This window comes from Candidatus Saccharibacteria bacterium (assembly GCA_016699895.1).
Lineage (GTDB): Bacteria > Patescibacteriota > Saccharimonadia > Saccharimonadales > Saccharimonadaceae.
The window spans coordinates 57672-115342 of sequence record CP064991.1 but is presented as its reverse complement, the minus strand read 5'-3'; the positions used below and the strand labels follow the sequence as shown (position 1 = coordinate 115342).

At 47.7% G+C, this 57671-nt stretch carries 49 protein-coding genes, 2 tRNA genes, 3 rRNA genes and 1 other RNA gene (2 of these 55 cut by a window edge); 40 read left to right on the top strand and 15 right to left on the bottom strand.

Annotation, left to right across the window (positions count from 1 at the left end):
• The 4 genes in view from IPL44_00610 to IPL44_00595 are tightly spaced (at most 59 nt apart) and all read left to right on the top strand, a layout consistent with a single transcriptional unit that may run on beyond the window.
• Window positions 1-274 carry the 3' portion of a hypothetical protein gene (locus tag IPL44_00610; protein ID QQS17544.1) on the top strand. The gene continues 176 nt to the left of window position 1, outside the view, so 274 of the gene's 450 nt are visible here — the last part of the coding sequence; the start codon falls outside the window, past its left edge; it ends in the stop codon at window positions 272-274.
• Window positions 237-695, top strand: a complete 459-nt coding sequence (locus tag IPL44_00605; GenBank protein QQS17543.1) for a hypothetical protein — start codon at window positions 237-239, stop codon at window positions 693-695. Before IPL44_00610 ends, IPL44_00605 begins: the two co-directional genes overlap by 38 nt.
• Window positions 696-754: 59 nt before the next feature.
• The gene (locus tag IPL44_00600; GenBank protein QQS17542.1) at window positions 755-1375 is read left to right on the top strand and encodes a transcriptional regulator; all 621 of its coding nucleotides are present in this window, start codon (window positions 755-757) and stop codon (window positions 1373-1375) included.
• A gap of 15 nt (window positions 1376-1390) precedes the next feature.
• Window positions 1391-2014, top strand: a complete 624-nt coding sequence (locus tag IPL44_00595; GenBank protein ID QQS17541.1) for an MBL fold metallo-hydrolase — start codon at window positions 1391-1393, stop codon at window positions 2012-2014.
• Between the two features lie 68 nt (window positions 2015-2082).
• Here the strand turns inward: IPL44_00595 and IPL44_00590 are convergent, their stop codons facing one another.
• Complete coding sequence (locus IPL44_00590; protein ID QQS17540.1) at window positions 2083-2304, bottom strand: 50S ribosomal protein L28; 222 nt, start codon at window positions 2302-2304, stop codon at window positions 2083-2085.
• A 114-nt stretch (window positions 2305-2418) separates the two neighbouring features.
• On the opposite strand from IPL44_00590, the gene IPL44_00585 reads away from it, so the two are divergent.
• From IPL44_00585 to rnpB, 3 genes are all read left to right on the top strand, one after another.
• Complete coding sequence (locus IPL44_00585; GenBank protein ID QQS17788.1) at window positions 2419-3090, top strand: site-2 protease family protein; 672 nt, start codon at window positions 2419-2421, stop codon at window positions 3088-3090.
• 177 nt (window positions 3091-3267) lie between these two features.
• On the top strand, window positions 3268-4122 hold the full coding sequence (locus IPL44_00580; GenBank protein ID QQS17539.1) for a reverse transcriptase-like protein: 855 nt from the start codon (window positions 3268-3270) through the stop codon (window positions 4120-4122).
• 31 nt (window positions 4123-4153) lie between these two features.
• An RNA gene (rnpB, locus tag IPL44_00575) (RNase P RNA component class A) lies at window positions 4154-4499 on the top strand.
• A 78-nt stretch (window positions 4500-4577) separates the two neighbouring features.
• On the opposite strand, the gene rplT is transcribed toward rnpB, so the two are convergent.
• From rplT to IPL44_00555, 4 genes are all read right to left on the bottom strand, one after another.
• On the bottom strand, window positions 4578-4922 hold the full coding sequence (gene rplT, locus IPL44_00570) for a 50S ribosomal protein L20 (protein ID QQS17538.1): 345 nt from the start codon (window positions 4920-4922) through the stop codon (window positions 4578-4580).
• Window positions 4923-4968: 46 nt separating this feature from the next.
• Complete coding sequence (gene rpmI / locus IPL44_00565; GenBank protein ID QQS17537.1) at window positions 4969-5163, bottom strand: 50S ribosomal protein L35; 195 nt, start codon at window positions 5161-5163, stop codon at window positions 4969-4971.
• A complete protein-coding gene (locus IPL44_00560) occupies window positions 5141-5659 on the bottom strand; it encodes a translation initiation factor IF-3 (protein ID QQS17536.1) in 519 nt (172 codons plus the stop codon). Before IPL44_00560 ends, rpmI begins: the two co-directional genes overlap by 23 nt.
• 86 nt (window positions 5660-5745) lie before the next feature.
• Window positions 5746-7239 carry a YifB family Mg chelatase-like AAA ATPase gene (locus IPL44_00555; GenBank protein ID QQS17535.1) on the bottom strand — a complete coding sequence of 498 codons (1494 nt, stop codon included), beginning with the start codon at window positions 7237-7239 and terminating at the stop codon, window positions 5746-5748.
• Between the two features lie 2009 nt (window positions 7240-9248).
• Here IPL44_00555 and IPL44_00550 point away from each other — a divergent pair.
• Genes IPL44_00550 through IPL44_00540 form a run of 3 tightly spaced genes read left to right on the top strand, consistent with a single transcriptional unit; the run spans window position 9249 to window position 13383 of the window.
• Window positions 9249-9656 (top strand): hypothetical protein, encoded by a 408-nt coding sequence (locus IPL44_00550; GenBank protein QQS17534.1) that lies wholly within the window; start codon window positions 9249-9251, stop codon window positions 9654-9656.
• Between the two features lie 41 nt (window positions 9657-9697).
• A complete protein-coding gene (locus tag IPL44_00545) occupies window positions 9698-10186 on the top strand; it encodes a hypothetical protein (protein QQS17533.1) in 489 nt (162 codons plus the stop codon).
• A gap of 5 nt (window positions 10187-10191) precedes the next feature.
• A complete protein-coding gene (locus tag IPL44_00540; GenBank protein QQS17532.1) occupies window positions 10192-13383 on the top strand; it encodes a TraM recognition domain-containing protein in 3192 nt (1063 codons plus the stop codon).
• A gap of 70 nt (window positions 13384-13453) precedes the next feature.
• On the opposite strand, the gene IPL44_00535 is transcribed toward IPL44_00540, so the two are convergent.
• Window positions 13454-14044 carry a hypothetical protein gene (locus IPL44_00535; protein QQS17531.1) on the bottom strand — a complete coding sequence of 197 codons (591 nt, stop codon included), beginning with the start codon at window positions 14042-14044 and terminating at the stop codon, window positions 13454-13456.
• Between the two features lie 34 nt (window positions 14045-14078).
• A complete protein-coding gene (locus IPL44_00530) occupies window positions 14079-16238 on the bottom strand; it encodes a DUF11 domain-containing protein (protein ID QQS17530.1) in 2160 nt (719 codons plus the stop codon).
• A 228-nt stretch (window positions 16239-16466) separates the two neighbouring features.
• Between IPL44_00530 and gyrB the strand changes: the two genes are divergently transcribed.
• From gyrB to IPL44_00465, 13 genes are all read left to right on the top strand, one after another.
• On the top strand, window positions 16467-18449 hold the full coding sequence (gyrB, locus tag IPL44_00525; protein QQS17529.1) for a DNA topoisomerase (ATP-hydrolyzing) subunit B: 1983 nt from the start codon (window positions 16467-16469) through the stop codon (window positions 18447-18449).
• A gap of 62 nt (window positions 18450-18511) precedes the next feature.
• Window positions 18512-21097, top strand: coding sequence for a DNA gyrase subunit A (gene gyrA / locus IPL44_00520; GenBank protein QQS17787.1), 2586 nt, complete (start codon window positions 18512-18514; stop codon window positions 21095-21097).
• A complete protein-coding gene (locus tag IPL44_00515) occupies window positions 21094-21585 on the top strand; it encodes a divergent PAP2 family protein (GenBank protein QQS17528.1) in 492 nt (163 codons plus the stop codon). Before gyrA ends, IPL44_00515 begins: the two co-directional genes overlap by 4 nt.
• Before the next feature lie 104 nt (window positions 21586-21689).
• Window positions 21690-22949: an arginine deiminase gene (gene arcA / locus IPL44_00510; GenBank protein ID QQS17527.1), complete on the top strand. Its 1260-nt coding sequence runs from the start codon at window positions 21690-21692 to the stop codon at window positions 22947-22949.
• 1 nt (window position 22950) lies between these two features.
• Window positions 22951-23940 carry an ornithine carbamoyltransferase gene (argF, locus tag IPL44_00505; GenBank protein ID QQS17526.1) on the top strand — a complete coding sequence of 330 codons (990 nt, stop codon included), beginning with the start codon at window positions 22951-22953 and terminating at the stop codon, window positions 23938-23940.
• A 78-nt stretch (window positions 23941-24018) separates the two neighbouring features.
• Window positions 24019-25521 carry an amino acid permease gene (locus tag IPL44_00500; GenBank protein QQS17525.1) on the top strand — a complete coding sequence of 501 codons (1503 nt, stop codon included), beginning with the start codon at window positions 24019-24021 and terminating at the stop codon, window positions 25519-25521.
• A 19-nt stretch (window positions 25522-25540) separates the two neighbouring features.
• Window positions 25541-26482, top strand: coding sequence for a carbamate kinase (arcC, locus tag IPL44_00495; GenBank protein ID QQS17786.1), 942 nt, complete (start codon window positions 25541-25543; stop codon window positions 26480-26482).
• A 50-nt stretch (window positions 26483-26532) separates the two neighbouring features.
• Window positions 26533-26609 (top strand) — tRNA-Ala (locus IPL44_00490).
• Window positions 26610-26720: 111 nt separating this feature from the next.
• Window positions 26721-26797 (top strand) — tRNA-Ile (locus tag IPL44_00485).
• Window positions 26798-26808: 11 nt separating this feature from the next.
• A complete protein-coding gene (locus tag IPL44_00480) occupies window positions 26809-27531 on the top strand; it encodes an HAD family phosphatase (protein ID QQS17524.1) in 723 nt (240 codons plus the stop codon).
• Between the two features lie 467 nt (window positions 27532-27998).
• A 23S ribosomal RNA gene (locus IPL44_00475) occupies window positions 27999-31123 on the top strand.
• A gap of 266 nt (window positions 31124-31389) precedes the next feature.
• Window positions 31390-31498: ribosomal RNA gene (gene rrf / locus IPL44_00470) — 5S ribosomal RNA — on the top strand.
• 397 nt (window positions 31499-31895) lie between these two features.
• Complete coding sequence (locus IPL44_00465; protein ID QQS17523.1) at window positions 31896-32099, top strand: hypothetical protein; 204 nt, start codon at window positions 31896-31898, stop codon at window positions 32097-32099.
• Between the two features lie 69 nt (window positions 32100-32168).
• Here IPL44_00465 and IPL44_00460 read toward each other — a convergent pair whose 3' ends face one another.
• Entirely contained in the window at window positions 32169-32621 is a 453-nt protein-coding gene (locus IPL44_00460) for a hypothetical protein (GenBank protein ID QQS17522.1), read from the bottom strand.
• Complete coding sequence (locus tag IPL44_00455) at window positions 32618-33466, bottom strand: ROK family protein (GenBank protein ID QQS17521.1); 849 nt, start codon at window positions 33464-33466, stop codon at window positions 32618-32620. The genes IPL44_00460 and IPL44_00455 overlap by 4 nt, the downstream gene beginning before the upstream one ends.
• Window positions 33467-33546: 80 nt before the next feature.
• Between IPL44_00455 and IPL44_00450 the strand changes: the two genes are divergently transcribed.
• The 6 genes from IPL44_00450 (at window position 33547) to IPL44_00425 (ending at window position 41905) form a co-directional block, all read left to right on the top strand.
• Window positions 33547-34026, top strand: coding sequence for a hypothetical protein (locus tag IPL44_00450; GenBank protein ID QQS17520.1), 480 nt, complete (start codon window positions 33547-33549; stop codon window positions 34024-34026).
• A gap of 120 nt (window positions 34027-34146) precedes the next feature.
• The gene (locus tag IPL44_00445) at window positions 34147-35190 is read left to right on the top strand and encodes a S1 RNA-binding domain-containing protein (protein QQS17519.1); all 1044 of its coding nucleotides are present in this window, start codon (window positions 34147-34149) and stop codon (window positions 35188-35190) included.
• A gap of 62 nt (window positions 35191-35252) precedes the next feature.
• Window positions 35253-37028, top strand: a complete 1776-nt coding sequence (locus IPL44_00440; protein ID QQS17518.1) for a translation initiation factor IF-2 — start codon at window positions 35253-35255, stop codon at window positions 37026-37028.
• 132 nt (window positions 37029-37160) lie between these two features.
• Window positions 37161-38711, top strand: coding sequence for a hypothetical protein (locus IPL44_00435; GenBank protein ID QQS17517.1), 1551 nt, complete (start codon window positions 37161-37163; stop codon window positions 38709-38711).
• 57 nt (window positions 38712-38768) lie between these two features.
• On the top strand, window positions 38769-41342 hold the full coding sequence (locus tag IPL44_00430) for a DUF11 domain-containing protein (GenBank protein QQS17516.1): 2574 nt from the start codon (window positions 38769-38771) through the stop codon (window positions 41340-41342).
• A 101-nt stretch (window positions 41343-41443) separates the two neighbouring features.
• Window positions 41444-41905: a hypothetical protein gene (locus IPL44_00425; protein ID QQS17515.1), complete on the top strand. Its 462-nt coding sequence runs from the start codon at window positions 41444-41446 to the stop codon at window positions 41903-41905.
• 8 nt (window positions 41906-41913) lie between these two features.
• On the opposite strand, the gene fmt is transcribed toward IPL44_00425, so the two are convergent.
• The 3 genes from fmt to priA are packed head-to-tail and all read right to left on the bottom strand — an operon-like array spanning window position 41914 to window position 45375.
• Window positions 41914-42801, bottom strand: coding sequence for a methionyl-tRNA formyltransferase (gene fmt / locus IPL44_00420; GenBank protein QQS17514.1), 888 nt, complete (start codon window positions 42799-42801; stop codon window positions 41914-41916).
• A complete protein-coding gene (gene def / locus IPL44_00415) occupies window positions 42794-43387 on the bottom strand; it encodes a peptide deformylase (GenBank protein QQS17513.1) in 594 nt (197 codons plus the stop codon). The genes fmt and def overlap by 8 nt, the downstream gene beginning before the upstream one ends.
• Window positions 43388-43422: 35 nt before the next feature.
• Window positions 43423-45375 (bottom strand): primosomal protein N', encoded by a 1953-nt coding sequence (gene priA / locus IPL44_00410; GenBank protein ID QQS17512.1) that lies wholly within the window; start codon window positions 45373-45375, stop codon window positions 43423-43425.
• 70 nt (window positions 45376-45445) lie between these two features.
• Here priA and IPL44_00405 point away from each other — a divergent pair, with 70 nt between their 5' ends.
• Window positions 45446-46102, top strand: coding sequence for a hypothetical protein (locus IPL44_00405; GenBank protein QQS17511.1), 657 nt, complete (start codon window positions 45446-45448; stop codon window positions 46100-46102).
• Window positions 46103-46210: 108 nt separating this feature from the next.
• Window positions 46211-46507, top strand: a complete 297-nt coding sequence (locus IPL44_00400; protein QQS17510.1) for a winged helix-turn-helix transcriptional regulator — start codon at window positions 46211-46213, stop codon at window positions 46505-46507.
• Window position 46508: 1 nt separating this feature from the next.
• Here the strand turns inward: IPL44_00400 and IPL44_00395 are convergent, their stop codons facing one another.
• A complete protein-coding gene (locus IPL44_00395; protein QQS17509.1) occupies window positions 46509-46937 on the bottom strand; it encodes a hypothetical protein in 429 nt (142 codons plus the stop codon).
• An 83-nt stretch (window positions 46938-47020) separates the two neighbouring features.
• Between IPL44_00395 and recJ the strand changes: the two genes are divergently transcribed.
• The 7 genes from recJ (at window position 47021) to IPL44_00360 (ending at window position 53777) form a co-directional block, all read left to right on the top strand.
• On the top strand, window positions 47021-48685 hold the full coding sequence (gene recJ, locus IPL44_00390) for a single-stranded-DNA-specific exonuclease RecJ (protein QQS17508.1): 1665 nt from the start codon (window positions 47021-47023) through the stop codon (window positions 48683-48685).
• A 321-nt stretch (window positions 48686-49006) separates the two neighbouring features.
• Window positions 49007-49807: a hypothetical protein gene (locus tag IPL44_00385; GenBank protein ID QQS17507.1), complete on the top strand. Its 801-nt coding sequence runs from the start codon at window positions 49007-49009 to the stop codon at window positions 49805-49807.
• Window positions 49808-49852: 45 nt separating this feature from the next.
• The gene (locus IPL44_00380; protein QQS17506.1) at window positions 49853-50080 is read left to right on the top strand and encodes a 30S ribosomal protein S21; all 228 of its coding nucleotides are present in this window, start codon (window positions 49853-49855) and stop codon (window positions 50078-50080) included.
• A gap of 82 nt (window positions 50081-50162) precedes the next feature.
• Complete coding sequence (locus IPL44_00375) at window positions 50163-50615, top strand: GatB/YqeY domain-containing protein (protein ID QQS17505.1); 453 nt, start codon at window positions 50163-50165, stop codon at window positions 50613-50615.
• 1 nt (window position 50616) lies between these two features.
• On the top strand, window positions 50617-51186 hold the full coding sequence (locus IPL44_00370; protein ID QQS17504.1) for a nucleoside monophosphate kinase: 570 nt from the start codon (window positions 50617-50619) through the stop codon (window positions 51184-51186).
• 1 nt (window position 51187) lies between these two features.
• The gene (gene map, locus IPL44_00365) at window positions 51188-51955 is read left to right on the top strand and encodes a type I methionyl aminopeptidase (protein ID QQS17503.1); all 768 of its coding nucleotides are present in this window, start codon (window positions 51188-51190) and stop codon (window positions 51953-51955) included.
• 322 nt (window positions 51956-52277) lie between these two features.
• Window positions 52278-53777, top strand: a 16S ribosomal RNA gene (locus IPL44_00360).
• 196 nt (window positions 53778-53973) lie between these two features.
• Here IPL44_00360 and IPL44_00355 read toward each other — a convergent pair.
• Both IPL44_00355 and IPL44_00350 read right to left on the bottom strand, forming a co-directional pair.
• Window positions 53974-54735, bottom strand: coding sequence for a hypothetical protein (locus IPL44_00355; GenBank protein ID QQS17502.1), 762 nt, complete (start codon window positions 54733-54735; stop codon window positions 53974-53976).
• Window positions 54736-54798: 63 nt separating this feature from the next.
• Window positions 54799-55254 (bottom strand): hypothetical protein, encoded by a 456-nt coding sequence (locus IPL44_00350; GenBank protein QQS17501.1) that lies wholly within the window; start codon window positions 55252-55254, stop codon window positions 54799-54801.
• Window positions 55255-55415: 161 nt separating this feature from the next.
• Between IPL44_00350 and IPL44_00345 the strand changes: the two genes are divergently transcribed.
• Complete coding sequence (locus tag IPL44_00345) at window positions 55416-57017, top strand: ABC-F family ATP-binding cassette domain-containing protein (protein ID QQS17500.1); 1602 nt, start codon at window positions 55416-55418, stop codon at window positions 57015-57017.
• 64 nt (window positions 57018-57081) lie between these two features.
• Window positions 57082-57671: the start of a cell division protein FtsA gene (ftsA, locus tag IPL44_00340; protein QQS17499.1), read on the top strand. It continues 694 nt past the right edge of the window; the window shows 590 of its 1284 coding nt (coding positions 1-590); its start codon is at window positions 57082-57084; its stop codon lies off the right edge, out of view.

Here is a 57671-nt window from a genome sequence, read left to right as displayed (position 1 = left end):
TATACCGCACCATTTGATTGACCTAGTTGATCCAGACGAAGAATTTACGTTGTGGAATTTTCAACAACTTGCCAAGGAAAAGATAGCTGACATCCGTAGTCGAGGCAACATACCGTTTCTCGTCGGCGGCTCGGGTTTATATGTCGATAGTGTCATATTTGATTATGAAATAACTCCACAATCGATCGACTATAGCGCGCAGAGAACTAGAGAAAAAGATGGTAGGCGATCTGATAATGATGATAAAAAAACAACATTTGGAGCTACCGCATAACGATAAAAACAAGCGTCATTTAATCCGGGCGTTAGAGCAAGGCCAAATCAATCGAAAGCGCCTAGAGCGACCACTTACCAATACTATCGTTGTTGGAATAACAACATATAAAGAAACATTAGAAACTAGAATGAGGCTGCGAGCTGAGGAAATGCTAGCAGCAGGCTTGGTAGGTGAGACGCAGAATTTGATAGCTAATTATGGAGATCAACCGATATTCCATAGCAACTCATACGGCGAAGTTCAAAAATTTTTGTGCGGCGATATTACTACTCAGGAGCAGCTCATTGATCGAATCGTAACAGTCGATAGGCAACTCGCTAAAAAACAACTCACCTGGTTTAGGCGCAATAACTATATCACGTGGCTGCCGCTTGATCAGGTGCGTGACTACGTTGTGAAAGCTCTTGGCCGATCTTGAATACAAAATTTCTCATAATTCCTCGCAGTGTGATATAATATTTAACAGAGGAAAAATATATGATAGACTCATTATTTGGTTCAAAAACACGTATCAAGTTACTCAATCTGTTTTTAAACAACTCGGGTAGGGCTTTTTATGTCCGAGAGATCACCCGTGATATTGGCGAGCAGATTAATAGTGTTCGTCGCGAGCTAGCAAATCTAGTGACTATAGGTATCATCAAAGGTGATACTGTCGATAATAAATTATATTACGAGGTTGATACTAGCTATAAATTCTACGAGCCGCTAAAAACGATGTTTTCTAATGACGGGGCAGTTGCTAGTGATACAAAAGTCTCGGTCAAGGCCTGGGCAAAGAAACTAGCAGCGCTCGGTGACGTCAAACTGGCGATCTTTGCCGGCAAGTTGGTTCACGACTCGGACAGCGACATCGACGTGCTGATCGCTGGTGATGATATTAGTACAATCAAGCTCAAGAATCTGATGAAATCGCTCGAGCGCGAGAACGGAACTAGCTTGTCGTACACCGCTATGAGCTTCAACGACTTCTATTATAGATTGAGCGTCAAAGATCGTTTCATTACTGACTTGCTTGGCTGTAAAAAGGAAATTGTGATAGATGAGCAGGGCCTGCTGTCTGCGGAAAAAGCTCATCAAGATTCGGACAATAGTTAAAAGAAAGGTTAATGAATGGATATTGAATATCGTGGCGAAAACTGTGTGGTTGTAAAGTGCAAAAAAACAATAATTGTTGTAGATCCTACATCAGAGTCATCTGTCAAAGAAGTTAATAATCCTGAAACGATCATACTGTTAACTAGGAGCAATTCGTGGGCCGAAAAACAAAAAGGCTTTATTGTTGACATGCCCGGTGAGTACGAACACAATGATATTTCAGTCAAAGGTATTGCAGTTCATCTCCATACTGATGAAGCAGGCAAGAACTCGACCATGTATCGATTGGAATGTGATGGTACCAGGGTAGCTGTGATTGGTCATACTGATGCGCCACTCAGCGACGATGACCTAGAAGAACTAGGTATAATTGATGTCGTGGTGGTGCCAGTTGGCGGCGGCGGATATACGCTAGATGCTCGCGATGCGGCTACTATTGTGCGACAAATTACTCCGAAAGTTGTGATACCAACCCATTTTGCCGATGCACACATTAAATACGACGTGCCACAAGAGCCAGTCGATGAGTTTGTTAAAACTATGGGCGGCAATCACGAGAAAGCCAACATTTTCAAAGCCAAGGGTCTCGGTAGCTTGCCGGAATCGTTGACTGTTGTCGAGCTAGCGCGGACCGCTTAGTAACAAATAGCTGTATAAAAATATCGCCGCTCGTTCACGAGGGGCGATATTCTTTTTGCAGACGAATATTATTTCGAAGCAACTGGTGCTGCACTCTGTATTGCAAACCCTTTTTTCTTTAGGGTGCGAATGGTGCTGGTTGCTACCGTCAGGGTAACTTTCTTGCCATTGACGACAAAAGTCTTCTTTTGTAGGTTTGGCTTGAAAACTCGCTTGGTATGGCGCATCGAAAAGCTGACATTATTGCCAAACTGCTTGCCTTTGCCTGTGATATCGCATCGTGATGCCATTATGGTGACTCCTTTTTTTCAAAAACTCCGATACATTATATATGTTTTATCTCTTTTGGTCAAGTGTTCGGCTAGTAAAATCACAAGCATATTTGGTACAATAGGGCAATGGATATTGATTTTACCTATTTATTTATCGTACTAGCAGTAGTATTTGGGTCTATGGTCTTGCACGAGCTGATGCATGGACTAACGGCTTATTGGCTCGGCGACAACACCGCCAAAGAACATGGTCGTTTGACGCTCAATCCGATCAAGCATATCGATCCAGTGCTGACAATTGCGTTGCCAGCCCTTCTGGTTATTATGAACGGCGTAACGCACAGCACTCCAATATTCGGTGGCGCTAAGCCAGTACCGTTTCGACCTGATAGGGTCAAAGGCGGCGAATGGGGCGCTGCACTAGTTGGCGTGGCTGGGCCGCTCACTAACCTCGTGCTAGCATTTTTATTTTTCGTTGCAGCCTATCTCAGTGGTCATATGACGATTGTGGGCGATACGATTCTCATGACTAACGATACCATGTCAACATTCCTAGGCGCTGGTATCATGGTAAATTTGGGTTTCTTTGCATTCAACATGCTGCCAATTCCACCGCTCGATGGGTCGCGATTACTCTATGCTATTGCACCAGAGCCAGTCCAAAAAGCCATGCAAGCCATAGAGAATATGGGGATAATAGTGGTGTTTGCAATAGTGTTTTTGGCGAGCGGTTTGATAGGAAATATTTTGGGTACAATCATAGATTTTATCTTGAAATTATTCATAGCGGTTTTGCCTATATAGGTGCTGGAGTGCTATAATGGTATTGCTCTGCGGCTGCATATGATTTCCAACGAATCGTAGAATGGGAGCTCAATATTGCAATCGGCCGTGGTCGATTGATGCGGGCACCCCCTTGCGTAGTCAAGGAAATTCTATCTGCAACGCAGGGCATCTAGTCATTATAGTTGGTGGGAATTCATGAAACAGAAAGTTGTAGTCAGAGCAATCATACCACAGCGAAACAGGGTGCTGCTGATTCGACGTGCTGGCGGACGACCGTCAATCGACGGTCTTTATGAATTGCCAGGTGGCTCGATTCATAAAGGTGAGCAGCCGATCGATGCTTTGAAACGATCACTACAGATTCATGTGGGGATTTATCCTGAGACGGCTTATTTGCATGATGTGATTAGCTATATTGATCCCGACGATAGAGAGCTGCAGTATATATTCATATTGTACGAGGTGAGGCTATCTGAACAAACTCCTAGAGTCAGTTTAGACGATGAATACGATCACTACATCTGGAAATCATTGTCAGATATACAACGAGATCGCATCACTAATTCGACGGAAGTCTTGCTATATATGAATGCCGAACGTAGCTCGGGCAAGGGAATAGTGATAGATGATACCGATGACTCGGGCGCTACGATGGTCTTGTATTCTGACGGAGGATCGAGAGGCAATCCCGGACCGTCGGCTTCGGCGTTCCTGATTATGGATGAGAATCAGAATATTGTGGCGCAGGGCGGAAAATTCCTGGGGCGTAGCGATAGCGGTATGGCCGAATATATAGCTGTCGAGCTAGCCCTCGAGAAAGCCCTCGAGATCAATGTTAGGAGAGTCGAATTTCGTAGTGATAGCCTAATGGTGGTTAACCAGCTCAATGGCCTATTCCCGGTCAAGAATCCAGAATTTAGAGAAGTCTACAATAGGATTAAGAAGCTGATGGTGCGTTTCGACAAGATACGGTTTCACCACGTTCATCGGGAATACAACCGCATGGCAGACGGACTGGTGAATAAGATTCTAGACGATAACCAAGCCTGATTTCTGGACTATGTCTGGTATAATAGAGAGGCCAGATTGCTAAACGACCGCTGGCATATCGCGAAAGCGGTATGAAAAGAGGAAAGTCCGGGCAGCATAGAGCAACGACAGTCGCTAACGGCGACCGGGGGTAACCCTAGGGAAAGTGCCACAGAAACGATACCGCCTCTTCGGAGGTAAGGGTGAAATGAGTGCGGTAAGAGCGCACAGCAACGTATGGTGACATGCGAAGGAGGTAAACCCTGTCGGCTGCAAGGAGGTCGGGTCATTGGCTGCTCGCCAACCGGCCGTTATAACCCGCTAGAGACTACTGGTAACAGTAGCCGTAGATAGATGGTCGTTCACGACAGAACCCGGCTTATCGGTGGTCTGGCACCTCAGTATCTCAGGTATTTACATACAGAAATAGCTCAGTAGCTAGTTACTGAGCTATTTCTGTAATAGATGCGATCAGATTATTTCGTAGCGGTCTTGACGATAGCTGCGAAGGCTTCAGGCTCACGGACGGCGAGATCAGCCAGCACCTTGCGATCAAGATTGATGTTGTTGGCCTTGAGTCCAGCCATCAATCGCGAGTAGGTTGTACCGTTGTTGCGTGCAGCAGCGTTGATACGGGTGATCCATAAATTGCGAAAATCGCGTTTTTTGTTGCGACGATCACGATAGGCATATTGCAAAGCGCGGATTACGCCCTGTTGTGCTAGGCGGAATGATCGGGTTCGGCTATGGCTCATCCCTTTGGCTTGCTTGAGCACTTTATTGTGCTTGGCTCTGGCGGTAACGCCTCGTTTTACTCTCATGTTCTAAACTCCTATGTAGTTAAAATTACAATAATTATCTCTGATACTACGCGCCGATTGCGCGTCGAATATTCTTTGCAGCCTTGCCGGTGATTTGGCTATCAGCACTCTTGGCTCGTTTGCCACGCTTTGTCTGGGTAGACAATTTATGGTGGGTTGCAGCGTTTTCACGCATTAACTTGCCAGATTTGGTTACGCGAATACGTTTAGCTGTACCTTTATGCGTCTTCAGTTTTGGCATTAGGGTTACTCCTTATCATTACGCTCAGGTTGCGACCAGCCATGACTGCCTTTTGATCGGCGATTGCTACGTCTGACAGACTTTCCAAGATTTTATCCAATATGTTGCGACCGATTTCTGGGTGTGCCATTTCTCGACCTTTAAATACAACCTGGATTTTAACCTTGTCGCCGTCAGATAGGAATTTGCGAACCTTGCGTAGCTTGATATCAAGATCATTTTGACCGATCTTGAGTCCCAGCCTCATCTGCTTGATCTCACTCGTACGCGCGCTCTTTTTGTTGCGCTGTTGTTCCTTCATCTTTTGATACTGGTATTTACCCCAGTCAACGATTTTGGCAACAGGCGGCTCAGCGTTAGGTGAAATTTCTACCAGGTCAAGTCCAGCGTCGCGCGCGACATCGAGGGCGGCTGATCGAGACATAATCCCGAGTGGCTCACCACTTGCACCGATGACACGTAACTGCGAAGCGCGGATCTCACCATTGATTCGCACCGATTGGTTGGCTATATGGCTCCTTACCTGAATTAACTTTTAACGGAACAATTGTAGCAAATTTTTCAGGGATACGCAAGGGGTAATCAATGCCTATATTGCAGCGCTTCAGCCATGTCAGAGGTCTCGATAGATTCGTGATTGTTGAGATCCGCGATAGTGCGAGCAACTTTTATGATTTTGAAGTGGCTACGGGCTGAGAGGTTCAATTTTTCAGAGGCGGTTAGTAGCATACGTTTGGCTTCGTCGGTGAGGTGGGCGTATGTTTCAAGTTCCTTGTTGCTGAGGGCGGAGTTTGGCTTTGACTGACGTATCATCTGGGTTTTTCGGGCGCTAGCGATAGATTCTCGGAAAGTGCTAGTTCGATCGCTACGATCGGCAGCTCTATCTGTGAATAGCTCTTTGCGATCAATTCTCGCGACTGGGATCGTCATATCGATACGATCTAAGAGCGGGCCGCTGAGGCGTTTTTGGTAGTTCAAGATCATCTGCTGTGAGCAGGTGCAAGCTTTTTTGTCATCACCAAAATACCCACAAGGACAAGGATTCATTGTGGCGACGAGCATAAAGTGAGCAGGGTAGGAAACTTTGCCGCTAGCTCTGGAAATATGGACGACTCGGTCTTCAAGTGGCTGGCGTAAGGCTTCGAGTGAGGAGCGCGGGAACTCGGGGATTTCATCGAGGAACAAGACTCCGTTATGAGCTAGGGAGACTTCACCAGGCCGCACTTTGTTGCCACCACCTATGAGAGAAACGAATGAAGCGGTATGATGCGGCGACCTAAACGGTCTCTGATGTACTAGTTCCTCGATCGATTCTTCGGCTAGGGAATGAATCTTGGTTGATTCGATCATCTCCTCGCGACCTAGGCCGGGTAATAGTCCGGGTAGGGTTCTAGCCAGCATGGTTTTGCCGGCACCAGGAGACCCAGTGAACAACAAATTATGATGACCAGCGGCAGCTACAACGAGGGCTCGTTTGGCGGTTTCTTGGCCGCGAATTTCGTCAATCGACGGGTAGTTAGTGGCGAGACCCGAGCCTAAATTCGAGGTAGTGGGTGTGATAGTCTTTTCACCTAATAAATACATGATTGTATCTGTAAATGTAGTAACTCCGACAACATCTATACTATCAACGAGGGCTGCTTGGGCGGCATTTTGCTTTGGTAAAATAATTGTTCGACAGCCGGCTTTTTTGGCAGCCTCGGCAATGAGGATTGCACCACGTGTTTGGCGTAATTCGCCGTCCAGCGATAGCTCGCCAGCCACCATGATGCCGTCAATATCTTTCTGTTTTAGCTGCCCGCTACACACTAGAATACTAATCGCTATTGGCAGATCTAGGTGGGAGCCTTCCTTGGCAATGCTAGCTGGCGCGAGATTGATCGTGATACGTTTAGCGGGGAAGGTTAATCCAGAGTTGACAATGGCAGATCTGACTCGTTCGCGGCTCTCGGCTACGGCTTTATCAGCGAGACCGACGATGACGAAGGCGGGCAGGCCTTTCGTGATATCGCACTCAACGGTGACGGGCTGGCCGTCAAAGCCGATTGGCACAGCGGTGAGGACTCGCGCAATCATAAGCTTAATTATAGCAGTTTATCAGTAGTTTAGCTAATGCGCCAATGCTTTGACTAGTGGACGAGATATGATATAATAAAGGAGTTCGTGGGGCTGAATTAGCTTCGACGGATGGAATTTAACAGGTTAATTTGCGAGTAGTTGATTACTTACCATCAGAATAAGTGTAAAAACACGTTTACAAGCGTTTGCCGCTGACGTAAAGTCTTTCTTTGCGCCACAAGCTGCTTACGCGCTAGCCGCCTAATTATCAGGTAGCCATCGCTCTGCTGACGCGAAATAGGCAGAAGTGGTGTCATATTTATTTCGCTGTGCCACCGATAGTTTCTCATGGGCTGTCGGGGCGAGAACTTCCATGAGCTTGGCAGGATGATCTTTGTGGGTCTCCGTGCGTCCAGTCAAGAACCTTGAGATTCAATAGGCTTCGTAGATAATTAGCAGGTTACCATTCGGACCCGGCGGCAGTTGCCGGCAGCTCCACCAGATTTTATGTAATAATAGCTAGCCCTCCAAAAGGAGGGCTTTTTAATCAAAAAAACAATAAAAGAACGGTCACCTGCGAGAATTAGTGACCGTTCTATGGTTTAGGATAATGTTTGTTTTAGTTTGATATGTGCGCGGCTCGTGAATACATTTTTTATTCATGAACCACCTCTATAATAGCACACCAAAACGCTCATGTAAATAGGCATAATAAGGTATTTTTTACCACGTATTTTGCCTGTGGAAAACTTTGTATACGGCTACAGGCGCTATTTTTCGATCTTGACACCCCGATGGGGGGGGGGGGGTACAATTAAGACACTAATAGAAAGGATGGGCTAGTGAGGATGCGACGATCTAATGTAGGTAGGGGGTCAGGATTCACGATTATCGAAGTCGTCCTAGTTCTAGCCGTAGCCGGCCTAATATTCCTAACAGTCTTTCTAGCTCTACCGGCCCTACAGAAATCACAGCGAGACAATGCTAGGCGGCAGGATGTAGGTAGGGTGGTGGCGGGCGTACAGCAATACTTGACCGATAATGGCTCTACGCCCGCTACTGGTGCTCAGCTAAGTGGTTATACGGGGGACCTAGAGCAACTGAGCGTACTGGTGGAAAGCAACATGGCCAGTTGTTTGGCCTTGGGCCCATATCCGCAATATGCTTACGTGTCTAGGGGGTGTAAATGTAGCGATACTGGTGCGGGCGCGACTCCAGTGACTGGCGCTCGGTACGCTAACGTTCAGACGAGACTAGAAAATGGCGGCAGATACTGCAAAGATGTTTAGTTTTTGAGCGGCCTAAATTATATGTATGATTTGTTCGATTGATAAAATAACAACAGTAATTATGACATCATATGATATATAATTAACAACGTTTAACCTGATGGCAATTATGAAATGTATAAAATACAACAAAAATATAAACCATTTCTATTGACATAAGCGTTTCTATTTGCTACAATTTAGCCAGACTTTTGAAAATAAAAATTGTTAAAAAACTAACCATTAGTCGATTACAACATAAAAACAAAAGCCCGTACCTTATAAAAATTACTGACCGATTGTTACGTTGAGAAACCTAGTTTTTCCGTAACGATGCAATATAGGCGGTTGAAGCGAAAACGCAGCCCAATAAGACGTTTAATCCACAACCAGCAATGTTTTCGGCAGGAATGGTAGCGCCAGTTGGCGCGCGAAAAACTCTGACGAGTTGGACGCTTTGCGCCCTGATGTTACCTAACTGCTGAAAACCGCGTCGAGCGCACATTTCACCCTTTGAGCGAGATCAGCTCCGCGATATGCTCCGAAAGGAGCGGTCAGTGAATCAGGCCATTCCGGCCAAGCATTTACGACTCGCGCCCTGTTATATACATTTTGCGGCGGATGAGTATGTCGCTAAGACTTCGTAGTTTGGTCGGAAGGCCTCTTCTCCATATTTTATTGACGGGTAATGGATGCTCAAAGAGGGAGCTCTGGCCCGGATTTCCTGTTGCAGTAATGGTTATATGATAGAATGTAATAATGAAACAGCGATTATCAATTGTTGTCCTATCGGTAGCGGCGATATTGTCGATCTCTTGTTTGTATTTTTTATTGAACTTGTTTTCTCCTAGTAGTGCTGGTCCTCTAGGGGTTTTAGTGGTGTTTGCTAGTATTTACGTATTTAGTTTTTCGACATTGTCATTAGTTGCTAGGATGCTAGAGAGTATCAATAAAGCCCTGCGGCCACGGCGCCAGGTTGGTTCTCAGGTTCAGCGCGATAAGCAGCAGATTCACCAAAAGAGAACAAATCTAATAGCGGCCGTTTTGAGTCTAGCGCCAATTTTTCTAGTATCACTCAATTCTATCGGCGAACTGGGCTTTACTGATATATCTCTCATAATTATTATTGAGTCTTTGCTCATTTTTTATATATTTAAAAAGGTGTAACCAGTGTTAAAATGCCTATGGTTGTGCTATAATTTTTAGGTATGGATTCATCAAATAACATGGCTCCAGAGAGACAACAACCTCCTCGAGTGAATTATCCTAATGCGGCTCCAAATATGGGCGGTATGGCTGCTAATATGGCGCCGTCTATGCCAGAAATTGCCCCGACGATGCCAGAAGTTGGACCAATCGCTAGTCAGGAAATGCTGCCTAACCCCGAGCTCCAGACTGGTCCGGGCACTAGCAATCCGCAGCCCATATTACCTGATCCTACATTACCTGTAGCAGTACCAGTTCAGCAACCAGTTGCAGATGATAGCGTTGTAACTAATACAACTGTTACCTCAGCGCCAGCCGCGGCAGCAGACGAGGACTTGATTGAAAAAGAATGGGTCGATCAAGCGAAAAAAGTGATCAGCACCACGAAAGACAATCCACACGAGCAAGCCAGACTAGTGTCTGAACTGATGCGAGATTACGTTCGTAAACGATATGGTAAAGAGGTGGGAAAGGCGCCCGATAATCTCTAGGTTCGATGGAAGGCTTTATTGGAATCATTATAGTAGCGGCTATCGTTATAGCGGTTATTGTTGCCGTTATCACTATTGTTTTTATGCAGTCGCGTAAAAGTTTTCGCGAGCAAAAGAACTACGAACGCGGCCTAAAGATGGTGCCACTGATGATACACTTGCCGCCAGCTAGCGAAGATATTGATGCTGGCAGCCGCGATTCGCGCGACGTAGTTGACGAGACAGTATCTCAGGCGCAGACTATGTATAACGTTATTAGCTCGACGGCGACCAAAGGCTTTAAGAGTCGCTTTTATGGTCAGCGCCATATATCATTTGAGTTAGTGGCTCATAAAGGCTTGATTCGTTATTATGTCGTTGTGCCGATGGTGTTACTCGAGACGATTAAACAGGCTGTCTCGGCGGCTTATCCTACAGCGCGGCTCGAGGAAGTCGAAGCAGTTAATATCTTTAGTGATGTTGGCAAAATTAGCGGTACTATCGGCGGTGAATTTACGCTTAAAAAGCCGTACGAATTTCCGATTGCCACCTACCAAGAGAGCAAGCGTGACGCTATGCGCGCGCTACTGAACGCGCTATCGACCTCTAATCGTGAAGATGGTGTAGGTATTCAGGTCTTGATTCGTCCTGCGCCGGAGAGCTGGTCCAAACAGATCGAAAAGCGTGTCGAGAATATAAAAGCCGGAAAAAAGGGCGCTTCGAGTGGTAAGTCGGGTATGTTTGGCGACGGCTCGACCCTGTATTACTTTTCGCAGCTCTTAGAAGTCCTATGGAAACCGCCAGACACCAAGGCGGATGGCGAACCGACTACCAACGATAACAAGCCTCTGAGCGGCACTGATCAGACCAAGGTTGAAGCCATGGAGGAAAAGTCTCGCTACGCTGGCTATGAGGTGCTAGTACGCGTCGTAGCATCGTCATCGACGGCAGCGCGTTCGCAGGTGCTACTTAGCAATATCATAGCGGCTTTTGCTATGTTTGACTCTCCGACTAAAAACGGATTTACTTTTACGCCAACGCGTAATATTGAGCAATTCGTCACGTCATATATATTTAGGTTTTTCCCACCAGAGCTCAATAGCAATATCTTGAATACGGTTGAGCTAGCGACATTATTCCATTTACCAGATCAGAGTAACATTCCGTCTAGCCAGGTCGAGCGCCAAAAGAGCAAACAGGTCGATGGCCCAACTGAGGTACTAGATCAGGGCTTCTTGCTCGGCTACAATGTCTTTCGTGGGGTTAAAAAGCCGATTCGCCTCAACGATGTCGATCGTCGTCGACACGTCTATGTTATCGGTCAAACTGGTACCGGTAAATCTGGTTTGCAAAATAACCTGGCGCTCCAGGATATGCTAGACGGCAAAGGTTTCGCACTGGTAGATCCACACGGCGACCTAGCCGAGGAGCTGCTCGCGATGGTACCAAAAGAGCGGGTAGAAGACGTGATTTACTTTTCGCCGAGTGATCTCGATAATCCAATCGGACTGAACATTTTTGAGGCTAAATCAAAGGACGAACAAGATTTCCTGATTTCTGAGATGATTAGCATGCTCTATAGTTTGTATGATCCGGGACATACCGGCATTGTTGGCCCGCGTATGGAGAATATTGTGCGCTATGCAGCGTTGCTATTAATGGGCGATCCGCACAATCCAGCGACATTTATGGATATTCCAAAAACTTTGGTTGATCCAGAGTTTGCCAAGTCGAAACTGCCGTACGTGACCGACCAGAACGTGCTTGATTTCTGGACCAAGGAATGGCCGAATGCTCAGCGCTCGAACGATGCTGGTGAGGTGACATCGTGGGTGGTTAGTAAATGGGCGCCGTTTATGACGCCGGCAATCCGTAACATTTTGGGTCAGACCAAGAGCGGCTTCGACCTTCGCGACATTATGGATAACAAGAAAATCCTGCTCGTCAACCTTAGTAAAGGTAAGCTCGGTGAAAAGAACGCCCAGCTGCTGGGTATGATATTCGTCATGAAATTCCAGCAGGCGGCTATGAGCCGAGCTAACATCCCAGAGGAAGATCGTGTCGATTTCACTCTCTACGTAGACGAGTTCCAGAACTTTGCGACTGATAGCTTTGAGTCGATCCTGTCTGAGGCTCGAAAATACCGATTGTCGCTGATCGTGGCTAACCAGTTTATGACGCAGCTAACCGACAAGATCCGCGAGGCTATTATCGGTAACGTTGGTACGGTGATCTGCGGTCGTATCGGTACAACCGATGCTGAATTGATGGTAAAGAAGTTCCAGCCGACCTTTACGGCTGAGGATCTGATGAAGATGCCTAACTATACCTCAGTCACGTCTGTGCTAATCCGCGGCGTACCATCATCGCCATTCTCGATGGACTGGATACCGCCGATGGGTCATCCTAATCAGCAACTAGCTGATGCCTTGAAACGACTATCGGCTGCTAAATATGGTCGTGATAGGGCGACAGTTGAAGCGGAGATTACGAGGCGTCTCCAGTCAGCAGACATTGCCAAAGAGGAGGACAAGAAGCGCCGCCTCGAAGCTATGCGCAACTCATCAATTCCGATGCCCGGTAACAAGCTAGGCGGCAACCAGAGCGCTCCGCAGGGCGTCAGTAGCAATATTAGCAATAACTCTGTCAACACGCCCGCTGTGGGTGGATCGCCTACTGCAGCCGCTCCTGGAGCGTCTAGCGGCGGCGCAGGCTCGTCGTTCCTAGACAGTTGGCTGTCTAAACGCCAACAGATGAAGCCTACGGCTCCGGTTGCATCTGTTGCGACAGATTTGACACCAGAACCAGAGTCAACACTAGAATCAACGCCGGCTCCAGTGGCACCTGTCGTCCAAGATATTACTCCATCGCAAAATGACGGCGAGACAACATCTACCCAGCCAGAGCCAGTAGCACCCGTTGAACTTGCGCCTGAACCGTCAGTTACGCTTGCGGAGAAGCCGGCTGACGATCTAGTGATAGGTAGGAAATCGAGCAGTAGTGACGACGATCTTGACGGCGAGGCGGCGCTTGAAGCCGAGATATCGCGCGAGCTTCGCATAGCCAAGAGCCAAGCTATTAGTGAAATGCAAGAGAAAACTATCATTCAACAGGACAGCAAAGCGGCTGCGAATGCTGGCGAGCTGAGACTGAAAGGTGATAGTTCAGACGAGATATTTATCGACCTCCAGGGTAATATCCATAATAGTTCTCATTAATGAAACTAGTCTCACTACTAAAAAAACTCGCCCAAACGAGAGGGCGAGTTTTTAGGTAGGCTCTATTTATCTAGGCTGGGCCAGCTTTTTTACCGAGCAGGGCAACGCGTACCCAATCAATGATCAGACCGATCAACCAACCTAGGATAAAGGTGGCGATCCACTCGCTACCGGATAGTCTGTAGCCGTAATGATCGGCAATGACGTAGACGACGGAGGTGATGACAAGGGCGGCGATGCTACCAGCTAGTAGGGCAGCTGGACGCGCCACGGTAGCACCAGCGACGTCGCTCGTTTTCTCGATAACTGGGTTATGGATCACTTTGCTAAAAGTTTTTTCAGCTGGATTCATATTCTTCTGTATAGACTTCAGAGTCTTTTTATACTCAGTCTTTTTCTGTGATTTAGTAGCCTTTTTGATCGGCTGGGCTGCCGGGATTGACTGTCGTGGCTGAGTTGCGACATTGCCTTTCTTGCCACCGACAGACTCAAACGCAGCTTCGACTTCGTGTTGGGCGTTCTCGCGCTTTTCGGCCCGATTTTCTCCCGATCGTTCTTTCTCTAGTCGACTACGTAGCGCTTCGGCATGCTTGTCGGCATTGTCACTGAGTGTATTCAAATTCTCGATTTGATTGCCGCTCAGTTTTTCATTATCAGCCATTATCTTATCCCTCCCTTAAATCTTTATACTAGCCTTATAATGTCCCTGCGTTAAACTCACGTCGTACCAATCGAACCTCTTTGCCGAGCTGGCGAGAACGAGCGTAGAAGAACACCACAACTGCTGCTACGATGCCGCCAAATAGTAGGTTGTCACCAGCGCCTGTAGCAGGTAGTTGTTTAACGATAGTTTGTTCGACAACTTCCTTGACAACAGGGCAGTTGACAGGTACGCTGACTACGCCGTCGTTGTCTTCGCTAACGGTGTTGGTCATGACACAGTCATATGATTCAGGAGTACCGTGGTTCTGTGCGGTAGATGGCACAGGGTTATTAACAGTTACCACGAAGGTGCGAGTCGTGCTAGCGCCACCTTCGACACTAATCTCGCCCCACGATAGGGTTTGCGTAGCTTCGTCAAAGTCTGCGCCGCCAGCATCGGTCAAGGTGGCATATTCTAGGGTGTCGACGAGGATATCATCGAGGGTTACAGATCCAGCTACTTTACCGTAGTTGGTGATTGTAACGGTGTAGGCGATAACGTCGCCACCGTTAGCTGTGACGGTCGTAGCATCTTTGTCGCCCTGCGTCTTGTTGACTGCGCTTTTGACCAGGTCAATCTCTGGTGTGCAGCCTTCTAGGTCGGGGTTAGTCTCGCAGTTAGGTACACAGTTCTCATCGCCAGCTGGTAGTTCTGGGTTGTATTCGCACTTGTCAACAGGTGGAATGGTGATGACCTTTTCGCAGTTTGTCGAGGTCTTGTCTCCGACAGATGTGTGCACAGTGAGGATAGCGGTGTAGGTGACGGTGTTAGTCAGGCTGGTGTTATCTGGTAGATCAACCGTCCACGTGTCTTCGGCGATTTTGCCAGATTGCTTGACGACTTTGCCGTTTGCGTCTTTGATGACGTAGCTATAGCCGCTGACGGTTGCGCCGTCAACTACCGAGGCGGTAGCGTTGAGCTTGTACTGAGTCCTAGATAGGGTCTCTACGCTGAGTAGCTTACACTCGGCAGACGGGTTAGCGTTGTCCGTCACTGTAAATGAGGCGTTACAAGCGTCTGAAGTCTTGGCGCCGATACTAGTATCGACTGAAACCTTAGCAGCGTAGCTGCCGGTTTTCTCTGGGGTTAATGACCAGGTGCTCGTGGTTGCAGATGTCGTAGAGCTCCATGAGTAGCTAGCAGCTCCAGTGGCAGTGAAATTATATTTCTGGATTGTAGCTCCGTCAGAAGCCGAGGCTTTGGCGGTAATCTTAAAGGTAGTGCCTTTTTTGCCACTAGCTGGGACGACTGTTAGATCTTCACAAACTGCCTTGGGGGTGACTTTTTCCTTGACCACGACCTGAGCGTTGCAACCGTTAGAGGTCAATCCACTGCCGGCGTTGCTGGTATCAACGCTAACTGAGAATTTATAGGTACCGGCTTTTGCTAACGTTCGATTCCAAGTGGCAGATGTAGCACTCGTTTTGACTGAGGTGTTAGCCGTTTCTGGACCGCTCTGGGCGAAATTATATTTTGTAATATCCGCACCATCACTAGTAGAAGCTTTGGCGGTGAGTACGATAGAGTCACCGGCGGTAATCTCAGTTTTTGAGGCTACGAGGCTAACGCATTTAGCACTAGGATTGGTTAGTTTCTTGAGCGCGAGGTTACCACAGTTAACGAGAATGATAAAGTCTCTATCGCCAGATTTGCCTTTCCAGCCGTACTGACCGTTGTCAATATTATTCTTGTGATTCCATTTGCGAGCCCAGAGGTCACCGGCTACCTGATCAGAGAAGTTCTTGTCACCACCAAAGCGTTTTTGGTGACCAAAGGTATACCAGTCTTTGTAGGTGCTGGTACTCCTGAACGAAGCGCTACCGTCGAGGGCGCTCCATAGCGCAGTTTTAGTGATGCCAAAATAGGTCATGACATCTTTGAAGTGCCTCGTGTTGTTATTGTAGCAAGCTTTGACTTTGCTAACACCGGCGGCATTAGCGGTGACGCCAGGACACATATCATTGCCATCGGCAGCATTAGCTGATTCTGGCGGGTTGAATACCGCAACACTCTGTATCACTAGAGCGAAAGCTGTAAAAATCAATCCAAGGCGACGGATTGCTTCTTCTTTCTTTAGGCGCCTAGCATAAAACCCAAGCTGCCCGACGAGCGATGGGCTGAATGGTAGATTTGACACGAGTTTCTTGAACATATATATTCTCTTTATCTGTTAAGTTACCTAATGTGTCAATTTTAGCATAAACTTATTGTTCAATACAATAGCTACAGAGTGTGACTTTTCCACAGCTGTAATATAAATTTATGAGGCTATAAAATTTGTATTCAGAATATACAAAGAAGCAGAGAATATACGTTCCTTGACCCGTGGCGGCGCTACGTGTATAATATTAGGGTTGAAATTGAGCAGAAGAGGGGATTAATGGCTAAACAAACAGCTGATAGTTATGATGCCAGTCAGATTCAAGTGCTTGAGGGGCTGGAACCGGTGCGCAAGCGCCCCGGTATGTATATTGGTTCGACCGGGTATGACGGCGTTCACCATCTGATAAAAGAAATAGCCGATAACTGTATCGACGAAGCCATCGCCGGCTATGGCACGATGGTTACAATCGAATTGCTAGAGGATGGCGGTTGTCGCGTAACCGATAACGGCCGAGGTATTCCAGTTGATGTTCATCCGAAAACAGGAAAGTCTACACTCGAGACTGTTTTAACAGTGTTGCACGCTGGCGGTAAGTTCGGCGGCGGTGGTTACAAAGTTTCCTCCGGTTTGCACGGTGTTGGCTCGAGCGTGGTGAATGCACTATCTACTAAATTTGTCGCAGAGGTTTCTCACGGCGGTGAGCTCTATCAGATTGAGTTCGCTGAGGGCAAGCCGCTCAGCGAACTAAAAAACCTAGGTAAAACAGACATGCCGCGCGGTACGAGGATCACTTTTTATCCCGATACCAAGATATTCAAGGAGTTTACCAAGTTCGATTACAGTTGGGTGCTCGATTACTTGCGTCATCAAGCGTATCTGACGAAAGGCGTTCGAGCTAAAGTGTACGATTATCGTACAGGCGACAGATATGAATTTTATTTTGATGGCGGTATCAAATCCTACGTGAAACATCTGAACTTTGGTAAAGACGTGCTCGAAGACGAAATATTCTATGTTGAAAAGCAGGTCGAAGACAGCATGGTTGAAATCGCTATGCAATATAATGATAGCTACACCGAGAACGTTATGGCATTTGCCAACAACGTCTATAACCCAGAGGGCGGCATGCATTTAGTTGGCTTTCGTTCAGCCATGACCAGGGTTATTAATGACTACGCGCGCAAAAACGGCCTATTAAAGGAAAAAGAGGATAACCTCACCGGTGATGATATTCGTGAAGGTCAAACGGCGGTTATTTTAGTTAAATTGCCAGACCCTCAGTTCGAGGGTCAGACCAAGAACAAGCTGGGAAACCCCGAGGTACGACGCTACGTCGAGAGCGTGACCAACGAATATTACTCGTATTATCTAGAGGAGCATCCAGCGGCGGCGAAAAAGATCATCGGCAAAGCGATTTTAGCAGCTCGCGCCCGCAAGGCGGCCCGTGCAGCTCGCGAAAACGTCATCAGAAAAGGTGTTTTGGAGGGCTCATCGCTCCCAGGTAAGCTAGCTGACTGCTCTAGTCGTAATCCAGATGAGTGCGAGCTGTATATCGTAGAGGGCGACTCGGCTGGGGGTAGCGCCAAGGTGGGTCGCGATAGCCGAACGCAGGCCATCCTGCCACTGCGCGGTAAGGTGCTCAACACCGAGCGAGCTCGTCTCGACCGCATGTTAAATAACAATGAAATCGTTTCTCTCATCAAGGGTCTCGGTGTTGGCATCGGCGACCAGTTTGACATCAAAGGCCTCAGATACAATCGAATCATTATCATGACCGATGCCGATGTTGACGGATCTCATATTGCTACACTGCTACTAACCTTCTTTTTCCGCTATATGACAGAGGTGATCGAGAGCGGGCACATCTATCTAGCGAAACCGCCACTGTTCGAGTTGACCAGGTCGGGTAACAAGGAGAGCGATTTCATCTACGATGAACCAGATCTCGACGTTTTGCTGGATAAACAGATAGCTGCTCGCAAAACCAATGGCACCAAGGTTGATGGAGCCGCAGAGCGATTCAAACAAGCCGGCTATACTGATCAGAAACGTTACAAAGGTTTGGGTGAAATGGATGCGACACAGCTCTGGGAGACAACTATGAACCCGGAAAAGCGGGTCCTGATCCAGGTGAAAGTGGCTGACGCCGAGAAAGCTGACGCTATTTTCAACAAGCTGATGGGTGACGAAGTAGAGCTACGCAAGAGCTTTATTCAGGCGCGTGCCAAAGATGTTAATCTCGATGATTTGGATGTGTAGGAGGATATATGGCTGATAATGATGATAAAATTACAACGAATAATGAGTCTGACGATAGCAATATGAACGATCATATTAATGAGTCTACCGAAGTTAACGATGTTGATACTACAACAGATAATCAAGGCAAGGAAGCCATTCGTGGCGAAGTGGTGAGTCTCAAGGAAGACCACTCTAGGCTCGTTGAACTGCGCACGGTTGAGGATGTGATGGAGAATAGCTTCTTGCGCTATTCCATGTCTGTTATTATTGATCGCGCTCTGCCTGATGTCCGAGATGGACTAAAACCGGTTCATCGCCGTATTCTCTATACGATGGAGAAAAATGGCTGGCGCCCTGGTACAAAGTTTGTGAAGTCGGCGCGTATCGTCGGTGACGTCATGGGTAAGTATCACCCGCATGGCGACAGTGCTATCTATGACGCTATGGTGCGTTTGGCGCAGAACTGGACGATGCGTTATTGTCTCGTCGAGGGCCAGGGTAACTTTGGTTCGATGGACGGTGATCCACCAGCTGCCAACCGCTACACTGAAGCTCGTATGCACAAGGTAGGCGCGGAGCTACTAGTCGATTTAGACAAGGAGACAGTAGATTTCCGCGATAACTACGACGGTACACTGAAGGAACCAACGGTACTACCGGCTAAACTGCCGCAATTACTGCTAAACGGACAAATGGGTATTGCTGTTGGTATGGCGACTAACATACCAACACACAATTTGAGCGAACTATGTGACGCAATCGTTCATTTGATAGATAATGGTGTAGATAATACAACAACCGAAGATTTACTGACCTACGTCAAAGGTCCAGATTTCCCAACCGGCGGTATTGTTTATGGCGGTGCACCGATGAAACAAGCCTACTTAACGGGCCGAGGTAGCGTCGTTATTCGCGCCGTAGCCGAAATTGAAGAAGGCAGAAAAGGTCGGCATCAAATTGTCGTCACTGAGATTCCTTATGGTGTAAATAAAGCAACACTCCAGGAACGAATGGCTGATTTGGTGAATGAAAAGAAGATTGGCTCTATCTATGACATCCGTGATGAATCAGCACGTGGCAATGTTCGCCTAGTGATTGAGCTGAAAAAAGATGCCTATCCAAAAAAGATCTTGAATCAACTATTCAAAATGACGTCTTTGCAGACCAGCTTCCATTACAACATGCTAGCACTAGTGGACGGTATCCAGCCGCGCATTCTGGGGCTTAAAGATATCTTGACCGAATATCTCAAGCACCGTGAAATCGTGGTCCGTCGCCGCACCGAATATGAGCTCAAGAAAGCCCGTGAACGCGCTCATATCCTAGAAGGTCTCAAGATTGCCCTCGATAATATCGATGCCGTAATCGCCCTAATCCGAGCTAGCAAGTCATACGAAGAGGCGCGCGATGGACTGATGAAACAGTTCAAGCTCAGTGAAATCCAAGCTCAGGCAATTCTCGCGATGCAGTTACGCAAACTAACTGGCCTGGAGCGACAAGCTATCGAGGACGAACTAAAAGAGTTACATAAATTGATCAAAGAGCTAGAAAGTATTTTGGCGGACGAGCAAAAAATCCTAGCTATCATCCGCGAAGAGCTGCTAGAGATGAAAGAAAAATACGGCGACGATCGACGCACGCAAATCATCAATCATGAAATCGGTAAAATGAGCGAAGAGGACGTTATTCCAGAGGAAAACGTTGTAATTTTGTTAACGACAGAGAACTACATCAAGCGCACTTTGGTGAGCGACTACCGTCGTCAAAATCGTGGCGGCAAAGGCAAACGCGGCGTTACGACGAAAGAGGCCGATATCGTCGACCAGCTCATTACGTGTAATACACACGACTTCCTATCGTTCTTCACCAACAAGGGTCGAGTTTTCCGACTGCGAGCTTATGAAGTTCCAGCCGCATCATTGCAGGCCAAGGGCGTCGCGGCAGTTAACTTGCTCCAGCTCCAACCCGATGAGAAAATTACATCAATTATCAAATCTGAAAAAGATGCAAACGACGACGGCTACCTATTTATGACGACAGTCAATGGCACTGTCAAGAAGACAGCCGTCAAAGATTACGCCAATATTAGGCAAACTGGCTTGATCGCCATCAAGCTAGACGAAGGCGATGAACTACGCTGGGTAAAACGATCGAGTGGCAAAGAAGATATTGTAATATCTACATCATTTGGTCAGGCGATTCGATTTAACGAGCAAGATGCTCGACCTATGGGACGATCAGCACGTGGTGTGCGTGGCATTAGATTGCGTCCAGGTGATAGTGTCGTTGGCATGGATCTGGCCGAAGAGGGTAAGAATCTACTGCTGCTCAGCGAAAATGGCTATGGAAAGATGACAAAAGTTGCTAACTTTCCATCGCATCGCCGAGGAGGTATTGGTATCAAAGCTGCTGTTGTGAGCGGCAAGACTGGTAATTTGATTACGGTCAAAGCTCTCGATACTGATGCGAGCGAGATCATTGCTATATCGGCAGGTGGTCAAACGATCAGGGTCGCGCTAAAAGATATTCCGTTACTCGGCAGGGCGACTCAGGGAGTTCGTATTATGCGACTAGCCGATAGTGACAGCGTGGCTTCGGTCGGCTTGATTCCGGAACAGACCAAGGAGCTCAGCGATGATGAATCAACAGAGGTTGAATCGTCATGATACATACGGATATGAGTGCCATATTTTCGCCATACATAATAGCATTTGTAGCGGCCTATTTACTGACCGAAGGCATAAAGATAGTTGGCATTATAATAAAAACTCGAGCGTTCCGTTGGCGCGAATTCTTTAAATCTGGCGGTATGCCGAGCTCGCACAGCGCCAATGTCACGGCATTAGCAGTTACGGTCGGTATGTTGAACGGCTTTGGATCTGCCCTGTTCGGGATAGCGGCTGGGTTTGCTGCTATTGTCATGTACGACGCGATGAATGTGCGTAGAGCAGTAGGCGAACAAGGCACGGTTCTGCGTAAGATCATCGAGCGCGATGCTAAATTAGAACTAGAAGTCAGCGAGCTTTTGAGAAAGAAGCCCGCAGATAAATTACGAAAACCCTACTTTACCAGAGGACATCGTGGCATAGAGGTCGCTGTCGGCGGTATTATAGGAGCCGTTATTGGCTGGGTCGTCGCTGTGCTATCGGTATAAAATAATAACATGAAAATTACCTGAAGCGTATTGCTTATTTTTCGGCAAGCGCGTACAATAGGGTTGTAGATTGAGCAAAAAATTATCCAGAGAGGGAGGGTAGTATGGATGATCAAACAGTGAATAATCAATCTCCAGTTAAAGTCTACAGTGAGATTGGTACATTAAAAACCGTGATCTTGCATAGACCAGGAGCAGAGCTGGAGAACCTAACGCCAGACACACTGACAGAGCTTTTATTTGATGATATTCCTTACCTCAAAGTAGCTCAAGAAGAGCATGATAAGTTCGCAGCACTTTTGCGTGGACGAGGAGTTGATGTGCTTTATTATGATCAATTAGCTGCAGGTGCTTTATCTGACCAAGCGATCAAAGAAGAATTTGTCCGTGACATGTTACATGGCTCCAAGCAATCTGATCGGCGGATTTCAGATGCGCTACGTAACTACCTGTTATCTATGGATACGCAACAGATGGTATCTAAAATCATGGCTGGTGTTCGTAAGGACGAAGTAAAGATTGCTACCGAAAACTCAACTTCGTTAGAAGAAATGGTTTCAGCAGATAGCGACTATCCGTTTTATCTGAACCCAATGCCTAATTTATATTTTTCTCGCGATTACGCGGCGGCAATTGGCAACGGTATGACGGTTAACCACATGCATTTTCCAGCTAGGCGTCGTGAGAGTTTGTTTATGAAATATATCCTGCGTCACAACCCACGATTCTCGAGTGCTAACGTGCCTGTATGGTATGATCGCGACAATCGCTGGTCTGTGGAGGGTGGTGATGAACAGATCTGGAATAATGAAACGTTTGCGATCGGTTTGAGCCAACGCACCGAGCCGGGGGCGGTAGAAAAAATAGCTGCTAGGCTTTTGGAGGATGGCGGGTTCAAACGCGTCGTGGCGCTCGAGATTCCAAAATCACATGCTTTGATGCACCTCGATACAGTTCTCACTATGGTTGATTACAATAAGTTCACCGTCTTTCCCGGTATTATGGACCGACTAGGCAAGATGAATATCTTTATATTGACACGCCGCGATGACGGATCGTTGCGTGTCGAGCATCGTGAGAATTTGCTCGACGTTATGCGTGAAGTCCTCGGTCGTAACGATATCGATTTACTACCGACCGGTGGTCATGATCAAATTGCTAGTGAGCGCGAACAATGGAATGATGGCAGTAATACGCTAGCAATTGCACCAGGCGTTGTTGTTACCTATGATCGCAATTACGTTTCTAATAATCTGATGCGCCAACACGGACTGGAAGTGCTCGAGATTCCAGGTGCAGAGCTTGGTCGAGGACGCGGCGGTCCACGTTGTATGAGCATGCCACTATGGCGGGAGGATATATAACATGGCACTTAACTTACGAGGCCGATCACTGTTGACGCTAGAAGATTATAGCAAGGAAGAGATTGAGTTGTTGCTAGCAACCGCCAAAGAGTACAAACAAATGAAGCAGGCCGGTATTCCGCACGCGACACTAAATGGCAAGTCAATCGCACTATTGTTTGAAAAAACGTCTACGCGCACGCGGTGTGCTTTTGAGGTTGCAGCCACTGATTTAGGTATACATCCAACTTATCTAGGTCAAGGCGATACCCAGTTTGGCAAAAAGGAATCTACAGAAGATACAGCGAGAGTTTTGGGGCGCATGTTTGATGGCATAGAGTTCCGAGGCTATGCTCATGAGACGGTGGTGGACTTGGCTAAATACAGCGGCATACCAGTTTGGAATGGCTTAACAGATTTCTTTCATCCGACGCAGGTCTTGGCAGATTTCCTGACTATCGAGGAATACGTGAAGCCTTTGCATAAAACGAGAATGGTGTATGTTGGGGATGGCCGAAATAACACAGCGAACAGCCTAATGATTGGTGCCAGTAAAGTCGGCATGGACTTTACTATTATCAGCCCTGCTGGACTACGCCCTGGTGAAGATCTAGTTCAAAGGGCTCAAAGTTTTGCCGTGGAATCCAGTGCCAAGATTAGCTTTAGTGACGATTTATTGTCATCTGTTGAAGGTGCTGATGTAATTTATACAGATGTCTGGGTTTCGATGGGTGAGGAAGATAAATTTGCTGAACGAATTGAGATGCTTAGGAATTACCAAGTAAACCAAAGAGTCATAGAGGCTACACACAACCCAGATGTTAAGTTCTTGCACTGCCTACCAGCATTCCATGACGTTAATACGGTTATTGGTGCGGATATTCATAACAAGTTCGGCTTGGATGCTATGGAAGTTAGCGACGAGATATTTCGAGGACCTCACTCTTTAGTATTTGAGCTATCTGAAAATCGAATGCATACGATCAAAGCGTTGATAGCACTAACTTTGTAGTTAAAGGAGGCTTAACGATAAATTTACAGATATGGTCATTGTATAATTCACAACAATATAATGAAAGGAGTAAATGTAATGGCAAGTGAGAGCATTGGTGTAGAACATGCACCACACCTCAAGAAAGGGAAGAGCGCACAGCTAGGTCTGTTCTCGCTCACATCCTTGGTCGTCGGTTCTATTATCGGTTCGGGTATTTTTAACTTGATCAGCGCTATGACTGGAGCGGGTGCTAGTGCGGCAGGTATTTTGATTGCTTGGGCAGTCATGGGAGTTGGCCTATTGTTTTTGGTGCTTTGTTTTATCAATCTTAACAAAAAACGCCCAGACTTGGATGCTGGTGTATACTCATATGCGCGGGCGGGCTTCGGCAAGTTTATGGGATTCAATAGTACATGGGGTTATTGGATTTCGGCGTGGATTGGTAACGTAGCCTATGCTACCGCAATATTCTCGTCTCTGAACTACTTTATAAAGAATGTGTTTATCACAGCCGACGGAGACGTGACAGGGTGGACTATAGTTGGTGCAACAGTGCTTATCTGGGCGGTAATGTTTGCGGTGGCTCGAGGTGTCCAGTCTGCTGCTATTATGAATGTAGTAGCAACAGTTGGCAAGATCGTGCCAATCGTTATATTTATTATAGTGGTTGCAGTGGCGTTCAAGCTCAAGATTTGGGAAGCTAATCTTTGGGGTAATGCAATGAAAGACGGCGTTATTCAGTGGAAAGATTTGTTTGCTCAGGTTAGTGGCGCTATGCTTGCCATGGTATTTGCTTTCATAGGTATAGAGGGTGCATCGAACATGTCAGCCGAAGCACGAAACAAGAAGGAAGTGGGTAAAGCAACTATACTTGGCTTTATATCTGTAGTAGTACTTTATATGCTCATTACAGTACTCTCACTAGGTGTTATGAGTGCTGATAATATTACAAATTTAAATACTAATAATGCTACCGCAATGGCGCAGATTCTAGAAAGTGTCGTTGGCAGTTGGGGCGGTGCGCTAGTCAGTATAGGTATGATTATCTCCGTCCTAGGCGTTTGGATAGCTTGGACGCTCTTTGCGATTGAAATACCATACGAAGCGGCTAAAAGGAAAACCCTGCCAGCTGTATTTGCTAAAACTAATAAACATGGCGCGCCTATAGTTGCATTAGTAGTAACTTCTATTTGTATCCAAATTTTCGTCCTAGCGGCACTATGGAGTTCTCAACCATATAATCTGATGTTTACACTATGCTCATCGATGATTCTAGTGCCATATTTACTAGTAGCTGGTTATCAGTTGAAGCTGTCGCTAACAGAGAAGGCAAGGTCAGTCTGGCAAATAATCGTTGGGTTGGTTGCTACACTGTTCGCCATCTGGTTAGTTTATGCTGGCGGATTAAACTATGCTCTCGTAATGACGATTCTATATATGTTCGGTATTGCTATATATGTATGGACGCAGCGCGAGAACAAAGAGAAGGTTTTCGCTAATGTCGGCGAGTGGATCGTCGCAGCAATCATTGTAGTTATCGGCTTCTATGCGTTATGGTGGCTAATCTTCGGTGGTGGCTGGGGCGCATTGATGGCATAACAATAAATCAAAGGGGCACATTGTGACAAGACTTGTAATAGCACTAGGTGGAAATGCTCTGCAGATTAATGGCGCTGCGACAGCGGACGAGCAGAAAGCAGTTGCATCACTAACGGCAAAGAGTATTGTTGATCTAGTGGAGGAGGGGTACGATGTAGTTATTGGTCATGGCAATGGACCACAAGTCGGCGCAATTTTGCTTCACGAGGAAGCTGGATCTACGCCAGAAGCGCCTTCTATGCCACTTGAAACTGACGGGGCTATGAGCCAGGGGCAAATTGGCTACTGGCTACAGCAAGCTATCGGTGATGAACTGAGGTCTCGTCATATCGATAAAGATGTCGCTACGATAATTACCCAAACGATAGTTTCTGACAAAGATCCAGCGTTCCAGAATCCTTCAAAACCGATCGGTCCGTTCTATGATGAATCGACAGCTAGGCAACTAGCTAGCGATAGAGGATGGACCGTCAGAGAGGATGCTGGTCGCGGCTGGCGTCGTGTTGTACCGTCACCCAAGCCGGTAGATCTAGTTGAGAGGCGTGTGATCAAGGGATTAGCCGATAACGGTGTTTTGGTGATTGCAGCAGGTGGCGGTGGAATTCCTGTTTTAGACAAGAATGGCGACTTAACGGGAGTGGACGGGGTCATAGACAAAGACTTTGGCGCCTCTCTCATGGGCAGAATCGTTGAAGCTTCTGTACTCTTGATCTTGACAGCAGTTGATGCTGTAACGATTGGCTATAAGACTGATCATGAAACAGCCCTAGACAACGTGGGCATTACGGAGCTAGAGTGTTATGCTGAGGCTGGCGAATTCGCTCCAGGGTCAATGCTACCCAAAGTTCAAGCCGCTATCGAATTTGCGAAACACCGCCCTGAAAATGTTGCAATAATAACATCGATCGAGCAAGCCAAGGCGGCGCTAAAGGGCGGAGCAGGAACGCGCATACACAGATAGGTATTGTGTTCGGCCGCGAAATTAGCTACAATGGTCGCTGTATTTGCTTTGGGGACATAGCTCAGTTGGCTAGAGCACCTGCTTTGCAAGCAGGGGGTCCAGGGTTCGAGTCCCTGTGTCTCCACCATAATACATGGATATGAGGGCGATTAGCTCAGATGGGGAGCCGTCAGCGTAACAATGCGCGGCGCTCTAACCAGCTGACATGGTTGTCTACATGTAAGTACAATGGGTATACGGGCGATTAGCTCAGCTGGTTAGAGCGCGTCACTGATAATGACGAGGTCCCAGGTTCAAGTCCTGGATCGCCCACCAGAAATTATTTTATGAAGAAATTCGCAGTTTTTGACATAGATGGCACCCTTTATAGGTGGCAGCTATATCACGAGCTAGTGGAATATCTGGCACTCGACGCCAAATTATCAAAAGATGCAGCTGTCACGTTAGAGGACACCTGGAATAATTGGCGGGCGGGTGATATGTCATTCGATCAATACGAGCGAGTTGTAGTTCAGACTATGACCGAAAATCTACCGAAAATAGCGATCGATGATTTCGAGATGGCCTGCGATGCGATTGTGAAAAATAGCGCACATAAAACATATTATTATACGAGAAGCTTGCTATATACACTAAAGGCACAAGACTACTGTATTATTGCCATAACCGGCTCGCATCAGGAACTGATTGATAGATTTGGACAGGTATATGGCTTTGATATCGTCGTAGGAGCCAAATACGAGCGCCGAGGCAATCACTTTACCGGCAAGACAGAGGTAATGACTATAGGGCGCAAACTGGAGATATTGAAACAACTAGTCGACGAACATAAATTATCCTGGACCGATAGCTACGCCGTTGGTGACAGTGATGGCGACGCTAGCTTGCTCGAGGTTGTCGACCATCCAATTGCTTTTAATCCCTCAGAGGGCTTGTTCGAGCGAGCTAAATCGGAGGGTTGGCCTATCGTCGTCGAGCGCAAGAATATCGCGTATGTATTTAAAAAGAGCAAAGAGCATTTACTGCTAAAAGAAACAGTCATATATTAATTGATTAGAAATAAGTCTTGACACGACATAATTAATGAGGTAGACTGGTCGGTAGTTTGTGAATGTTTCTCGATTAGAAACCTCTGACGAAAGGTGATGGCTGCTGTTAAAAATACAGCATATAATGCCTTTACAATGTGCAGTTGGTTTTGTTATAATGTCTAACGGTATAGACGAGTGTAGATAGAATTCTTTAGTTGAATAGAGATTTCGGTTGTGCACTCTACCACAACAATGCGAGACAATGAGGATGTAATATCTTTCGTAACGCATCAGAGCTGTCACTGCAACTTAACAATTTATGTTCAATCGTAAGATGATGATGTGAGGTTAACAACGTTTTAATCTATTAAAACGAGTTAATGTCACACGACAATTGAGGTGATAGTGATATCACCAATAGTAATGTAAGGATTTGACGGCAGTTAATCTTTTTTAAAGATTCGACTACCGATTCAGTCAATGCATAAAAAGGTACTCAAGGGCACAAAACGGATGCCTTGACATATACTACCGAAGAAGGACGTGGAAGACTGCGAAAAGTCTCGGGGAGCCGTCAACAGGCTTTGATCCGGGAATATCCGAATGGGGAAACCTGCCGCGGGTCATGCCGTGAGCATCGTATGCTGAATTCATAGGCATAGCGAAAGGGAACCGTCTGAACTGAAACATCTTAGTAGGACGAGGAAAAGAGAGTAAATAACGATTCTGGGAGTAGTGGCGAGCGAAACCGGAAGAGCCCAAACCTTTTTGGTTCTGTCTTTGTTTTTCATCCCGATACGTCGGGGTGACGAATAAAGACAGTACGGCTGACAGGCCAATGCCAAAAGGGTGTTGTGAGTTTACATAATTTTAGAGTTAAGTGCTGTACTTTGTACAACATTTGGCTTTAAAACCGACAACTGTCATTGAGCGGATAAGGTAAGAAATCGGCGTGGTTAGCAGAACAAGTTGGAAAGCTTGGCCCAAGACTGTGATAGCCAGGTATGCGAAAACGACGCTGACCTTATATATGTATTCTCGAGTAGGACGGGGCACGAGAAACCCTGTTTGAATCTGGCAGGACCACCTGCCAAGGCTAAATATAGTATATGATCGATAGCGAACTAGTACGGTGACGGAAAGGTGAAAAGAACCCCGGGAGGGGAGTGAAATAGAACCTGAAATTTTGTGCCTACAAGGAGTCGGAGCAGATTTATTCTGTGACGGCGTGCTTTTTGTAGAACGATCCAGCGAGTTAATTTTATGTGCAAGGTTAAGTTAAATAACGAAGCCATAGTGAAAGCGAGCCTGAATAGGGCGAATTAGTACATAGGATTAGACCCGAAACCAGGTGACCTAACCATGAGCAGGCTGAAGCGACGGTAACACGTCGTGGAGGGCCGAACCAGGGTACGCTGCAAAGTGCTTGGATGACTTGTGGTTAGCGGTGAAATGCCAATCGAACTTGGAGATAGCTGGTTCTCCGCGAAATAGCTTTAGGGCTAGCGTCATGTGGTAGCAAACAGGGGTAGAGCTCTGTAAAGGACTGGGGGGAGCAATCCTACCCACCCTTAACAAACTACGAATACTGTTTGTGGAATCATGGCAGTCAGAACGTCGGTGCTAAGATCGGCGCTCGAAAGGGAAACAGCCCAGACCATCGTCTAAGGTCCCTAAATTAACACTAAGTGGTAAACAAGGTGAAATTTCTTAAACAGCTAGGATGTTGGCTTAGAAGCAGCCATTCATTTAAAGAGTGCGTAACAGCTCACTAGTCAAGAGATTTTGCGTGGAAGATGTAACGGGGCTCAAGTGTTATACCGAAGACATGGATTTGTCATTTATGACAAGTGGTAGCGGAGCGTTCCTATCGCGCAGAAGCGGTTCTGTGAGGAATCGTGGAGCATTAGGAAGTGAGAATGCTGGAATGAGTAACCATAAGTGGGGTGAGAATCCCCACGGCCGAAAGAGCAAGGATTCCTGGGCTACAGTAATTGTCCCAGGGTTAGTCGGGCCTAAGCCGAGGCGCATAGCGTAGGCGATGGACACCAGGTTAATATTCCTGGACCGGTTAAATTTTGTATGCTGTTCGCGGCGAGATAGGAGGAGCGGATTCTTGGTTTTTATCCGTTCAACACACACGGGAACGTGTGTGGAGTAAAAGTTAGCCCTCGGGCTGATGATTCCTCCGAAAGCGCTGACTAGAAAAGCAGGCATACGCGTGGATTTAGCCGCCCGTACCGCAAACCAACACAGGTGCTCGAGTCGAGAAGACTAAGGCTTACGAGAGAACCTTTGCTAAGGAACTCGGCAATACAGCGACCGTAACTTCGGGATAAGGTCTGCCTCCGTACCATACGGATGAGCCGCGATTTCTGCAAAACAACAAGACAATGTCAGGAAATTTGAAAAGATTTTCGATAAGTTCAGATGTCGCGAACTTCTCGTACGTATCGTACGGAGGCTGCAACAAAAGAGCCCACGGAACTGTTTATCAAAAACACAGGTCTCTGCTAACACGAAAGTGGATGTATAGGGGCTGACTCCTGCCCAGTGCTGGAAGGTTAAGGGGAGCGCTTCACGGTGCGAACTGAAGCCCCAGTGAACGGCGGCGGTAACTATAACCGTCCTAAGGTAGCGAAATTCCTTGTCAGGTAAGTTCTGACCCGCACGAATGGAGTAATCATGTGGGCACTGTCTCAGCAAAGGACTCGGTGAAAGTGCATTGGCGGTAAAGATGCCGTCTGTCCGCACCAGGACGAAAAGACCCCGTGGAGCTTTACTACAGCTTCGCATTGTTCCGGGTTCTAACCCGTGTAGTATAGGAGGGAGACTTTGAAGCAGATACGCTAGTATTTGTGGAGTCGCCAGTGAAATACCTCCCTTGTTAGAATCTTGATCTCACCATTACCGTTATCCGGTAATGGGACCGTGCGTGGTGGGTAGTTTAACTGGGGCGGTTGCCTCCTAAAGAGTAGCGGAGGCGTTCAAAGGTTGGCTAACTACGGATGGAAATCGTAGTGATAGTATATACGCACAAGCCAGCTTGACTGTGAGGAGTACATTCCGATCAGAGACGAAAGTCGGAGTAAGTGATCCGCTGTACGTACATTTATGTACATGAATGTGGGATCGACAGCGCAAACGGATAAAAGTTACCCCGGGGATAACAGGCTTATAGCGCCCAATAGTTCACATAGACGGCGCTGTTTGGCACCTCGATGTCGGCTCATCACATCCTGGGGCTGGAGCAGGTCCCAAGGGTTCGGCTGTTCGCCGATTAAAGTGGTACGCGAGCTGGGTTCAGAACGTCGTGAGACAGTTCGGTTTATATCCGGTGTGGACGTCAGGAATTTTGCGAGGATTTGCCCCTAGTACGAGAGGACCGGGGTGAACGAACCTCTGGTGTATCGGTTGTGGCCACCTGCCGCATTGCCGAGTAGCTATGTTCGGAGCAGATAAGCGCTGAAAGCATATTAAGCGCGAAACTGACCTCAAGATTAGAATTCCCTATGAGGACACTAATAGACGATTAGTTTGATAGGCGCAAGGTGGAAGTGCAGTAATGCATGGAGCTGAAGCGTACTAATAGTCCCATTGCCTTTTTATGTCTTGATTTGAGTGGTCGTTCCATCGACACCTCGAATCAAGTAGACTGAATTGGTAGTCGAGTTTTTAACTCGGACGTCAAACCTTGGCATTGATTGAACATAATTTGTTAGGTTGCAATTGTTGCACCTTGATAATTCAATGGACATCGATATAAGTTTTGCTTCCTGTTCGAAAGAAGGGAAAAACGCAGCCCGAGTCGCGAATTTATTTCGCGCCCGGCGCGATGAGAAAAACCGTAGGTTTGTCTCATGAGCGAAGCGGCCGATCGGTGCCCATGGCGCTGGGGAAACACCTGTTCTCATTCCGAACACAGCAGTTAAGCCCAGCAGCGGCGATTATACTGCGTTAGCGGGAAACTAGCACGGTGCCGAATTATACAGACCCCAGCCGAAAGGCTGGGTTTTGTCTTTCTAGACAAAATTTTTGCGTAGCAAAATCTGTATAATCTACGCAGTACATTATAAAAAGGACTTCCGAATAGGAAGTCCTTTTTCTTTTGCAGGCATCAAAACGACCTCTATAGAAGAGGCCGTTATTTGTGGTGAACTCTCTCGCAGTGGAGTTCTTGGTAATGATTATATATCACCCTAGGCATAATTGCAACACTTTCTATATAATATTTTTACATAAACAACATATTGACAAAACGATAGCAGTATGATAGACTATTACACAAGCACATACCACGTGTGAGATATAAAGCGAGGGCGCCAGAGATCAACTAATGATTTATCGGCGTTCTTTTTAATTCTTTCTCGAAAGGAGAGGTGATGGCAGGTACAAAAGCAGGCGCAGCAAAAGCTGCTGCAACAAACAAGGCTCGACACGGCAAAGATTTTTATGCAAACATCGGTCGCAAAGGCGGCAAAGCTGGTCGAACTGGCGGATTTTACGCTAATCGTGATCTAGCTCGTATCGCTGGCGCAAAAGGTGGCCGAATCAGCCGCCGCGGTCCAGCAAAAAAAGCAGAATAATAGGCTGACCGCTCTAATAACGGTGGGCTGATACGCCACCTCTCGGGGATCTACCCCGAGAGGTGGTTTTTAGTGTTTGATAACGGTTCGTTTTAGCCCGCAGGACCTAGCATCGTTGGCTTGCCATTTAGTGCCGCAGTTAACGCAGTAGTAGGACAGGTCTTTTAGCGACTGGACGCCAACCTGGGAACAGGTAGGACATAGACTGCGTTTATGCAGCCATTCGCGGTAGTTATCCATGGCGAATTCGACGATTTTGTCGCTGATGGTTATATCATAGTTACCAGCGATTTCACGCGCCTTTTCCCAGGCATCACGCTCGATTCGAATCAGCTCAACATCCTGAGTAAACGAACTATGACCGAGCAAAGCGTGTCCCAGCTCGTGGATGGTGTTTGTCGGGTTGTTATCGTAATAGATGGTTTGTTCCAACGGTGACCAACGGGCAACGTCTGACCTCTCGAAACTAATGTCGGGATAATCACGTTCCAGTTTAGTTACTAGCGATTCTAGGGCTGTCATGACTTACCTAATTCGCGTAGAGCCACTATCAAAGCTCCTCTGTTAACCGTGTATTTAGGATCAGCGGCAGTTAATGGAATATGGGCGGTGAGGCCCCAGCTGTTTGCCGCGATAATTTCAATGAGGGACTGACTATATTTTGGGAAAAATTCAGCCATGGCGCCACCAATGATGACTTCATCCGGTCGCAGAGTGGGTGTCAGGGCGATGAGACCTTTGGCAATCGAACCGGCATATTCATGCCAGATGGGGTTATTATCTGGTATAGTCTGCGCCAAACGACCGTATTTTCGGTAAAAGGCCGACCCAGAGGCTAATTCTTCCCATGATTTAGTCTCGTGTCGATCCATGAGCCTCGTTTTGCCGATTTCCATACCTACGAGATCTGACGAGGGTTCACCGTTTATAATCATGCCGCCACCGATACCAGTACCAATGGCGACATAGAGACCACGACCAGCCTGTTTTCCGGCGAAAGCGCCGACTGCGCCGACTCTGCCATCGTTATCTAGGATGACTCGCGTGCCAGACAGCAATTCGCTCAGACTGTCTCGGAGCGGGTAGTTATCCCAGCCGATAGAGGGACTCGTGATGGTGTTGCCATCGGTTTGGCCGGTGCTAGCGATGGCGATGATAGTATCATCGGAATGCTCACGAAACTCGGGAAAGTTTTGCAGAATGGTGTTCGTCAGTATCTCGAAACATTCGTTAGGGTGATGCGGGGTGTGAAACTCTGTTTCGCCAGATATTTTGGCACTAGGAGCCTCGTCAATAGACAGAGAACTGTCAAATTCGACCATACGCGTCTTGGTTGCGCCGATATCAATCGTTAGAATACACCCCATAGTGATACTATTGTAGCATTACTTGTCGGAGATCTAGTTTTATGGTATTATGGTGGCATTAACGAGATGGAGATGTGAGAATGGCGAGACAATTTTCGAATCAGAATGAAGCGGGCGCGATTACGAGCTACCTAGTCAGCGTGGTTTTGATGGCCATATTATTGATTGGCGGCGTATTGTTGCTGAAAAATAACAGCTCTAGCGAGAGCGGTGATGTTCCGAACGAAACAGCCACAGTGACCAACCCTGATTCTAGTGACAAGACAGACGACACTAACAAAGATGATAGCGACAAGGACGAGACAGCTTCGACCGACAAAGATTCCAGTAGTTCTAATAGTACGAATTCTAGCTCTAATCAGCAGACCAGTTTGCCAGGTGACATAGCTTCTACGGGCGACACTAGTCCGGAAACCCCTGACAAAATCGTCGCGACCGGACCGGTCGAGGATTTCCTGAGCCTATTATTCGGTCTCCTCGTCGCGACCGGTGCGATCTACACGGCTTGGAATTATCGTTTGTCACGCATAGCGGTCAAAGCAGCATTATTAAACAAATAGAGAACAGATTTGCATAAAACGCTCATCTCTGATACAATAGCTATTAAATTGCGAGAGACCGCGCAAAAAAGTAATTAACGGAGAGGTTTCGTCTGGTCTCGGATGAAATCTAGGAGTATTATGGCACATAAAATGACAATGGACGATCTGTTAAACGGCGTTAGCGCTGTCGACGTAACTATTGGTGACGTGATCGACGGTAAAATCCTGAGTGTCAAGAAAAACGAAGTTTTGGTTGACCTTGGTGTTCGTGGTGTCGGTTTGGTACCACGCCGCGAGATTGGTTTTGGCAAGAAATACGTCGTTGGCGATGAAGTTGCTGCTGCGATCGTTGATACAGAGCTCGACAGCGGCTACGTCCTACTGAGCCTGCGCAAAGCTGCCAAAGATCGTGGTTGGGACGAGATTCAGAAAGTCGTCGAGAGCGGCAAATCAATCGAAGTTACCCCATATGACGCGAATCGTGGCGGTCTCTTGATCGAATACGAAGGGGTGCGCGGTTTCATGCCAGTCAGCCAGTTATCGGCTGAACATTATCCTCGTGTCACCGACAAAGACGAAATCTTGAAGCGTCTGCGCGACCTCATCGGCAAACCGATGAGTGCTCAGGTGATCGATGTTGACCAAAAAGCCAACAAACTGATCTTTAGCGAAAAAGAAGCCATCAAAGACGGTCTCGTCGATCGTCTCACCAGCCTCAAGGTTGGCGATGTCGTCAAAGGCATTGTGACCGGAATTGTCGATTTCGGCGCGTTCGTCAACGTCGATGGTATCGAAGGCTTGATTCATATTAGCGAAATCAGCTGGGAGCGCATCGCAACTGTGGCCGAGCGCCTCAAGGTTGGCGATGTCGTTGAGGCTAAAATTATTAGCATCGACAAAGATCGTCTCAGCCTATCGATCAAGCAAACTACCTCTGACCCATGGCTCAGCGAAGCTGCCAAATTCCACGTCGGTGACGAGGTTGAAGGCACCATCACTCGCATTACGCCATTTGGCGCCTTTGTACAGATCTCACCAGCCGTCGAAGCTTTGGTTCACATTAGTGAGCTCGGCGACGGCAACAACCCAGAAAAGCTATTCCAGCTGAACGAGAAAAAGAAGTTCGCCGTGATAGAAATTGACGCTGACAATCGCAAGATCAGCCTTGGTTTAACAAAATGAGTCCGTTAGCCTAGCGTGCGATAGCCTGGTCGCACCAATCAACCTAAATGAAAGGAGCGATCATGGCAGATAACAAGATCCTACAACTACCAGAGATGATTACCGTCGGTGATTTGGCGGCCAAGTTAGATTTGCCAGTCGTCAAATTGGTGGGCGAGCTATTCAAAAACGGTATTGTTGCGACGGTTAATCAGCGTATCGATTTCGAAACCGCCCAGATTATTATTGAGGAACTAGGTCTCGATGTTACTGTTGAGCAAAAGGTCGCTCACGAAGAAGTCGTTAGTCATGATGTTATCCTGAGCGATGATGCTGAGCCGCGCCCACCAATTGTGGCGGTGATGGGTCACGTCGACCATGGTAAAACAACGTTACTCGACAACATTCTCGGTATGAAAAAAGTCGAAGGCGAAGCTGGCGGTATCACGCAGCACATCGCAGCTTACCAAACAGAGCATACTGGACGCAAAATTACGTTGCTCGATACGCCAGGTCACGAAGCCTTTGCGGCCTTGCGTCAGCACGGCGCTACACTGACCGATGTCGTGGTCATTGTGGTGGCGGCAGATGATGGCGTAAAGCCTCAGACGGTCGAAGCCATCAAATTTGCCCGCTCGGCCAATGCCAAAATCGTCGTAGCAATTAACAAGATCGACAAAGACACTGCCAATCCTCAACTCGTTAAAACACAACTCGCAACCGAACATCATCTCAACCCAGAGGAGTGGGGTGGCGATACTATTATGGTTGAAGTCTCGGCTAAAACGGGCCAGGGCATCGACAAGCTCCTCGAAATGGTGCTGCTCGTCGCCGACATGGAAGACCTCCGAGCTGATACTGATGTCCCGGCCGAGGGTCTGGTCATCGAGTCGAATGTCGAGCAAGGTCGTGGCGCCGTGGTGCGCGTGCTGATCGCTAATGGCACGCTGAAACAAGGCGAATATTTTGTGGCTGGATCGACCTATGGACGCGTTCGCACCTTGCAAGATTTCCGGGGTAATCCCTTGAAACAAGCCGGTCCGAGCACGCCAGTGACACTGACTGGGTTTAAGGAAGTCCCAGAATTTGGCCAACGTATCGAGGAAGTTAAAAATGAGCGTGAAGCCAGAGCGCTCGCTGCTAAACACTATGATGAAAAGGTGCAATCTACCGCTGGTGTCAATATTACTGGCAATGACCTGCTCAAGATGATGAATCGCCAAACCGAACAGCAAGAGGCGATTTTCATTGTCAAAGCCGATGTTCAGGGGTCATTAACCTCAGTCATGGACTCGCTAAAGATGCTCGAGACCGACGAAGTGGCGGTCAAAATTGTGGCGAGCGGCGTCGGCAACATTACTGAGGGCGATATTCGCGTCGCCAAAGCTTCGAATGCTATTATCTATGGTTTCAGCGTGGCTTTACCGGCCCAGGTCAAACAGCTGTCCATGCGCGCCAAGGTTGAGGTGCGAATCTTTAATGTGATCTATGAGTTGCTCGATGACGCCAAAACCGAGATGGAAAAATTATTGCCCGAGGAAGTTATCGAAACTTCGGTCGGCGAATTGTCGGTCAAAGGCGTTTTTCGTACTGCCAAAGAGGGAATTATTGCTGGCGGTCAGGTGAAATCTGGCAAGATCATGCCGGGAATTCTAGCCCGAGTCTGGCGCGGCAAAGAGCAAATCGCCGAACTAGAAATCTCCCGTGTCCAGCGCGAAAAGAGCGAAGTCAAAAAAGTTTTCGAGGGCGAGATGTGTGGTCTCGAACTGGCTATTCCGCGTGGAACCGGCAAAGTAAGCGTCGAAGTTGGCGATCGACTCGAATGCTTTACTCGGGAACTGAGAAAACGAACCCTATAATACTGTAGAAATCCTGAAACCGCTTGCGCTTTTAAGGTAAATATCATAAAAACATTGACTTTTAAATATGTTTGTGATAATATGGAATTCATAACTACTTATAAGAGGTAATAGTAGCGAAAGGAGTTCGTGATGGAGAAAAGCAATAATAGTATGTTTGCAGTATCTGCAGATCAGCTGAACACAGCTGGCTATGGTGATGCCGTTAAAGCTATAGAGCAAAAGCAAAAGAATGCAGCCGACGCTGCGTTTTATCGAGATTTTATTACAGAGGCCAACAAAGAAGGTTGGTATAATGAGGGCAACGATTTAGCCGGTAAAATGGCAGAAGACTTGGCTCTCTACGAAAGCTACGTTACTCGCGAAGAGTACGAAAAGCTAAAAATTGAACTCGGCCTCGGCGAAACGGCTACGGCTGATGTCGTAGCATTGGCTGAAAATTCAGCAGAAGAGGCAATGGCACCAGTTGTTTCAATTGATAGCGCACGTGGTGGTAACCGACGCCGACGCGTATTGGCAGGAACCGTAACGACTGCCGCTGGAGTAGCCTTGGGCCTCGTTGGCTGTACTGTATCACCTGCGACGACACCTACACCTGTACCTACTGTTAGCTCAGCTAGCCCAAGCCCTAGTGCCTCACCATCTGTTTCACCATCAACGAGCCCTTCGACGAGTCCATCGGTTAGCCCTTCACCTTCGGTATCACCTAGCCCTAGCGAGACACCGAATACGCAGACTCCTACCGATCAGGACAATAACAACGATCAGAAAAGCGACAAAGAGGCTAAAAAAGCTGAAATCGAAGCTCGCGACAAAGCCGATGCCGAGTTCTTTGGCGTATCAGTAAAACAGCTACAGAAGTTCCGCAAAGATCACGGGTTCAAGGAAGACACCAAGTTCTTTACCAAAGAAGCCACCACATTAATGCGTGACGGCAAAGGCAAGAGCGACATGGAATCAAACCTAGCTATCGGCGAAGAGCTCTGTGTTGCCAAAGATATCACTGCCAAAGAATGTGCCGGTGAGCTCAAAATGGCAGCTGGCGCCAATCGTTTCTTAGCTCCATATCTCATGTCTGAAATCAATGGCCAAGGCGGTTTCAAGTCTGCCTACGAGAATAAATTAGAGAACAAGTACGAAAAAGATGCCGATGCGTGGCGTACTGATGTCAAGAAATTCCTCGACAAATCGAAAGATTACACATGGAAATTACAGGATATCAACAGCGGTAATGTTCGCTGGACCCACTCGATATCGAAACGTAATCCAGGTACAATTGCAGTTTTGCAATACATGCAAGATGGCGATCGCCTTGTTGCCTATAATAAAAATGGCAAAGAAGTTTTGGGTGTGCGCATTCAGTGTGAACAGGGTACCGAGGCTGGCCACAAACCAGTAGTTGTTAGCAAGCCTAGTACTCCGAACAAACCTTCTACACCCAACAAGCCTAGTACTCCGAACAAACCACACAAGCCGCACGAAAATCTAGAGAAGAAGAAGCAGTCACAAAACCCTATTCATGCGAATGACAAAGGCTCTCACGATAGCAGTACTGATGATGCAACGGTGAGCAACGACAAGGCGCAAACTCCAGCCGGTGACAATAGTGGCAATCCAGACGCTGGCAAAGACAAGGGTAATGAGAAACAGCCCGAAGAGCCAGTCATTAACTGGGGAAGCTAGTTTACAAATTAACGGAAATATGATATAATGAGAGAAGTAAGTGAGAAAAGAGGTGTCATGAGCAAACTACAATCTATAATCAGTGGCTTCAAGTACGTACCGAAAAAGACGTTTGTCCTATTTGGCCTACTAGCTGCCGTATTAGTACCGAGTGTACTACTAGCGTGGGGTCCGGATCGTACGACCTTCACCATGGACAAACCGGCGTCATACGTCACGTTTAACTCCATTGTTGATAATCCCGGTGTAGGCGACGAGCGTAATTTTACGCGCATCCGCGAGACCGGTTCAGACACATGGTCTGACACGGCAACGATCCAAGAGGGCAAAGAATATACCATTCGTATGTACGTTCATAACAATGCGGCTTCTAACCTGAACCTCGTAGCTACTAATGTACGTGCAGCTTTGAACCTACCGTTAAATACCTATACGACTGACTTTACGGTTAATGGTTTTATCTCTGCAGATAACGCTAAACCAGCCAAAGTCTGGGATCAGGTTATCGTGCGCAGTGATAAAGAGTTCCGTTTGCAAGTTGTTTCAGCTAAATACTTTAACAACGTAACTGGTACGACTAATGGCTGGGATCTCAGTAATGATCTGTTTACTAACGCTAACGGTGGAGCATTGCTCGGCTACACTAGCCTCGACGGTAAAATTCCTGGCTGTTTGCAGTATGCTGGTTATATCATTGTCAAGGTAAAACCACAGTTCAAAGAAGTTCCAAAGCACCCATCATACGATGTAGTAAAGACTGTTAACAAAACAGCCGCCAAGCCTGGCGATACGTTGCAGTACACCATTACTGCCAAAAACACTGGCGATCAAGATCTGACCAATGTAGTCTTGAAAGATACGCTACCTAGCTATATCGCGAGCACCAGCGTCAGCGTCTCGGCACCTAGCTCATATAGTGGAGATATCTTTAACGGTGGTCTAAAGATTGCTAAACTGCCAGTTGGCGGTAGCGCCACAGTTAAAATCACGGCAGTCACCAAAGCTTCTGACAAATTTGTCTGCGGTGATACCACACTGGTTAATACCGTATCATCGAGCACTGATCAGACCAGCAAAGAAGACAACAGCAGCAACAACAGCGCCACAACTGTTGTCACCAAAGAATGTCAGCCCGAAAAGCATCCTAATTTCGACCTCGTTAAATCAGTCGACAAGACATCAGCTAAACCAGGTGATACGTTGAAATATACTCTGACGTTCAAGAACACCGGTGATGTAGCCTTGACCAATGTCGTCGTCAAAGACGCTTTGCCATCAAACGTTACCTATAATAATGACATTTCGGTCAATCCATCGACTGGCGTGAGCGGCAATCTGTTTAGTGAAGGTCTGAAAATCGCCAAAGTTGATGCTGGCAAGAACGTCGTCATCACCTTTACGGTGAAGACTGCCGCCAAAGACACATTTGTCTGTGGCAATACTAAATTGACCAATAAATCAACTTCGACCACTACTGAGAAGCCTGACGAATCTGACAAGTCGAATAACAACACCGATACTGTTGTTAGCCGGGAATGTAACTCAAACTATGACCTCGTCAAAACGGTCGACAAGAAAACTGCCAAAGCAGGCGATACGTTGAACTACACATTAACGTTCAAAAACACCGGTAACACTACATTGACGAACGTTGTTATCAAAGATGCTTTGCCAGCTGGTCTCCAACTCGTAGGTGAAACCAAGATCGACGTTAGCAACGGTAGCGGTATCAGCGACCTCGATAAACTGTTTACGAGCGGTGTAAAGATTGCGAAAATAAACGCCGGTGGCACTGCTAAAATCACCTTTAGCGCAAAGGTGCTATCAGATAAACTAGTCTGTGGTGATAACAAGTTTGTGAACAAATCTAGCTCAACCACCAAAGAAATGGCAACTGAACCAGACACGAGCAATAACAATACTACCACCACGGTGAACAAAGAATGTCAGCCTGATAGGCATCCAAAATTCGACATAGTGAAATCAGTCGATAAAGCGACTGCGAAGCCTGGCGACACGCTAACCTATACGTTAACGTTCAAAAACACTGGTGACGTAGCACTAACTAACGTAGTTATCAAAGACGCTTTGCCACATAATGTTACCTATAACAGCGATGTCAAAGCAGAACCTGCAACTGGCGTGAGCGGTGATCTATTTGGTGAAGGTTTGAAAATCGCCAAAGTCGAAGTCGGCAAGACCGTAAAAATCACCTTTAGCGTCAACGTTGCTGGCGAATCTGACATGGTCTGCGGTATTACTAAACTCGTGAACGTTGTGTCTTCAGCTACCAGCGAGCTAAACAAAGAACCAGATACGAGTAACAACAGCGCGACCACTAGTGTAGACAAGGACTGCGAGCCAACTCCAAATCCTTGCCCAACCAATCCGTCAATCGACAAAGATGACGAGCGTTGCAAGCCATGTGAGTACGATTCGAGTATGAACTACGACAACCCTAACTGTAAACCTCCAACGACTCCAGTTACGCCAACCAATCCTCCGGTTTATACACCAACTGAGATTGTAGCGACTGGCCCAGTTGAAACTCTTAGTGCCTTGGCTGGTGCTAGCGCCCTGACATTCGGTGCTACTGCCTACGCCCGTAGCCGCAAAGTTTCTAAACGATAAACAGCTGGTTTACGAAAACACCCCTTCAAGAGCGGAGGGGTGTTTTGCTATCTGATGTAGTCGTATGTTATAATCTTGGCATAAGAAGAAAGGGCATATACATGTTTCGATTAGACGATAAATTTCTAGAAGATCTCGGCCTAGGTGATCTACCGCCAGAGCAAAAGCAAGCGTTCCTGCAGCACATCTACAGCGAGCTCGAAATGCGAGTCGGCGAGCGATTGACAGATGGTATGAGCGACGAATTGCTCGACGAATTCGGTTATTTTGTTGACATGAACCAAGACGGCATGACCACATGGTTTAACGAAAACTTGCCAGATTATAGCGAACGCGAGGATTATCAACAGCTCCGTGCAGCTAACCCAGAAGCTGCTGACAATGCTATTATGAGTGAATACGGCGCGATGAAATGGTTACAATTGAATCGACCAGATTATCCGCAGGTGGTGGCGGCGGTTCTCGAGGAGCTAAAAGGCGAAATTAGAGAGAATAAAGACGCGATTCTAGGTGGTATCACGCAGCAGACAGCCGCACCGGCTGATCAAGATCAAGCAGCCTAATTCGTTTTTTACGATCTGATACCGCGGAGATAATCCGCGGTTTTCATTTGCTTGCCGCTCGGCGCCACTAGCTCGATAACTTGTAAATAGGTATCGTTGAAACATTTGATGACATCTGGCCAAGCGTCGCCCTGATAATTGTCTAGGATACGGGCTTTGGTGACGATGACTTCTGAGCCTAGATAAGATAATCTGGTCTTTGGCCAGCCCAGATAAGCCCTAACGCGGCGTTCGCACTCGCTGGCGGTCATAGTGTGAGGATCGATAACACCGTCAGTCTGGCGGTCAATGAGGCGGCAATAGGTTGCCAGTGATTCATCTTGCGGTTCGGCTGGTAGCTGCCCGTCTAAAATACTCGGTAGTTTGTCGACTAATAGCTCTGCGCCGCGCCGGGATAATACGTCGTATAATTCAGGTTTGGTTTCAGCTCCGGATAGGGGAAACTCCTCTTGGTAATAGATCGGCCCGGCGTCCATTTCTCTCACGAGCGACATAATAGTCAGACCGGTTTTTGAGTCGCCGTTTACGATGGCGGCTTCCATCGGAGATGGACCTCGGTATTGGGGTAATAGCGAAGGGTGGAGGTTAATAATACCGTTTGGAAAAACATCAATGATTGACTGAGGAATGATCTTGCCGTAGGATACCAGGACTCCGATCGGGGCATGCATTTCGATCAAATCGTCACGGATATCCGATAGTTTGTCAGGCTGCAGGACTTTTATGTCGTGGCTAGTTGCAATTTTGGCGACAGTCGGAGAATCTAGTTTATGGCCACGGCCACGAACGCTGTCGGGTTTGGTGACGACGGCTGCGACTTCGTAGTCGGACGCGATGAGCGCCTCTAGGGTCGGTACCGAGAATTCTTCGGTGCCAAAGAATACGATGTTAGTCATCTGGTTCTAATATGCCGCTTTCCACGACCTTTTCATACGGATATGGTTCTAGCTCACCACTGTCGGTTAGGATGAAAAAGGCATCCTGTTGATCGGCGATATGATCGACAAAGCAAATACCATTGGTGTGGTCGATCTCGTGCTGCAAAATACGGGCAATAAAGGGGTTGGGGCTCTTGATTCTGACTTCGCGACCGTTAATATCAACGGCCTTGACGCGAACCTTTGACCAACGGGGCACGAGACCATAGACGTCTTTGACACTCAGGCAGCCCTCGTGGTCGGTGATCATTTCACCTTCGCATTTCACGATCTCTGGGTTGATTAGGATGGTAAAGTTCTTGTTATCCTTGTCATCGAAATCCTCGCGGACGATAACGACACGGTGCAAGCGATCGATTTGAACGGCGGCCAGCGCAACGGCGACTTCGTGCGGCCGGCTAGCTTCCCAGTCGAGCGTCGCAGCTAGCATGTCGTCGATCAGCTGCAGCGTTTCGTCGTCAATAACACGGATGCGCCCGCTGCGCTCGCGGAGGTGCGGATTTGGCAAAGTGATAATATTTTTTCTGGTGTATGTTGAACTCATGCAACTATTTTAGCATAGTTTACAGATTGGGAAGGTTATAGCAGTGAGATAGGATCGAGCTCCATTTGCCATTTAGTAGGCGGTACTTGTTCAGCGATGGCGACGAGACTAGCGCGGTTCGTCGCTCGGATGACGATCTGCCAACGATAGGTGCCACGAATATGCTCGTAAAAGGCGGGGGCCGGGCCGAGGATTTTGACGTCTTTGTGTTTGTTTGCGATTTCGCGGGCCAATTTCATGGCGGCGTTCGCGGCGCCTTTTTCGGTTTTGTAGGTGCAGGTGAGTTTTAATAGATACGAAAAAGGTGGAAAATGACCGCGGGCGCGTTCCTGTATCTCCGAATTAAAAAACCCTTCGTAATCTTGGGCGGCGCCAAACACGACAGCCGGGTGGTCGGGCTGAAAAGTTTGAATAATGACCGAGGTGGCGTCGGCGCCACGTCCAACCCGGCCGCTGGCCTGGGCGACTAGTTGAAAAGTTCGCTCGGACGAGGAAAAGTCAGGCAGCGCCAGCCCAGCATCGGCCTGCACGATGCCGACGAGGCGTAAATTCGGCAAGTCGAGACCTTTAGCGATGGCTTGAGTACCGATAATGACGTCGATTTTGCCGGTGTGTAGCTCTTCGAAAATATCCTGGACGGCCTGACCGCGTTCTGTGTCGCCATCAAAACGTTTGATGTTGACACTGGGAAACAGACGCCTGACCTCTTCCTCGATCCGTTTGGTGCCAATACCGCGGTGGATAATATCGGAATTATGGCACTCTGGACAGCTGGTCGGCGGTTTGGTGTGATAACCGCACAGATGACAGCGTAGTTGATAGGAGTCACTGTGGAGCGTGAGAGGCAACGTACAGTTTGGGCAGGTCGCTAGCCAGCCGCAGCTGGTACAGAGCGTCACCGAGGCGCTACCACGACGATTGTGGAATAGTAAAACTTGCTGCCCGGCCTCAATAGTTCTTTCAATAGCGGTAATCAGCTGTTTTGAAAAGAGACTACTGCGTGATGATAGGTTGTGACGTTTGGTAATATCGATGATACTGATGCTGGGTTTGATGGCGTCTTGCCTAGCTAGCTGGTTGATAGTAATAATCGGCCGGCCGAGTTTTTGTGCCAAGTAATAGTCGGCGATGGCTGGGGTAGCTGAGCCAAGGATCAGTCTCGCCTCGTGAAAGTTCGATAGGGCAGCAGCAGCGCGCAGGGTATTGTAGCGCGGCGCCTTATCCTGTTTATAGGACGGCTCATGACACTCATCAACGACAATCAGGCCTAGTTTCTGGACGGGCATGAATAGAGCTGATCGCGGTCCGATGATGACGGTGGGCTGATCGTTCTCTAGCAAGTTTTTCCAAATGCTAAAGCGCTGACTCGGAGTCATAGACGAATGAGTGACGATGACGTTTTCAAAATCTCGTTCAAACTCGCGAACTAGCTGGGCAGTCAAGGCTATCTCTGGCACCATGATGATCGATGATAGGCCGCGCCCAGCCGCTTCGAGTGCCATAGCTTTATAGATTTCAGTTTTGCCACTACCAGTTATGCCATGGAGGAGCGCCGTACCGGATTTCATCTCAACTAGCTGCTCGATAGCTGACAATTGAGCCTTGTTGAGTACAAAATTTGTTCGCTCGTCATCTCTGTTAAATTGATGTGTAGATTTTTTAACAACGATATTACGATGATTTTTATGTAAACCGCTAGGCAGCATAGTTTGCCAAACGGTACCTGGATGAGTGTCATAAAACCCGGCTAACCATTGATGGAGACGTAGGAGCTGCGAGGGTAAAGGGCGGTTGAATAATAGCCGCGAGATAGGTTTGACCTTGAACGATGGTTCATCGACCGTCGCAATCACCACGCCTACAAAAAGGCGCGATCCAACCTCGATTTCGACGACTCGTCCGGGGCGAATAGCCTCTGGCCAGCTATAGGTGAGGACGTCAAAATCTTTGCCGACAATACCGACAGGTGAAACCTCATAGAATTTCATAGTAATCATTATACTCTGTAACGATAGAACTATCTATTATATAGCCGATAAATCTGTTACAATAATGCTTATGTATTTCGAATCGAGGGCAGTGGCGGGTGCTAAATTAGCGTCTGAATTAATTGATCAATATCGCTATCAGGATATGGCGGTGATAGCGCTAGACGAAGGCGGTATGGCGGTTGGTTATCAGATCGCAATTTACCTACACACCACGTTGCAACAGTTAGTTTCCGAAACGATTAGAATCCACGATGAGTCGATTGATTATGCCACGGTGATGCCGGGCGGCGTCGTGGCAAAGAATCCGGATCTCAGCGAGTCGGAGGCGGAATATTATTATGGTGAATACAAAGGCGAGCTCGAAGATCAGATGCGCGAGGCTGATAGCCATCTCAACTGGCTGCTCGGCGATGGTGGTACGATTGACCCACAGGCTTTGTGGCATCGTAATGTAATTTTGGTGAGTGACGGCTTGTCGTCGGGCACCCCGCTAGATGCAGCGGTGGAATGGCTAAAACCAGTTGGTGTCAACAAAATTATCCTCGCAGCGCCAATCATTGGCTTGGCCGCGCTCGACAAAGCTCACATTCTGGTCGACGAACTGCATATCTTGTCGGTGACTCCAAATTACATTTCGACCAGTCACTATTATGATATCGACGATATGCCAGATGCTCAGATGATACGAGACATGGCCAACAGCACAATTCTAGGCTGGAAGTAATTTCGTTGTAAAAAAGTATTGATTGTCGATGCGGATTTTGTTAGAATATTTGGCAAGACGCTGCTATGGCGCTAAATGACTTGACGGACTAAAGGAAGGGGAATGATAATGCTTGATGTATTTATTACATCGCGTGTGCGCCGCAAAATAATCGTGGTTTACGCTAAATATCCAGATTTTAAAACTCACGTTCGTGGGCTTGCAAAGCTCATCAAAGAAGACCCAGGTAACATTCAGCGCGAGCTGAAACGGCTAGAAAAGAGCGGTTTTCTCACTACTGAAAAACAGGGCAACACTCGTCTCTACTCGACCAACAAGAGCTTTCCGATATTCAAAGAACTCCAGGCTATCGTTATCAAGTCACAGCAACTCGCTAATACTAAAAATCGTAACCTAACAGAATAAATTAGTTGTTAGACCGGAGAGACGACTCACGGTCTATTTGTTTGATCGCACCGCGCAAGGTTTGAGAGGCCGATCGGGTAGTGGATTCCGAGGTTTCTTCGCTCTTGGTGCCGATAGTCTTGATATGTTGCTCGTTAGCGAGTTCAATACGTCCTTGTAGGACTGCCCGGGCGGCTGTTAGGAGCTCTGGTCGTAGATCGACGAGCTCTGCCAGTTGTGGTGCGACGTCGCCTACGAGGCGTTGGTCATTATTTATAGTGCTATACAGATCCGGTGGTTGATGGGTAAATCCACCAAAGAGATGACGCAGGATTGCTGCATCTGCAACACGTTCAGCCTTTTTAGCTCGTACTTTGGCTTGGTGCTCTGCCTCGCGTTCTTTGGCCGAGGAAGGTTTACGCGGGTTGCGATTATCGGGATGCTTATTCATAGCCGTAGATAGTAACACTTTATCGATGTTGAGTCAACAGAGATGGCTACTCTGGTAGATTCCTCGTATGCTACAATAGCATCATGAAATCAGGGGTAGTTTCACCACTTATCAAAGAAATCCTCAAGCGTCGTGGTGTAGAGGGCGCGGCTTCGCAGCAAGCTTTTTTGCATCCAGATTATGCGGCGGCTAAACACGATCCGTTTTTGTTTCCCGACATGAAACAGGCGGTGGCGCGTATTAAAAAAGCGCTAAAAAATAGGCAAAAAGTCACTATTTACGGCGATTATGATATTGACGGCATGACAGCAACGGTGATTTTGTGGGAGAGTCTTCGAAAATTCGGCCTAGATGTGGAAACCTACACACCAGATCGCTTTACCGAAGGCTATGGTCTCAATATTGAGGCCATTGAGCAGCTAGCGGCAGATGGTACCAAACTGATTATCACAGTCGATAACGGGACGCTATCGATCAAAGAGATTGCTCGGGCCAAGGAGCTCGGCGTTGACGTGATTGTGACCGATCACCATGCACCAGGTGACTCGTTACCGGATGCCATTGCGGTTTTGAACCCGAAGCGCCAAGACAGCAAATATCCGTTTAATGATCTGGCGGGTTGCGGTATGGCGTTCAAATTGGTTCAAGCTTGTCAAACTGAACTAGAAGGACTCTCGAATGGTCAGGAAAAGTGGCTCCTCGACCTGGTGGCGCTCGGTACAGTGTGCGACATTGTGGGCTTGATCGATGAAAATCGCGCTAATGTCTATTGGGGTCTGGAGGTACTAAAAAAGACGCGTAGGGTTGGGCTCAGGGCGCTCCTCGCCAAGGCCGGTGTTGATCAAAATAATGTGACGGCCGAGACGCTCGGGTTTGTGCTGGGGCCGCGGCTCAATGCGGCGGGACGACTCGAGACCGCCGAGATGGCGCTAGAACTATTCAAAACGGACGATACTTTTCGGGCATTAGAACTAGCGGAAAAGCTCGATGACCTAAACCGCGAGCGGCGCAAAGTCCAGGAGGAGATATTCGTTCAGGCTTCGTCGCAAGTCGTTTTGGACGATCCAGTAGCAGTGGTAGCGGGTGATGATTGGCACGAAGGTGTGATTGGTATTGTGGCGTCAAAAATCGTGGAAAAGTTCGAACGGCCGGCTTTTGTTATGTCGAAAGGCTCGGAGTTTAGTAAAGCCAGCGGACGGAGTTTTGGCGAGTTTTCCATGGCGAAAGTCATTCATCACACGGCCGATTTGTTAGAAAAGGGCGGCGGACATTTAGCGGCGGGCGGGCTAACAATTCGTACCGAGCACATAGAAAAGTGGCGAGCAGAGGTTCAAAACTTTTACGCATCATTAGAGCTAGCAGATCAGCGGCGTTTTCTCTATCCGGATCCTGACATAGAACTAGCAGATTTTTCGGCGATTAATATTGAATTAGTCGATGAACTAGCTGGGCTCGAACCCTTTGGCAATAGTAATGCACGTCCAGTGTTTGCGTTTCAGCCGGTTCTAGTTATGGATCGGCGGGTATTGGGGCGTGATCATAATCACGTCAAGTATACCTTTGCAGACACTGATGGCCGTAAGTTATCAGCCATAGCGTTCGGTGCAGCGAGTAAATTTACGCTCGAGCCGTATGATGATAACGGCGAACAGCAGCGGGCTAGAATCTTGGTTGAGCTGACAAAGAACGAATGGAACGGACGAGTGAATGTCGAAAGTCGGTTGCTCCGATGCGACGTGGGCGTCTAAAACGAGGCAAAATCGAACAATGCAACATTGACTTTTTATCAAAAATAGAGTATAATATGTAGGATGAGCAAGAAATCCATAGATTACCGATTCGGCAAGGGTCAACTAGAGGCCTAGATTACTAGTTTTGATGCAAAAGGCAAAACAACAACTCACGCGGATAGCGAACCTATCGTAGATATTCCGAGTGCAAAAAGACGCAAAGAACTAACGAGGGAGCTAGCTGCCACGACTCGAACTATCGAACATCCGGATGGCGCGGTTCAAGTGGGATTCCTCAATACCGATGTTCCGCCTGAAGATGGAATTACAGTTTATAATATGGGCATCGGCGGGAATTTTGAGCACCCAGTAGGCTTGTTCGAGAACGTGGCGTTTGCGGCAGCTAACCCTGATCGACGTATTATGGTAGTTAACAACGCTGGCTCTGGCGAGTCGTCGCTCGTACCAAGGCCAGTCATCGACAGAATGAAGGCGGCAGGCAGTTTCGCTCCGCAGGGCGAATGGATGTTGCGCGTTTTGCAACGTGAACTAGGCAATTATGGCAATATTACACTAGACGGAAACTCAGCTGGTGCTCGCGCGGCCATAGGCATAGCAGCTGCGATGACGACTGTTAAACTAGATAGTCCACTGTCTGAATTAACGGTATTTGATCCACCGGGCGCAAAAGACAGAACTACTATTGGTATAGATTGGGCTTTTTTGCGACAACAGCCCGAGGCGATGCGATATGCCAAGCGTTCACCTTACAATCCTGCAAAACTAAATTTATTAGAGCAAAAGCCAGCTAATCTTTTTACTGCTAAAGGCGCTTTCGCGCAAAACATGTGGAATTTACCAGGTGCCATGAAGAGTCGGACAGGTTTTATTTACGACCTCGTGGCGGCGCTCGATGCGGTAAAAGAGGGCGGTGAGGTGGCGGTCATCCAGCCGGAGTTTAGTCAATTTGCCCGACCTGATCAGATGAAAAAAGCTATGGCCGAGGCGGCAGTGTATTCGTCTATGTACAGCCATCCGGCGATATTTCGTCATATCCAGATCGATAATCACTCGCATCCACTCCTCGCCGAGGGCACTGGTCCAAATGCGCTGGTGACGGCATATAAAATCGCTGAGTAGTAGTGACTTGCGAAAAGTCTCGACATCTGCTACACTATAGCTCGTATGATTCAAGTTAAGAGGAAAGATGCCAAAGAGGCGAACGAGAACTTGCTACGACGATTTAATCGCCGTGTATTGCAGTCGGGTGTCGTTTCAAAGGCCAAAGCTGCGCAGCGTTTTAGCAAGCCACAGAGCAAGCGCGATCGACGTGACTCAGCTATTATTCGCGAACAGCGCAAAGCCGACAAAGCTTTACAGATTCGCATGGGACTAGCTAAACCTAGTCGATAAATAGCCTATCTCGTCTATATGATCCCGAGAATCGTCGCCAAAGCGACGATTTTTTGGTATACTATATAGGAAAGGATTATAGATGAATTTGATAGAAAAAATTACCGCCGACTTGAAAGCCGCTATGCTGGCGCGTGATGAATTCACCACGATGACATTACGCGGGCTCAAGTCAGCCATTTTGTACGAGGAAGTCGACAAAGGCAAGCGCGACGAAGGGCTCACTGACGAGGAAATCCAAGCCGTCGTAGCGCGCGAGGTCAAAAAACGCGATGATGCAGCAAAACTATATGTGTCTGCTGGCGATCAGGATCGTGCCGACAAAGAAGCCAAAGAGAACGAGATTCTGTCTATTTATTTGCCAACGCAGCTATCGAGCGATGAACTGCGAACGGTGATCGGAGATATTATTGCCGAGAATAACTTTGAACAAAAAGACATGGGCAAAATTATCGCAGCCACCAAGGCAAAGGTTGGGCTAGCGGCGAGTGGTGAAAAAATTGTTACGACATTAAAACAGGAGTTCTTTAACTAATATGATTATATTTTTCGGTCCAGCAGGTGCAGGCAAATCGATGCAAGGTCAGATGCTGGCGGCACGACACGGCTGGCGTTGGTTGAGCTCGGGACAGATTTTTCGGGATCAGGCCGATCATGAAATGCTCGAATACTTAAAAACCGGTGAGCTGATCCCAGATGAAGTGACGAATCGTGTTATTTTTGCGGCGCTCGACAAGGCGCATGCTTGCGGTGATGTTGACCGCGTCATTTTGGATGGTTATCCGCGGACTGTGGCTCAGGCCGAGGCACTCGTTAAACACGAGCAGGAGCGCTGTGGCGAGAACCCGATAGCAATGTGTGTGGTGCTCGAGGTGCCGAAATCGGAAATTATGAAACGATTGGCGGTGCGTGGTCGCGGCGAAGATTCGCCGGAGACGATCGAAAAGCGTTTGCAAATTCACCGTGGCGAAATCTATCCGCTACTGAACCTCTTTAACGAACTGCATGTGCCGATCGAGCACATCGATGGCGTCGGCACGGTTGGCGAAGTCCATGATCGCATCGAAGCTGAACTAGTGGCGCACGGTATCGCGAAAGGTGCCTAAAATGAGCGTGCGCGATTTTCGAGAATTCACCGACCAGGAACTCAAAGATTTTCGCGCGGCTGGTCGAATATTGGCGGAATTGTTTCGAGATTTACGCGGTCAGGTTCATGCCGGCGTAACGGGTAAGGAAATTGACGCGTGGGTGGAGCATGAAATTATCGCGCGTGGTGCCAAAGTGTCCTATAAATCTCCAGAAGTTAATTTTCCGGGTGCGATTTGCATCAGTCCGAATGATGTCGTTGTACACGGTGTACCGAAAGACGAACCGTTCGAGGTCGGTGATGTCGTCGGATTTGACCTGGTGATCGAAGTCGGCGGCATGAAGGCTGACTCGGCGTTTACGATGGTTGTCGACGAGGAACCAAAAGGTGCGAAAAAGATGCTACTCAGTGCTACTGAACGCAGTCTGTATGCCGGCATCGATGCGATTCACGGCGCAGTGCGAACTGGTGATATTGGTGCAGCGGTCGAGAGTGTTTTGTCGGCAGCTAAACTGGGCATCGTGCGCGATTTGGTCGGTCATGGAATCGGTCGTGAGATGCACGAAGATCCCGATGTGCCGAACTTTGGTCGGGCGGGGAGTGGTGTGCTAGTACCGGTCGGTGCAGCGATTGCTATTGAACCGATGGCGACTCTCGGCGGTTGGAAAGTCGTCCAAGACGACCCCGATGGTTGGTCGATTCGCACTCGAGACGGCTCACTGTCGGCGCATTTTGAGCATACTGTGTTGATCACGCCAGACGGCGCAGAGATTATTACAAAGTTCTAAACATCATCACGAGAGCAGGTGCGAGAGCTAGTAGAGCGACCTAGCGATATAGACAGCGGTCCGACGAGACCCATTACTAAAAATCCTGATGATTTGCGATGATGTTATAAATTCTACAACAATTTTATCTGACAAAACACTGTAAAAGTGTTGACGGAGCGCCTAAAATGCGATAAACTATTACGAGTCTGATGCGAGAGTTATTTGAATGACCTCTGTTCAGGTGGTAAATTTACAATTTGGTAGTGCAAGTCAATTTCGTCAGTACATCTTTTATGTTAGTTAAAAACTACAAGCAAGTCGTCACGTTCGCGTGACGCATTTAATGGAGAGTTTGATCCTGGCTCAGGATGAACGCTGGCGGCATGCCTAACACATGCAAGTCGAGCGGCAGCATGCTCACTGAATCTTTCACGCGTTTGGAAGGTTTTGTGAGTGATGGCGAGCGGCGGACGGCTGAGTAACGCGTGGGAATCCACCCCAAAGTGAGGGATAACGCACCGAAAGGTGTGCTAATACCGCATATGGTCTTCGGATTAAAGTTTTAACGCTTTGGGAGGAGCCCGCGTCGGATTAGATAGTTGGTGAGGTAATGGCTCACCAAGTCGACGATCCGTAGCTGGTCTGAGAGGATGATCAGCCAGACTGGAACTGAGATACGGTCCAGACTCCTACGGGAGGCAGCAGTGAGGAATATTCCACAATGGGCGAAAGCCTGATGGAGCAATGCCGCGTGCAGGATGAAGGCCTTCGGGTTGTAAACTGCTTTTATATGAGAAGACTATGACGGTAACATATGAATAAGGACCGGCTAACTACGTGCCAGCAGCCGCGGTCATACGTAGGGTCCAAGCGTTATCCGGAGTGACTGGGCGTAAAGAGTTGCGTAGGCGGTTATGTAAGCGAGTGATGAAAACTATCGGCTCAACCGATAGCCTATTATTCGAACTGCATAACTCGAGAGTATCAGAGGTCGCTGGAATTCCTAGTGTAGGAGTGAAATCCGTAGATATTAGGAGGAACACCAATGGCGTAGGCAGGCGACTGGGATATTTCTGACGCTAAGGCACGAAAGCGTGGGGAGCGAACCGGATTAGATACCCGGGTAGTCCACGCCGTAAACTATGGATGCTAATTGTTTGGGGTATCGACCCCTCGAGTAATAAAGCTAACGCGTTAAGCATCCCGCCTGTGGAGTACGGCCGCAAGGCTAAAACATAAAGGAATTGACGGGGACCCGCACAAGCGGTGGAGGATGTTCTTTAATTCGATGCTAAGCGAAGAACCTTACCAGGGCTTGACATCCCTTGAATTTCTCCGAAAGGAGAGAGTGCTTTATTGAACAAGGTGACAGATTCTGCATGGCCGTCGTCAGCTCGTGTCGTGAGATGTTTGGTTAAGTCCATCAACGAGCGCAACCCTTGTGATTAGTTGTATTTTTCTAATCAGACTGCCCCGGTAACGGGGAGGAAGGAGGGGATGATGTCAGGTCAGTATTGATCTTACGTCCTGGGCTAGAAACGTCCTACAATGGCCGGTACAACGGGCAGCTAACCCGCGAGGGGGAGCAAATCCCATCAAAGCCGGTCCCAGTTCGGATTGCAGGCTGAAACTCGCCTGCATGAAGTCGGAATCGCTAGTAATCGCAGATCAGCACGCTGCGGTGAATACGTTCCCGGGTCTTGTACACACCGCCCGTCAAACCATGAAAGTCAGGAGCACCCGACGTCCGAATTTATTTCGGCCTAAGGTGAGCTTGGTGATTGGGGTTAAGTCGTAACAAGGTATCCGTACCGGAAGGTGCGGATGGATTACCTCCTTTCTAGGGAGTATTAGGAGAACTCGTGAATTTATTCGCGGCGTTCATCCAGGTTGATCCAGTTATTTCGAAACGAATTCGCGAAATAACATTAATGGAAAGAATTCACCTTTAGATGACTGTGAAATAGGCTTGCACTACTGGATTGTAAAACGAAAATCGTCCCTCATTATAGGGGCGATTTTTTTTGTGTTGTTACTTAAAAGTTATGTTCAGTAAAAACAACTGGTTGTCGTGCTGGACGCGATAGTGATGCGTAATCACGTGAACGTCCTGAAAAATCTTTTCTTTGTGCCTCAAAATATGACACAAAAATATCCTCAGATTTTACCGTGATTGGCGTAATAGGTTCCATCAATTCTAAATCAATATGTTCTCGTGCACTGTCTGTGACAGCTTGTATCTCGTTGAATCGTCTTGATAGTTCGTTCAAATCCCAATTTGGAAAATCCATGTTATTGTGGCGAAGCCATCGCGTTGCTGTCCAAGACTGAACTGCTTCGAGATACGATTTCTCTGCGGCTCTGCTGAGGTCTTGCGCATACCCACCACCCAGCGTAAAGAAAGGAAATTCCGAATCGTTCCTAATAATTGTAAAAGTTGCGTTTCCATTACCAATGCTAGGTGCAACGCCAGTTACGATCTGGTAGTCACCAATTTGTGGCACGTCTATTGAATCAGTAGTGGGCAAACGATACACCCACCATGATGCTAATGACACTCTTTCGAGCAGTTCATTTTGCGCATTCTGCTGCGCCTGTTGCTCTGTAAAATGTGCTGCAATTGCCAAAGTAGCTACCGAATTTTTGAGCTGGAAATCAATTTCTCGTTGCTCCATTTCGACGCGAGTTTTTAATGAATTGTCATCCTTGAGACCAATTGCAGCTGGACGAAAATGCTCGGATCCTTGCTCGCGAGCGATAACAATCTCAGGTGATATCGTGTGAATAATTTCAATCATAGTTCCGCTTGACGGAGGGCGACAGAGTGTGAAACTCGTGTCGCCCTCCGCCGGTGCCTGTGATCAGGCGGTGGCGACCAGCAGCGAACTGCTGGACTTGGCGAACGTGGTCTGCCACGAGATGGCCGCGGTCACGTCGTCGACGATGGCGCACATGGCGCTCGTGATGCCGGAGTCCCAGAGGGACTTCTGGACGTCGACGCCGACGGTCATGGCCGAGAGCTCGATGGCCGCGAAGGGCAGCTGGTCGCAGATCTTCTGGAGTGTCTCCGTCTGATCGGCGAAGCTGATCGGCGGCTGGCCCATCGCCTGCCAGAGGCTTGCGACGGTACCGAGTTCGAGCTTGGCGGCGGCGAGACTGGTCTGCGACTCATCGAGTACGTCGCTGACAGCCTTGAACTGATCGTCGCGCGCGATGACACGCGTCTCGATCATCTCGTTCGCTGCGAAGACCTGGGAGATGCCACGGAAGAGGTTGCCCGAGTAGGACGCCAAGGCGTCCACGTAAGCATCCATCATCGCGGGAGAGACTCCCTGGGTCGCAGGAGGAGGACAGTTGACTCCACCCATTTTCGGACCTTTCTACTGGTCGGTACTAGCAAGCGGGCGCTTGCGTAGTAAAAAGTATAATACAATAAGGTCTACTTGTCAACACCTTTTTAAAAGGGTATAATATTAATGTGATAAATTTGAATAAAGTTAGTTATGAGGTTGGCGGGCGGCAGGTTTTGTCGGACGTCAGTTTCGGTATAAATGCTGGCGATAGGATTGGCCTAGTCGGGCCAAATGGCGTTGGTAAAACAACCTTACTTCATCTAATTAACCGGGATATTATACCGACATCTGGGCAGATTACATACGATCAAACCGAGATCGGTATGCTGCCACAAGATTTGAATGGGTGGTTAGACCACACTATCGAAGGCTTTGTTGCTAGCGTCACAGGTGTCGAAAAGGCTAGTGATAATTTTGATTCAGCTTGCAAAAAATTAGAGGAAGATCAGAGCGAGCATACACTCATGATTTATTCTGAAGCATTAGAGCAATATAATCGTTTGGATATTGGCGGATTTGAATCTCGTGTTAAGCTGGCCATGGCTAACGCTGGTATAGCAAATGTTGACATTTATCGTGAAATTGGAACACTATCGGGTGGGCAAAAGAGACGGGTAGCTTTGGCCGCGGTAATTGCTTCGATGTATGACACCATTTTGCTCGATGAGCCGACCAATGACTTAGATACGAGGGGCGTGACTATTTTGGAGAAATTTATTGGTGAAAGTCCAGCTTCATTTGTAATAGTTAGCCACGATCGACAATTCCTGCGGAATACTTCTACACGGATCATTGAACTTTTAGGCGACGGTGTCAAACAATTTAATCTAGGCTACGACGAATACGTAGAAGCACGTCGTACCGACAAGGAAGCAACGGCGAAAGCCTATAATCAGTATGAGATGGAGAAGAAGCGCCTTCGTCGAGCGGCGCGAGACGCAAATATTCGTGCAAATTCTGCGGCCGGAAATCGGCGCACTCCGGACTCGGACAAATTGACTGCGAATGCGCGACGTGAGCGCGCAGCTGGACATTTAGCTGGTGCGGCGACGGCAATGAGTTCGCGGCTATCTAGTCTAGAGGAGCCAGAGAGACCTGAGGAAGAAATACGTTTAGCATTTGCTTTTGCGACCGAGGAAAGAGATAAGGGCGCAACATTACTAGACGTTCGTGATTTATCCATGGAGATTTATGGTCGAATAGTTGGACCGATCTCAATGCATTTGCGGGCGGGCGATAAAGTCCTTCTCGAAGGCGAAAATGGCATAGGAAAAACTACTTTGCTAAAAGCAATTGTTAATCAATCGGAGCCGGACAGTGGAGAGTCGCGAATTGGTTCAGCGGCGCGAGTGATATATATTGATCAGAATCAAACTTTGCCTACACCAGATAAAACAGCCCTAGAAAATTTACAGCAATTGGTATCTGGACTCGAAAAACATGATCTGATTAATTTATTGATTCGGTTTGGCATTAAAAAAGACTCATTGGTTGTGCCGGCTCGCGATTTATCTGGTGGCGAGAGAATGAAAGTTTTGCTCGCATCTATTGCAGCCAACCGGGCGAACTTGTTGATTATGGACGAGCCAACAAATAATTTAGATATTCCGACTGTCGAGGCTGTTGAGTCGGCTCTGGAAAATTACAGCGGTGCAATTTTGTTAGTTAGCCATGATCGGGAGTTTGTTGAAGCAGTGAATCCTGAACAAAAAATCTCTTTGTCTTAATCATATAACAGATCGCTTTTAATCCAGATTGACCCTTTCGGGCGTATGGTATAATATAAGCATTATGAATGAAACAAAATATGCAGTGGGTGTCGATATAGGTACAGACACCGTAAAAGTAGTAGTCGGCCACGTTGGCGGCAAGGCTTCGGCCGAGGAAACGTCAGCGATGTCTTCGCAGGACAAAGTGACGATTATCGGTGTGGGCACACACAAAAATTCAGGTATGCGCAAGGGTACAATTGTGAATCTGGACAAAACTGCTGAGGCTATTGATCGAGCCCTCGAAAAAGCGGAACGCATGAGCGGCTATCATATCGATGCAGCGACAGTTAATATCAACGGCTCACATATTGTCGGTTTATCTTCGCGCGGTGTGGTGGCGGTGGGCGCTGGTGGTCAGACGATCGGTCATGATGAACTGGCCCGGGTAGAGGAAGCGGCTACTGTGGTCCAACTACCAGCTAATCGTGAGATCCTCGATGTGACGCCGCGTAGCTATAAACTCGATAGCCAGGACGGTATTCGTGATCCATTTGGTATGACCGGCGTGCGATTAGAGGTTGATGCCTACATGATCACGGCACTGTCGCCACATATGAAGAACTTGGAAAAAGTGTTAGAGATGACGGAGTTGACGCCACACCATGTTAT

Coding starts and splice junctions, on each gene's coding strand:
- IPL44_00605 (QQS17543.1), top strand. CDS start 237: ATGATGATAAAAAAACAACATTTGGAGCTACCGCATAACGATAAAAAC.
- IPL44_00600 (QQS17542.1), top strand. CDS start 755: ATGATAGACTCATTATTTGGTTCAAAAACACGTATCAAGTTACTCAAT.
- IPL44_00595 (QQS17541.1), top strand. CDS start 1,391: ATGGATATTGAATATCGTGGCGAAAACTGTGTGGTTGTAAAGTGCAAA.
- IPL44_00590 (QQS17540.1), bottom strand. CDS start 2,304: ATGGCATCACGATGCGATATCACAGGCAAAGGCAAGCAGTTTGGCAAT.
- IPL44_00580 (QQS17539.1), top strand. CDS start 3,268: ATGAAACAGAAAGTTGTAGTCAGAGCAATCATACCACAGCGAAACAGG.
- rplT (QQS17538.1), bottom strand. CDS start 4,922: ATGAGAGTAAAACGAGGCGTTACCGCCAGAGCCAAGCACAATAAAGTG.
- rpmI (QQS17537.1), bottom strand. CDS start 5,163: ATGCCAAAACTGAAGACGCATAAAGGTACAGCTAAACGTATTCGCGTA.
- IPL44_00555 (QQS17535.1), bottom strand. CDS start 7,239: ATGATTGCGCGAGTCCTCACCGCTGTGCCAATCGGCTTTGACGGCCAG.
- IPL44_00550 (QQS17534.1), top strand. CDS start 9,249: ATGAAACAGCGATTATCAATTGTTGTCCTATCGGTAGCGGCGATATTG.
- IPL44_00545 (QQS17533.1), top strand. CDS start 9,698: ATGGATTCATCAAATAACATGGCTCCAGAGAGACAACAACCTCCTCGA.
- IPL44_00540 (QQS17532.1), top strand. CDS start 10,192: ATGGAAGGCTTTATTGGAATCATTATAGTAGCGGCTATCGTTATAGCG.
- IPL44_00535 (QQS17531.1), bottom strand. CDS start 14,044: ATGGCTGATAATGAAAAACTGAGCGGCAATCAAATCGAGAATTTGAAT.
- IPL44_00530 (QQS17530.1), bottom strand. CDS start 16,238: ATGTTCAAGAAACTCGTGTCAAATCTACCATTCAGCCCATCGCTCGTC.
- gyrB (QQS17529.1), top strand. CDS start 16,467: ATGGCTAAACAAACAGCTGATAGTTATGATGCCAGTCAGATTCAAGTG.
- gyrA (QQS17787.1), top strand. CDS start 18,512: ATGAACGATCATATTAATGAGTCTACCGAAGTTAACGATGTTGATACT.
- IPL44_00515 (QQS17528.1), top strand. CDS start 21,094: ATGATACATACGGATATGAGTGCCATATTTTCGCCATACATAATAGCA.
- arcA (QQS17527.1), top strand. CDS start 21,690: ATGGATGATCAAACAGTGAATAATCAATCTCCAGTTAAAGTCTACAGT.
- argF (QQS17526.1), top strand. CDS start 22,951: ATGGCACTTAACTTACGAGGCCGATCACTGTTGACGCTAGAAGATTAT.
- IPL44_00500 (QQS17525.1), top strand. CDS start 24,019: ATGGCAAGTGAGAGCATTGGTGTAGAACATGCACCACACCTCAAGAAA.
- IPL44_00480 (QQS17524.1), top strand. CDS start 26,809: ATGAAGAAATTCGCAGTTTTTGACATAGATGGCACCCTTTATAGGTGG.
- IPL44_00465 (QQS17523.1), top strand. CDS start 31,896: ATGGCAGGTACAAAAGCAGGCGCAGCAAAAGCTGCTGCAACAAACAAG.
- IPL44_00460 (QQS17522.1), bottom strand. CDS start 32,621: ATGACAGCCCTAGAATCGCTAGTAACTAAACTGGAACGTGATTATCCC.
- IPL44_00455 (QQS17521.1), bottom strand. CDS start 33,466: ATGGGGTGTATTCTAACGATTGATATCGGCGCAACCAAGACGCGTATG.
- IPL44_00450 (QQS17520.1), top strand. CDS start 33,547: ATGGCGAGACAATTTTCGAATCAGAATGAAGCGGGCGCGATTACGAGC.
- IPL44_00445 (QQS17519.1), top strand. CDS start 34,147: ATGGCACATAAAATGACAATGGACGATCTGTTAAACGGCGTTAGCGCT.
- IPL44_00440 (QQS17518.1), top strand. CDS start 35,253: ATGGCAGATAACAAGATCCTACAACTACCAGAGATGATTACCGTCGGT.
- IPL44_00435 (QQS17517.1), top strand. CDS start 37,161: ATGGAGAAAAGCAATAATAGTATGTTTGCAGTATCTGCAGATCAGCTG.
- IPL44_00430 (QQS17516.1), top strand. CDS start 38,769: ATGAGCAAACTACAATCTATAATCAGTGGCTTCAAGTACGTACCGAAA.
- IPL44_00425 (QQS17515.1), top strand. CDS start 41,444: ATGTTTCGATTAGACGATAAATTTCTAGAAGATCTCGGCCTAGGTGAT.
- fmt (QQS17514.1), bottom strand. CDS start 42,801: ATGACTAACATCGTATTCTTTGGCACCGAAGAATTCTCGGTACCGACC.
- def (QQS17513.1), bottom strand. CDS start 43,387: ATGAGTTCAACATACACCAGAAAAAATATTATCACTTTGCCAAATCCG.
- priA (QQS17512.1), bottom strand. CDS start 45,375: ATGAAATTCTATGAGGTTTCACCTGTCGGTATTGTCGGCAAAGATTTT.
- IPL44_00405 (QQS17511.1), top strand. CDS start 45,446: ATGTATTTCGAATCGAGGGCAGTGGCGGGTGCTAAATTAGCGTCTGAA.
- IPL44_00400 (QQS17510.1), top strand. CDS start 46,211: ATGCTTGATGTATTTATTACATCGCGTGTGCGCCGCAAAATAATCGTG.
- IPL44_00395 (QQS17509.1), bottom strand. CDS start 46,937: ATGAATAAGCATCCCGATAATCGCAACCCGCGTAAACCTTCCTCGGCC.
- recJ (QQS17508.1), top strand. CDS start 47,021: ATGAAATCAGGGGTAGTTTCACCACTTATCAAAGAAATCCTCAAGCGT.
- IPL44_00385 (QQS17507.1), top strand. CDS start 49,007: ATGGGCATCGGCGGGAATTTTGAGCACCCAGTAGGCTTGTTCGAGAAC.
- IPL44_00380 (QQS17506.1), top strand. CDS start 49,853: ATGATTCAAGTTAAGAGGAAAGATGCCAAAGAGGCGAACGAGAACTTG.
- IPL44_00375 (QQS17505.1), top strand. CDS start 50,163: ATGAATTTGATAGAAAAAATTACCGCCGACTTGAAAGCCGCTATGCTG.
- IPL44_00370 (QQS17504.1), top strand. CDS start 50,617: ATGATTATATTTTTCGGTCCAGCAGGTGCAGGCAAATCGATGCAAGGT.
- map (QQS17503.1), top strand. CDS start 51,188: ATGAGCGTGCGCGATTTTCGAGAATTCACCGACCAGGAACTCAAAGAT.
- IPL44_00355 (QQS17502.1), bottom strand. CDS start 54,735: ATGATTGAAATTATTCACACGATATCACCTGAGATTGTTATCGCTCGC.
- IPL44_00350 (QQS17501.1), bottom strand. CDS start 55,254: ATGATGGATGCTTACGTGGACGCCTTGGCGTCCTACTCGGGCAACCTC.